This window comes from Bradyrhizobium sp. Cp5.3, from assembly GCF_000426265.1.
In the GTDB taxonomy this organism is placed as follows: Bacteria; Pseudomonadota; Alphaproteobacteria; order Rhizobiales; family Xanthobacteraceae; genus Bradyrhizobium; species Bradyrhizobium neotropicale.
In genome coordinates, this window is sequence record NZ_AUFA01000025.1 from 55,559 (window position 1) to 101,634 (window position 46,076).

The window sequence follows — 46,076 nt, forward strand, 5'->3', positions numbered from 1 at the left end:
CGATCGTGCTGGCGTCTGCGACGCCCTCGGTCGAATCAGAGGTCAATGCGCGCAAGGCCCGCTATCAGCGCATCGCGCTGCCCTCGCGCTTCGGCGGCCAGCACATGCCGCATATCGAGGCGATCGATCTGCGCCGCGAACCGCCCGCGCGCGGCCGCTTCATCTCGCCGCGGCTCGCCGGCGAAATCAAAACCGCGATCGAACGGCGCGAGCAGGCGCTGTTGTTCCTCAATCGCCGCGGCTACGCGCCGCTGACACTGTGCCGCGCCTGCGGCCACCGCTTCGCCTGCACGATCTGCGATGCCTGGCTGGTCGATCACCGCTTCCGCCAGCGGCTGGTCTGCCATCACTGCGGCTTCTCGATGCCGCGCCCGCATCTCTGTCCGAATTGCTCAGCGGAGGAATCGCTGGTCGCTGTCGGCCCCGGCGTCGAGCGGTTGCAGGAGGAGGCGGGGGCGCTGTTCCCGGAGGCACGAACCATGGTGCTGTCGAGCGATCTCATCACCTCGATCGAGACGATGCGGTCCGAGCTTGCAGAGATCGCGGAAGGCCGCGTCGATATCATCATCGGCACGCAGCTCGTCGCCAAGGGCCACAATTTCCCGCGGCTCAATCTGGTCGGCGTGGTCGATGCGGATCTCGGCCTCAGCAATGGCGATCCGCGCGCGGCCGAACGCACCTGGCAGTTGCTCAACCAGGTGATCGGCCGCGCCGGGCGCGAGCAGGGCCGCGGTGTCGGGTACTTGCAGACGCACCAGCCCGATCATCCCGTGATGAAGGCGCTGATCGCCTGCGACCGCGAGGCCTTCTACGACAGCGAGATCGAGCTGCGCGAGCGCACGCTCTATCCGCCGTTCGGGCGGCTCGCGAGCCTGATCATTTCCGCGGGCGACCGCCCGACCGCCGAAGGTTTCGGACGCAGGCTGGTTGCGCTCGCCCCGCGCGACGAGCGCGTGGTGGTGCTGGGACCGGCGGAGGCACCGCTCGCCGTGATCAAGGGCCGCTACCGCTTTCGGATCCTGGTGAAATCGGCGCGTGGCTTCGACCTGTCGGACTATTTGCGCAACTGGCTCGCCGTCAGCCCGAAGCCGAAGGGCAATCTGAAGCTCGAGGTCGACGTCGACCCGCAGAGCTTTTTGTAGAGCTGCTACCCCATCCTCAACCGTCATTCCGGGCTCGTGACGGAGCCTGTCATCGGGCCGCGCTTCGCGCGGACCCGTTGGTCGCGCCCCGGAATGACGGAACACGATAAGAAAAGCCCGCCGTCCCCCAAGACGGCGGGCTTGTTTCACGCGCGCATCAGGTCGCTCACGTCCTGGCGGACATTACCTGGTGCTGCGCTTGTGATGAGGGGCGCTGGATGCGCGCCGTTAGGAGACGACTTCCGCGGTGACGCGGCCGACGCCGGCACCGGTGAGGCCGATGGCGCGGGCTGCGCCGGTAGAGAGGTCGAGGACACGGCCGCGAACGAACGGGCCACGGTCATTGATGGTCACGACCACGCTGCGGCCGCCATGGGTCACGCGCAGTTTGGTGCCGAACGGCAGCGAACGGTGCGCCGCGGTCATTGCGTTCTGGTTGAAGCGCTGGCCCGACGCGGTCCGGCTGCCGGACTCGTTGCCGTAGAACGAAGCCATGCCGGAGAAGCTGTGCCCGGTGCCGGACGTCGGGTTCATCGACGCGTTGGCATTGCGCCAGTCCGAATTGCCTTCGTTCTGGGCGTGGTGGCGGTGATGGTGGTGATGCCTGGATTTGGCGGATGCCTCGGTGGCAGTTCCACCGACGATGAGAGTTGCGGCGACAAAAGCGATCGCCGTGTTCGGCCGAGTTACATACCCCAGCGTCTTGAATGACAGCATTTAGTGGTCCCTACGCTAGTATTGCCACATATGTGGCCAGTGGAGCCCCCATCAGTTTGTGAGCGATTTGGCGTTTCGTTGCGCAATGCGGCGTGAATTGGGCAGTAGTTCCGGTATGCGCCCGACTGAAACATCTTGTTACTCGAACCGGTATTCGAGGAATGTTTCATAATTTTCGGCTTTAACGATTTGTTAACTCAATAAATACTTACGAATACTGTAAAACGAAGTCATTACCTGGCACCTTTAGAATTGGGTAAGTATTCGGCTAGTGAAGCGCGGAGTTCCGAAGTCACGGCTCAGCGAGCCGTGTTCATGGCCGGTATGCGCTGAGGGCAGGAACCAAAGTGACGCTTGGCGCGACATGACCCCTGTCAATTCCGCGATGCGGCAGGTCGGAATCGCGGCATCGTGACGTGCGACGAACTGGCGACAGAACGCGGTGCCTTTAATTTGGCGTCATGTTGCACCTGCGCGCCTGCCATGCTAGCAAAGCCGCGATTTTAACGATCCCGGCACTTCCTGTGTCGGTCGAAAATCGAAGTCCCGCTTGAATTCCAAGGGCTTGGATCGCTAGGCGCCGCTTCCGTGGCGACGGTTTTTCCCTTGCGAGTTTGACAGCTAAAAGAGCGCGTCTGTGGCTGCAGAAGATACGTCCGTTTCAGGTGTGTCCGGCCGTTATGCAACGGCCTTGTTTGAACTGGCCCGCGACCAGAAGGTGGTCGATGAGGTCAAAGCCGACCTCGACAGGTTCGAGGCCTTGCTGAATGAGAGCGCCGATCTGAAGCGCCTCGTCCGCAGCCCGGTCTTCGCCGCCGACGCCCAGTCCAGGGCGCTGTCGGCCGTGCTGGACAAGGCCGGCATCGCCGGCATCTCCGCCAATTTCCTCAAAGTGCTGACCGCCAACCGCCGCCTGTTCGCGGTGGCCGATGTCATCCGCGCCTATCGCGCTCTCGTCGCCAAGTTCAAGGGCGAGACGACGGCGGATGTCACGGTGGCGGAAGCGCTCTCGGACAAGAATCTCGACGCCCTCAAGGTTGCCCTGAAGTCGGTGACCGGCAAGGACGTCGCGCTGAACGTGAAAGTCGATCCCGCGATCATCGGTGGCCTTGTCGTCAAGCTGGGCAGCCGCATGGTTGATGGTTCGCTTCGCACCAAACTCAATTCGATCAAGCACGCGATGAAAGAGGCAGGCTGATGGACATCCGCGCCGCGGAAATTTCCGCGATCCTCAAGGACCAGATCAAAAATTTCGGCCAGGAAGCTGAAGTCTCCGAAGTCGGGCAGGTGCTGTCCGTCGGCGACGGTATCGCCCGCGTCTACGGTCTGGACAACGTCCAGGCCGGTGAAATGGTCGAGTTCGAGAACGGCACCCGCGGCATGGCGCTGAACCTCGAAACCGACAACGTCGGTATCGTTATTTTCGGCGCCGACCGCGAGATCAAGGAAGGCCAGACCGTCAAGCGCACCCGCGCCATCGTGGACGCGCCGGTCGGCAAGGGCCTGCTCGGCCGCGTCGTCGACGCGCTCGGCAACCCGATCGACGGCAAGGGCCCGATCCAGGCCGACAAGCGCATGCGCGTCGACGTCAAGGCGCCCGGCATCATTCCGCGCAAGTCGGTGAACGAGCCGATGGCGACCGGCCTCAAGGCGATCGACGCCCTGATCCCGATCGGCCGCGGCCAGCGCGAGCTGATCATCGGCGACCGCCAGACCGGCAAGACCGCGATCGCGCTCGACACCATCCTGAACCAGAAGCCGCTCAACGCCCAGCCCGACGAGAACATCAAGCTGTATTGCGTCTACGTCGCGATCGGCCAGAAGCGTTCGACCGTCGCCCAGTTCGTGAAGGTGCTGGAAGAGCAGGGCGCGCTCGAATACTCGATCGTCGTCGCCGCGACCGCTTCGGATCCGGCACCGATGCAGTATATCGCCCCGTTCACCGGCTGCACCATGGGCGAGTACTTCCGCGACAACGGCATGCACGCGGTCATCATCTATGACGACTTGTCCAAGCAGGCCGTCGCCTACCGCCAGATGTCGCTGCTGCTGCGCCGCCCGCCGGGCCGCGAAGCCTATCCGGGCGACGTGTTCTATCTCCACTCCCGCCTGCTCGAGCGCGCTGCGAAGCTCAACAAGGATCAGGGTTCGGGCTCGCTGACCGCGCTGCCGGTCATCGAAACCCAGGCCAACGACGTGTCGGCCTACATTCCGACCAACGTCATCTCGATCACCGACGGCCAGATCTTCCTGGAGACCGACCTGTTCTTCCAGGGCATCCGTCCGGCGGTGAACGTCGGTCTGTCGGTGTCCCGCGTCGGCTCCTCGGCGCAGACCAAGGCCACCAAGAAGGTCGCCGGCAAGATCAAGGGCGAGCTCGCGCAGTACCGCGAAATGGCGGCCTTCGCGCAGTTCGGCTCCGACCTCGACGCCTCGACCCAGCGTCTGCTCAACCGCGGCTCGCGCCTGACCGAGCTGCTGAAGCAGCCGCAGTTCGCGCCGCTGAAGATGGAAGAGCAGGTCTGCGTGATCTGGGCCGGTACCAACGGCTATCTCGATCCGCTCCCGCTCAACAAGGTGCGTGCGTTCGAGGACGGTCTTCTGTCGCTCCTGCGGGGCAAGAACGTTGAGATCCTCAACGCCATCCGCGACAGCCGCGATCTCTCCGACGACACCGCTGCCAAGCTGAAGTCGGTGGTCGAGGGCTTCGCGAAGTCCTTCGCCTGATGCTGCATGGCCGGTTCTCCGGCCATGTCCGCTTCGCGAGAGGCAACACAATAACAGGTATGCCCGGCACCCGGCCGGGCATTGCTCTAGGGATAGGCTAGCGGTTCGACATCAGTCGGGCTGCCGGGGTGAACGAAGAATGGCGTCACTTAAAGACATGCGGGTCCGCATCGCCTCCACCAAGGCGACGCAAAAGATCACCAAGGCGATGCAGATGGTTGCGGCCTCGAAGCTGCGCCGCGCGCAGACCGCCGCCGAGGCTGCTCGTCCCTATGCCGACAAGATGAGCGCGGTGATCGGCAATATTGCCAGCGCAGCCGCGGGCTCGCCGGGCGCTCCGGCACTGCTGGCCGGCACCGGCAGGGACCAGGTTCATCTGCTGCTGGTCTGCACCGGCGAGCGCGGCCTGTCCGGCGCCTTCAACTCCTCGATCGTTCGTCTGGCGCGCGAGCGTGCGCTGGCGCTGATGAACGAAGGCAAGGAAGTCAAATTCTTCTGCGTCGGCCGCAAGGGCTATGAGCAGCTCCGCCGCCTGTTCGAGAAGCAGATCGTCGAGCACCTGGACCTTCGCTCTGTCCGCCAGCTCGGTTTCGTCAACGCCGAGGATATCGCAAAGAAGGTGCTGGCGCGGTTCGATGCCGGCGAGTTCGACGTGTGCACGCTGTTCTACTCGCAATTCAAGTCGGTGATCGCGCAGATCCCGACCGCCCAGCAGATCATTCCGCTGGTGGTTGAGGAGGGCGCGGCTACGAGCACCACCTCTTATGAATATGAGCCGGAGGAGGACGAGATCCTCACGCGCCTGTTGCCGCGCAATCTCGCGGTGCAGATCTTCCGCGCCCTGCTCGAGAACAACGCCTCGTTCTACGGCGCGCAGATGTCGGCGATGGACAACGCCACGCGCAACGCAGGCGAAATGATCCGCAAGCAGACGCTGGTCTACAACCGCACGCGTCAGGCCCAGATCACTAAGGAACTCATCGAAATCATCTCCGGCGCAGAAGCAGTCTGACCGGAAGCGAAATTCGGATCGAAGGAGACAGTAAATGGCTACAGCAGCCAACCAGATCGGTCGCGTTACTCAGGTCATGGGCGCCGTCGTCGACGTGCAGTTCGAAGGCCACCTGCCGGCCATTCTCAACTCGCTGGAGACCAAGAACGGCAACAACCGCCTGGTGCTCGAAGTCGCGCAGCACCTCGGCGAGTCGACCGTCCGTACGATCGCGATGGACGCCACCGAAGGTCTGGTGCGCGGCCAGGAAGTGACCGACACCGGTCAACCGATCTCGGTTCCCGTGGGTGACGGCACGCTGGGCCGCATCATGAACGTCATCGGCGAGCCGATCGACGAAGCCGGTCCGATCAAGTCCGAAGGCCTGCGCGCCATCCACCAGGAAGCGCCGACCTACACCGACCAGTCGACCGAAGCCGAAATTCTCGTCACCGGCATCAAGGTCGTGGATCTTCTTGCTCCATACGCGAAGGGTGGCAAGATCGGCCTGTTCGGCGGCGCCGGCGTCGGCAAGACCGTGCTGATTCAGGAGCTGATCAACAACGTCGCCAAGGCGCACGGTGGTTACTCCGTGTTCGCCGGCGTCGGCGAGCGTACCCGTGAGGGCAACGATCTCTATCACGAGTTCATCGAGTCCAAGGTCAACGCTGATCCGCACAATCCGGATCCGAGCGTGAAGTCGAAGTGCGCGCTGGTGTTTGGCCAGATGAACGAGCCGCCGGGCGCCCGCGCCCGCGTCGGCCTCACCGGTCTCACCGTCGCCGAGCACTTCCGCGACCAGGGCCAGGACGTGCTGTTCTTCGTCGACAATATCTTCCGCTTCACCCAGGCCGGCTCGGAAGTGTCGGCGCTGCTCGGCCGTATTCCTTCGGCGGTGGGTTATCAGCCGACGCTCGCCACCGACATGGGCGCGCTGCAGGAGCGCATCACCACCACGCAGAAGGGCTCGATCACGTCGGTGCAGGCCATCTACGTTCCGGCCGACGACTTGACCGACCCGGCGCCCGCGACCTCGTTCGCGCACTTGGACGCCACCACCGTGCTGTCGCGCGCGATCTCGGAAAAGGGCATCTACCCCGCGGTGGACCCGCTCGACTCGACCTCGCGCATGCTCTCGCCGCTCGTCGTCGGTCAGGAGCACTATGACACTGCGCGCCAGGTCCAGCAGGTGCTGCAGCGCTACAAGTCGCTGCAGGATATCATCGCCATTCTCGGCATGGACGAGCTTTCGGAAGAGGACAAGCTGACGGTGGCCCGCGCCCGCAAGATCGAGCGCTTCCTGTCGCAGCCGTTCCACGTCGCCGAAATCTTCACCGGCTCGCCCGGCAAGTTCGTCGACCTCGCGGACACCATCAAGGGCTTCCGCGGCCTCTGCGAAGGCAAGTATGACCACCTGCCGGAAGCCGCCTTCTACATGGTCGGCACCATCGAAGAGGCAGTCGAGAAGGGCAAGAAGCTGGCGGCCGAGGCCGCCTGAGCTGGCGAATAGCGAAGCGGGAGTAGCGAATAGCTGCTCCCTGTTTTCGCCACTCGCCATTCGCTACCCACCATTCGCAGGTTCTCCATGGCCACCTTCCACTTCGATCTCGTCTCCCCCGAAAGGCTCGCATTCTCCGGCGAAGTCGACCAGGTCGACATTCCCGGCTGGGAAGGTGATTTCGGCGTGCTTGCCGGGCATGCTCCTGTGGTCGCAGCGATCCGCCCGGGCATCCTGACCGTCTTCAGCGGCGGCCAGAAGCAGAAGGTGATCGTGCTCGGGGGTCTCGCCGAAGTCTCCGACGATCGCCTGACGGTTCTCGCCGACGTCGCCACCTCGATCGAGGAAATTGATCGGGCGCAGTTTGCCGATACCATCGAGCAGATGCAGGAAAAGCTGTCCGAGAAGGAAGGCGGCGAGCTCGATCTCGCGATCGCGCGGCTCGACCACTACAAGAGCATCCAGCACGAGCTCAATACGACGGCGATGCACTAAGCCCCGGGGCATCGCTCCGGGGCTCGAACTGAAATTCCTGAATAGGCTCAGCGCTCGTCACTACCGTGGCGGGCGCTGAAACTTTGTTGCACCGCGCCGCCGATAACGGCATTCTGCGCTCGCGAATTTTGTTCCGGGGCTGGTGCAGATGAAACGCAAGATCGCAGCGATTTTCGCGGCCGATATTGCCGGGTATTCAAGGCTGGTCGCGGAAGACGAGGAAGAGACGCTGCGGCGTCTGGCGTCCTATCGCGAGGTCGTCGACGATTTCATTGCGAAAGCAGGCGGGCGCATCTTCAACACGGCGGGCGATGCCGTGCTCGCCGAATTTCCGAGCGCAGTAGACGCGGTGCGCTGCGCGATCGACATCCAGGAGTCCTTGCGGACCCGCAACATGGCCTATCCGCCGAGCCGGCAGATGTCGTTCCGGATCGGCATCACCATCGGCGACGTGGTTGAGCGCGACGGCGACCTTCTGGGCGACGGCGTCAACATCGCGGCGCGGCTGGAAGGGCTCGCCGAGGTCGGCGGCATCTGCGTCTCCCGTGCCGTGCACGAGCAGGTCGCCAACAAGCTCTCGGTGCAGTTCGCCGATATCGGCGCGCAGGAGGTCAAGAACATCCCGACGCCCGTGCACGCCTACATGGTGGCGATGCGGCGCGAGGACGGCACCTACGCCACGCCGCAGGTGAAGAAGGTGGCCAAGCCCGCATCCGCACCGAACTGGATGTGGCCGCTGGTGGTCGGCGTCGTCTCCATCGTCGCGATTGGCGTCGGCGGCTTCCTCTATTTCACCAAGCTCGAGACCACCAAGGCGCCGTCGGCCGTTGCTGCGTCCACGCCGAGCCCGGTGCCGAGTGCGGCAGCAGCGGCAGTCCCAAGCCCGACGCCCGCGATAGCCGCAAAGGCACCGATGCCGGCACCAAGCGCCGTGGCCGCGGCCACGCCGGCGCCGGTGTCCGTCCCGTCGCCGCCAGCCGTCTCAGGCGGCAAGCTCCCGGCGGACACGGTGCCCTTCGTCGGCGAGCGCGTGCGTGCCTATCTCTCCAATGAGTATTCCGCCGCCGGCGACCATAAGGCTTTCGCCCTGAACATCGGCGGATTCGTCGGCTACGGCCTCAACCAGCCGAACGAGGAAGCCGCGCGCAACATGGCGCTCGACCAGTGCCAGAAGCGGGCCGACTCCGCGCAATCGCCGCGCCGCTGCGAGCTCTATGCCGTCGGCAATACGGTCGTCTACACGCATGGCAAGCCGCCGATGCCGCCGCAGCCGTGGGTTCGCCATGACGTCATGACCGAGCGCGCGTTCGCCTCGAAGGACTTTCCGATCGTGCGCGATTCGGCAAGAGTCCGGCTCGAGAACATGTATGTGCCGGCCGCGAAATCTCGCTCGATCGCGCTCGGCCCGGGCGGTCAGTACTTCATGGTGCTGGGCACGTCGTCCGTCGACGAGTCGGCGCGGCGTGCGCTGGAATCCTGCGGCGCGATCGCCGGCGTCGCCTGCATGATCGTGGCGGTCGACGACAATTTCGTCGTGCCGCTCCCGACCGTGCTCAGGATCACCGGATTCTTCCATGCCGCCTCGAATCCCTCGATCGTGGCCGATGCGCGCGACGAGGTCGTGCGCAAGCTCGGCGACGGCATGGGCTGGAATGCAGTCGCCGTCGGCACCGCAGGCCGGCCCGGTCTCGGACTGAAGGCCGCGGACGAGCAGACCGCGGTCAATTCAGCGTTGGCCGATTGCGCCAAGCACGACAGCGATTGCCACGTCATCGCGATCGGGCCATTCACGGTCGGACCTACGAACTAGGCTGAGTTGGAAGAAATCGACCCGCGTCAGAGTAGGTGCGCTCCCTCGCCCCGCTTGCGGGGAGAGGGTTGGGGTGAGGGGCGTCTCCACAGGGGCGATGAGAGGCGGACTCGCGGAGAGTCCCCCTCGCCCGGAATTCAAGCTGCGCTTGAATTCCGACCTCTCCCCGCAAGCGGGCGAGGTGAAGTGCACCGCCTTCCAAAGGCGGCTCATCAGCACTCAACGCGCGAACGGTGCGAACTGCTCCGCCACCGCGCGATACACCTCGCGGCGGAACGGCACGACGAGATCGGCGACGCGATCGAGGTTTTCCCACCGCCATGCATCGAATTCGGCGGGCTGGTCGTTACGCGGCGTCAGCGGGTCGATCTCGTCCTCGCGCCCCGTGAAGCGCAGCGCGAACCATTTTTGACGCTGGCCGCGGAATTTCGCGAGGCGATGCGTCTGCGGCCCGTTATAGGGCGGGAATTCGTAGGTGAACCAATCGGTCTCGCCGAGATACTCGGCGCTGGTGACGCTGGTCTCTTCCCAGAGCTCGCGCATCGCCGCATCGCGCAGGTTCTCGCCCTCGTCGACGCCGCCCTGCGGCATCTGCCAGTCAAGGCCGGGCAGGATGATCTCGGGTCCGTCGCCCTTGAAACGATGGCCGATCAGCACGCGGCCGTCGGCGTTGAAGAGGGCGATCCCGACATTGGGGCGGTAGGGCTTTTGATTGGTCACCGATGTGTTTCCATCGTCATTCCGGGTTCGTGCTTCGCACGTCCCGGAATGACGATGCAAATCACTCATCCGCCAGCGCGGAAAATTCCTTCACCACGCGCTCGTAGACCGGGCGCTTGAACGGAATGATCAGCTCCGTGAGATTCTTCATGGGCTCCCAGCGCCAGGTCACGAACTCGGCCTTGTGGCCGCCGCCGCCGGGATGTTCGACGTCGATCTCGCTGTCCTTGCCGGTGAAGCGCACCGCGTACCATTTCTGGCGCTGGCCGCGGTAACGTCCTTTCCAGGCGCGGCCGGCGACCGTGCGCGGAATGTCGTAGATCAGCCAGTCCGGGACCTCGCCGATCCGCTCCACCGAGCGCACGCTGGTCTCCTCATAGAGCTCGCGCTTGGCGGCCTCCCAGGTGTCCTCGCCGGGATCGACGCCGCCCTGCGGCATCTGCCAGACATGGGCCTCGTCGACATGCTCGATGCCGCCGGCTCGGCGGCCGATGAAAACCAGCCCCTTCTTGTTGATCAACATCACGCCGACGCAGGTTCGGTAGGGCAGATCCTCGTAACGCGCCATTCCGCCAAACCTCTCATTTCCTGCCGGCAGGCACGTCGGCCCCTTGAGACCCGTGCCGAACCAATTCGTTGATTTAGCTGGATTTTGATTTCAGCATCGCGGTTGTCAATGGCACCAATAGGATACCCCGGTCCCCCAGCGTCTTGATCCAGGTCCCGATTCGCTCGATCGAGACCGGAAGCGCGGAGGCGGTGCCGACGGCGACGCCGCGTTCGCGCGCGACCGATTCGAGCTTGTTCAGGGCGCGGTCGATCTCGGTTGGCGTCGGCACCGCGTCGAGCGCGATGTCGCCTTTGCCGAACGGCATCGACTGGCCGGCCGCGACCTGGGGTGCGATGCTGCGCGGCGAGGAGCCGTCGTCGAAGAAGCCGAGCCCGCGCCTGGCCGCCTCGCGGATGACCGGCTGCATCGCCGCGTCAGTTGCCACGAAGCGCGCGCCCATGAAATTGGTGATGCCGGCATAGCCCTGCATCCGGCTCAGATGCCAGTACAGACGGTCGAGGTTTTGGTCCTGGCTGAGGGACGTCAGCAGCGTCTGCGGCCCCGGATCATTGTCGGGGAAGTCGTAGGGTTCCATCGGGATCTGCAGGAAGATCTCGTGGCGCTGGGCGCGGGCGCGCTCGGCGAGCTTGCCGGGATCGGCACCATAGGGCGTGAAGGCCAGCGTCACTGCCGGCGGCAGCTTCATGATCGCATCGGTGGTCTTGGCCGCGCCGACGCCGAGGCCCCCGATCACGATCGCGACCACCGGCATCTTGGCGGCCTTGGCGCGGTCGGCGTCCGCCGCATAGACGTTGAACGGCCTCGCCCCGTCCGCGACCACGGGAATCATGCCGTAGCGCGACTTCTCCAGGAGTTTCTGGTCGATCCCGGCCATGACGGGCGGCGGAGCGGACGCGGCGTCTTTGTCGCCGGCGTCGTCGCCACTGCCGATCACCACGTCGCGGCGTGCGCCGGTGGAGCCGTCGATCATGGTGACGGTCTTCTGCTCGCCCGGCGCGGCCTGTTTCGGCGCTTCCTTGGTCTCGTGCCCGTGGCTGGATGCGGCCGGCGCGGCCGGCTTGTCCTCGGTCGCCTTCGGCTCGCGGATCGCGATCCGCACCATCGGCTCGCCGCCGAGCGGATCCTTGTTGAAGATGGCAAAGCCGGCAAAGCTGACCAGGAACAGGCCGAGCATGACGGCCAGCGCCTGCATGGCGGTGAACGGCAGCCGCAGCCGGCGTTTCCGGTGCGGCGTATCCTGTCCGAGCGGGGCGCTCAGATCATCGGCCGTTTCAGTCATGCGCGATCCCGAATCACTCGGGCCGACGATACCACGCCACGGTCAAGCGGCGGCAGGCCGGGATAGGCCGGGGGCGCGGCGTTCAAGCTCCAAACAAAAAGGGCGGCTCCAGGAGCCGCCCTTTCCGACAGATATCGTGGTGCGATCAGTTCGCCGCCTTGGGCTTGTCGGCCGCGGCCTTGTCGCTGCCCGGGGCAGGCGCTGCGGAGGCGCTGTTCTTGATGCCGTGGAGGAGGTCGTCGGCCATCTTGAGCGCTTTGTCGTCCTTGGCGTCCGGCGGGACGTAGGACTGCGAGCCGGTCTTCTCGTCGCCGTCGTTCTTCAGGTGGCCGCGCAGCGAGGCCTCGCCCTTGGTGTCGGTGCGTGACTTCAGCTCGTCCGGCACGTCCTGCAGCACCTCGATGTCGGGCACGATGCCCTTGGCCTGGATCGACTTGCCCGACGGCGTGTAATAGCGCGCCGTAGTCAGCCGCAGCGCGCCATTGCCCGAGCCGAGCGGGATGATGGTCTGCACCGAGCCCTTGCCGAAGGAGCGCGTGCCGACGATGGTCGCGCGCTTGTGGTCCTGCAGCGCGCCGGCGACGATTTCCGACGCCGAGGCCGAGCCGCCGTTGATCAGCACGATGACCGGCTTGCCCTTGGTCAGGTCCCCCGCATGGGCGGTGCGGCGCTGGGTCTCCTCGGCATTGCGGCCGCGGGTCGACACGATCTCGCCCTTCTCCAGGAACGAGTCGGAGACGGTGACGGCTTCTTCCAGCAGGCCACCCGGATTGTTGCGCAGGTCGATGATGAAGCCCTTCAGCTTGTCGCCGATCTGGTTGGAGAGGTTCGCAACCTCCTTCTTCAGGCCTTCGGTGGTCTGCTCGTTGAAGGTGGTGATGCGGATATAGGCGATGTCGTCGGCCTCGATGCGCGCGCGCACCGAGCGGACGCGGATGTTGTCGCGCACCAAGGTGACGTCGATCGGATTGTCCTGCCCCTTGCGGATGATCTTGAGCTTGATCTTGGTGTTGACCGGACCGCGCATCTTCTCGACCGCCTGGTTCAGGGTCAGGCCCTGCACCGCTTCGTCGTCGAGATTGGTGATGATGTCGTTGGCCATGATGCCGGCGCGCGAGGCCGGGGTGTCGTCGATCGGCGAGACCACCTTGATCAGGCCGTCTTCCATGGTGACCTCGATGCCGAGGCCGCCGAACTCACCGCGGGTCTGCACCTGCATGTCGCGGAAGCTCTTGGCGTCCATGTAGCTCGAATGCGGATCAAGGCCGGTGAGCATGCCGCTGATGGCGGATTCGATCAGCTTGGTGTCGTCGGGCTTCTCGACATAGTCGGAGCGCACGCGCTCGAAGACGTCGCCGAACAAATTGAGCTGGCGATAGGTGTCCGCGGTCGCCGCCCGTGCGCTCGAGCCCATGAACACCGCGCGCGGCTGGGTCACGAACAGCGTCAGCGCCGCACCGGTGGCCGCGCTGAGGAGGATAACTGAAGTCTTGCGCATCATCCGCGAACCTTCTCGCCTTCATTTGCGGCCCACCATGGGCCTGGATCGATTGGAGTCCCGTCCTTGCGGAACTCGACATACAGCACAGGTTGACTCGCGTTAGTGGCGAGAATGGAGGCGACTTGGGATGTCGACCCCATGGTCGCGACCGGTTCCCCCGTGAGCACAAACTGTCCAATGTTGACCGAAATGCGCTCCATCCCGGCGATCAGGACATGATACCCGCCACCGGCATTGAGGATCAAGAGTTGTCCATAGCTGCGAAACGGGCCGGCATAGACCACCCAGCCGTCGCACGGCGTCGTGATCTGGGATCCGGGCCGGGTTGCCAAGGAAATGCCTTTTTGCACGCCGCCGACGCCGTCGGAACCGCCAAAGTCCCTGATCTTGTTACCGTTAACCGGAAAAGGCAGCAGGCCCTTGGCTGAGACGAAGGCGATCGCCGGGCTGGTCCGGGACCGGTCCTTGAAAACCGCCGGGCCGGGCTTGGCGTTGGCTGCGGCCTGGCTCGCAGCCGCAGCCTGCTTTGCGGCCTCAGCGGCCTTGGCGGCGCTTTGCAGGTCCTGCTCCATCTTCGCGATCAGGCCCTGGAGATCGCCCACTTGCCTGGACAGCGTGATGGCGCGCGTCTTCTCGGCATCGAGGTCCTTTTCCCGCGAGGCCTGTTGGCGCTGACGTTCGTCGACCAGAGCGGTGAGCCGGGTCTGGTCGTTGCGAACCTTGTCACGGTCGGCGCCGAGCTGATCGCGCTCGGTGGCAATGTTCCTGCGCAAGGCCACGAGTTCGCCGAGCTCGCTCGCGATCCTTTCGGCGCGGCCGCGCAGTTCCGGCACCACCGCGCCGAGCAGCATGGCGGTGCGCAGGGATTGCAGCGCGTCCTCGGGGCGCACCAGGAGCGCCGGCGGCGTGCGCCGGCCGGCGCGCTGGAGCGCAGCCAGGACTTCAACGATGTCGGCGCGGCGCGAATCAAGCGAGGTGCGCATCTCCTGCTCGCGGCCGTTCAGGTTTTGCAGCCGTGCCTCGGCCTCGTCGATCTTGGTCTCGACTGTGCGCACATTGGCGGCGGTGTCGATCAATTGCTGATTGAGCTGGGTGCGATCCTGGCCGAGCGTGGTGATCTCGGCCTTGAGCTTGGCCTGCGCCTCCTCGGCACTCTTCTGCTGCGCGCGGGCGGCTTCCAGCTCCTGCTCGCGTTGCTTGATCGCTTCGGACGAGAGCGCCGCGGCCTGCGGGGCCGGCGTCGCCGTCTGGGCTTGCGCGAGGCTTGCGCCGGCGAAGCCCGCGATCAGCAACACAGTGAGGCTCGGCGCGCGCTGCATCAGTCGAAGAATCGTTTCGTCAGGGCGCGGATCACGCGCGATGGTAGGGATGGCCGGCCAGAATGGTTGCGGCCCGATAAAGCTGTTCCAGAATCATGATGCGGACCATTTGATGCGGCCAGGTCGCCGAGCCGAACGCGATCGCGAGCTTGGCCTTACGGCGCAATTCGGGCGAAAGTCCGTCCGCCCCTCCGATCACGAAGATAGTATGACCGGCGCCCTCGTCGCGCCAGCGCCCGAGATGCCGTGCGAATACGGTGGAGTCGAGATTCTGGCCGCGCTCGTCCAGTGCTACCAGGATCGACTTGTCCGGAATGTGTGCAGCGATCGCGGCGGCCTCTTCGGCCATGCGCGTCGCGGCATCGCGCGCGCGGCTTTCGGAAATTTCATGGACGGTGAGCTCGCGGAAACCGAGCTTGCGGCCGACCTCGTCGAACCGCGCGAAATAGCGGTCGGCAAGCTCCCGTTCGGGGCCCTGCTTCAGCCGGCCCACCGCAATGACAGCAATACGCATGACGTCTTCTGGAAGTCGCGTTTTCAAGACCGCGCGCATCTCGCGCGCGCACGACGCTAGCATGCGCGTCAGCCGATTCGAAATCGGCTCTTAGGTCTCTAGATCGCCTTCGCCGCCCCAGGGCCCTGCGTGTACAATCTCTCGAGATTGTAGAACTCACGGACCTCGGGTCTGAACACGTGCACGATCACATCGCCGGAATCGATCAGCACCCAGTCGCAATTGGGCAAGCCCTCGACATGGATGTTCCTGATGCCGTTTTCCTTGAGGCCCTTCGTGACGTTGTCCGCGATCGCGCCAACGTGCCGGTTGACCCGGCCGGTGGTGACGATCATGTAGTCGGAGTATGCGGATTTGCCGCGAAGGTCGATGGTGACCGTCTCTTCCGCCTTCATATCGTCGAGGCGGGAGAGGATCAGGCTCAGCGTCTTGTCGGCGTCGGGTTGCGCCTTCAAGGCCGCAGCTTTGGTCGATGTTTTACGCGTCGGTTTCGCTACCTTGGGTAAAACAGACTTGGACAATACAGACGTGGCCAGGGACCATTCCTTTCACTGTATCGCGAACACCGAATCCGGTGTTCACCGGTTACACTACATCATGTGGGGTTAAGGGTTTCAATATGCCAGAGAGCCCCCAGCCCCACACTCCGTCTCTCAACTGTGTCTCACTTCGTACCTTTCCAGCTTCCGTCCGAGTTCCGCAGGCCGGTTGAGGAGAGGTTCAGTTTCAACCCTGTCAGGAAGACCCAGGCCGGCGCCCGCCGATCCGCGAGCAATGCGGCCTCCGACTCGGGCACGCGGTAGCGCGCAAGCGCCTTGGCGGCGGGGGAGGCGAGGGCGCGAAAGCTCTGCGGCGGGCGATCGATGACTGCCATCGGCACCTGGGCGGCAATGCGCCGCCAGTCCTGCCAACGATGGAATTGAGCGAGGTTGTCGGCGCCCATAATCCAGACAAAGCGCAAGCCGGTGAGGCGGCGGCGCAACGTGTTGATCGTGTCGATAGTGTAGCGCGTGCGGATGACGGATTCGAGACAGCTCACCTCGATGCGCGGATCGTTCGCGACGTCGCGCGCGGCCTGCATGCGTGCGCCGAGCTCATGCAGCGTGCCGTTCTCCTTCAGCGGATTGCCCGGCGTCACCAGCCACCAGACGCGATCAAGCTGCAGGCGCGTCAGCGCGAACCTGCTGATCGCGCGATGCGCCTGATGCGGCGGATTGAACGAGCCGCCGAGCAGGCCGATGCGCATGCCCTCCGTGTAGGGTGGGATCGCTTGCGCCACGAAACGCGGCACGACGAATTTGTTGCTCAATGCCCGCGCCTCGCGACGTTACGGCCGCGTCTGCCCGGTGCCGTGGACGCGATATTTGAAGCTCGTCAACTGCTCGGCGCCGACCGGACCGCGGGCGTGAAAGCGGCCGGTGGCGATGCCGATCTCGGCACCGAAGCCGAACTCGCCGCCATCGGCGAACTGGGTCGAGGCGTTGTGCAGCACGATCGCGGAATCGACCTCGCTCAGGAATTTCTTCGCGGTGGCCTCATCCTGGCTCACGATCGCATCGGTGTGATGCGAGCCGTGGTTCTGGATGTGCGTGATCGCGCCGTCGACGCCGTCGACCACTTTCGCCGCGATGATCGCGTCGAGATATTCGGTGTCCCAATCGTCCTCGCTCGCAGGCTTTACGCGCGCGTCAGTCTTTTGCACGGCATCGTCGCCGCGCACCTCGCAGCCGGCGTCGATCAGCATCTCGACCAGCGGCTTCAGGCTATTCGCAGCGCCGGCGCGATCGACCAGCAACGTCTCGGCCGCGCCGCAGACGCCGGTGCGGCGCATCTTGGCGTTGAGCACGATCGATTTCGCCATGGCGAGATCGGCGCTGGCATCGACATAGACGTGGTTGACGCCTTCGAGATGCGCGAACACCGGCACGCGCGCTTCTGCCTCGACGCGCGCGACGAGGCTTTTTCCCCCACGCGGCACGATCACGTCGACCGCGCCGTTCAATCCGGACAGCATCATGCCCACCGCGGCGCGGTCGCGCGTCGGCACCAGCGTGATCGCGGCTTCCGGCAGGCCGGCTTCGCGCAGGCCCTGCACCATGCATTCGTGGATCGCGCGGCAGGAGCGGAAGCTGTCGGAGCCGCCGCGCAGGATCACGGCATTGCCGGACTTGAGGCACAGCACGCCGGCATCCGCCGCGACGTTGGGCCGGCTCTCGAAGATCACGCCGACGACGCCGAGCGGCACGCGCACGCGCTCGATGGTCATGCCGTTCGGCCGCTGCCAGCTCTCGGTGACGACGCCGACCGGATCGGTGATGCCGCGCACGATGGCGATGCCCTCGGCCATGCCATCGACGCGCGCCTGCGTCAGCGTCAGGCGGTCGATGAACGAGGAGGTCACGTTGCCGGAGGCGCGGGCCTCCGCGACGTCCTCGGTATTGGCGGCGAGGATGGCGGCCGCGTTGTTGCGGATCGCCCGCTCCATGGCTTCCAGCGCCCGGTTCTTCTGCTCCGGCGGCGCCAGCGCCAGCACGCGCGCAGCCGCGCGGGCCTTGGCGGCGAGATCGGACATCAGCGCCTGGAGATCGGCATTGCCGTCGAGGGCTTTGAGGGGGGCGGCCATGGGTTCAACCTTCTGCTAAGGGCGTGTCCTAGCACGGAAATCCCGCGGCTGCGAAGGGCGGGAAGGGTATGGCTGGGCTTCGGTTGGCGTGTTCGGGGCTCGGCCACTGGCCCAGCCCCGACGTCATGGCCGGGCTTGACCCGGCCATCCACGGCTTGCCCCACGGTACAAAGAACGTGGATGCCCGGGACAAGCCCGGGCATGACGGCGCGGATGCTTTCCGAGCGCTACCCGCCCACCACCAAGTCGTCCCGGTGGATCATCTCGGAACGGCCGCTGATGCCGAGGATGGTCATTACGTCCGGTGACGAGCGGCCCTTGATCCGTTCGGCATCCTCGGCGTCGTAGGCGATCAGGCCGCGGCCGACTTCGCTGGTGTCGGGGCCGCGCACGATCACGGCGTCGCCGCGGGCGAACTGGCCCTCGACCTTGATCACGCCGGCCGGCAGCAGGCTGGCGCCGGCGCGCAGCGCCGCAACCGCGCCGGCGTCGATCGTGATCGTGCCCTTCGGCTCCAGCGAACCCGCGATCCAGCGCTTGCGCGAGGTGATGGGATTGGCGGGGGTCAGGAACCAAGTGCAGCGGCCGCCATCGGCGATCGCCTGCAGGGGGTGCTCGATCTTGCCCGAGGCGATCAGCATATGCGTGCCGCCGGTGGTGGCGATCTTTGCCGCCTCGACCTTGGTGCGCATGCCGCCGCGCGACAGTTCGGACTCGGCGTCGCCCGCCACCGCCTCGATCTCCGAGGAGATGCTCTCGACCACCGGAATCAGCTTTGCGTTCGGATTGTTCTTCGGCGGAGCGTCGTAGAGGCCGTCGATGTCGGAGAGCAGCACCAGCAGGTCGGCGCTCGCCATGGTGGCGACGCGCGCGGCGAGGCGATCATTGTCGCCGTAGCGGATCTCGTTGGTGGCGACCGTGTCGTTCTCGTTGATCACGGGGATGGCTCGCCACTCCAGCAGCTTGCCGATGGTCGAGCGCGCATTGAGATAGCGGCGGCGCTCCTCGGTATCCTGCAGCGTCACCAGAATCTGGCCGGCGCCGATGCCGTGAGCGCCGAGCACCTCCGACCAGATCCGCGCCAGTTCGATCTGGCCGACGGCGGCGGCGGCCTGGCTTTCTTCCAGCTTCAGCGGGCCGCGCGGCAGTTTCAGCCGGCTGCGGCCGAGCGCGATCGAGCCCGAGGAGACGACGAGGACATCGCGTCCCTCGCGATGCAGCTTGGCCATGTCGGCGGCGAGCGCGGCGAGCCAGGACGCGCGCAGCTCGCCCTTGTCGGAATCGACCAGCAGCGCGGAGCCGACCTTGACGACGATGCGGCGGAATTGACTGAGTTGCGGGCTGGCCATGGCGCGTGCGACGAATTGCTCTGCATTGGAGACGGCGGAGCGAAAGCGGCGCCGATGAGGCTGCTTTTGCAGCAGGACGATGGCCGGCGCAAGGCGGCCGGCATGGTAAACGGCACCAACGTCGGCCTTGTCCCGGGCGCCCGGCAGGCTCTAATGCCGCCAACCAGAATCGGCTCAGAAGGGGAAACGAATGGATCGCCGCAAGTTCATGGCCGGATGTCTCGGACTGCCGCTGCTGGCGCAGGCAGGTGGGGCGGAAGCCCAGGCCGGGCTGACCAAGATCATCTTTCCGTTTGCGGCAGGCGCAGGCGGCGACACGCTGTGCCGGCTGGTGGCGCAGGAAATCGCGCCGGTGCTGCAGCGGACGATCGTGGTCGAGAACCGCACCGGCGGCGACGGCCTGATCGGCATCAAGGCGGTGAAGGGCGCCAGCGCCGACGGCAGCATGGTGCTGGTGACGACCGGCCCCACCATGTACTTGCTGCCGATGGTGGAGACGACGCCGAGCTTCGACACGGCGAAGGATTTCATGCCGGTGTCGCTGCTGGCGCGGTTCGAATTCGCGCTCGTGATCGGCCCGGCGATCGCGGTCAAGGATTTCAAGGAATTTGTCGCGTGGCTGAAGGCGCATCCCGACAAGGCGACGTTCGGCGTGCCGAGCAACGGCACGATCCCGCATTTCATGGGCTCGAAGCTCGAGAAGGAGCTCGGCATTTCCCTGAGCCGCGTGCCCTATCGCGGCAGCGCGCCGATCCTCAACGATCTCATCGGCGGCCACATGCCGTTCGGCATCACGACGCTGGCCGATGCGCTGCCGCAGCATCGCGCCAGGGGCGTTACGATCCTCGCCGTGTCGAGCGCCGAGCGGTCGCCGTTCGCGCCTGACGTTCCGACACTGAAGGAGAGCGGCATCGATCTCGTCGCGGATGCCTGGTACGGCATGTGGCTTCCCGCCGGCAGCCCGCCGGAGTTCGCAAGCAAGCTCAGCGCAGCCGCCGGTGCCGCGCTCGCCAAGCCCGAGGTGAAGGAGCGGCTCACCGCGATCGGCCTGATCCCGGTCGGCAGCACTGCGGACGGGCTATCCAAGGAGCTCGCCGCGAACACGGCGTTCTGGCAGCCGATCGTCAAGGCGACGGGGTACAAGATCGAGAATTGAGGCGGCGCGCCCTGCACTCTTCCGTCATCCTGATTGCTTGTGAGATTATTTCTCGTCATTCCGGGGCGCGACGAAGTCGCGAGCCCGGAATCCATCGGGCCGCAGCGGCGGCTGTGCAATGGATTCCGGGCTCGCGCTGACGCGCGCCCCGGAATGACGTGGGGAGAGAGCGGAGCCTGCTATCAGCGCATCACATGAGGAGCCGCTTAAGCACCTCCTCACCATGAGGGGCCTATAGCTTCGCGCGCTGAGCGATTCCGTCCTGGATTGCCGCCAGCTCTTTCTCGTCCCAGATGCCAATCAAAATGCCGCCCTTCACCTGGAGCTGGTTGTCGGCATAGGCCGCGATCTTCTCACGGGGTGTGGTGATGTGATCGTTGGGGTGCAGCGCCCAGTCGAACAGCTCCGCCTGAAGCCGCGCAATGATGCCGGCGCATTCGGGATCATCGCCGCGATCGACGAATTCCTGCGGGTCGGTTTCGAGGTCATAGAGCATCGGGCGGAAGCCGGAGGCGTGGATATATTTCCAGCGGCCGTCGAACACCATGAACAGGCGGCAGCGCTCGATCGGCTGGTTCAATTTCAGCCGCACGTCCTGCATGGCGTAGTCGTACTCGGAGAACGCCACCTTGCGCCAGTCGGACGGCCTCTCGCCGCGCAGCAGCGGCAACAGCGAACGGCCCTCGAGAATGTGCGCCGGCACCTTGCCGCCGAAATAATCGACGAATGTCGGCGCGAGGTCGATTCCCTCGACCAGCGCATCGCTGCGCGTGCCGCGCGTGGCGTCGGCCTCTTTCGACGGATCGATGACGATCAGCGGGATCTTTGCCGACTGCTCATGGAACAGATCCTTCTCGCCCATCCAGTGATCGCCGAGATAATCTCCATGATCGGAGGTGAACACGATCATGGTCGTCTCCAGCAGGCCGCGTTCCTCCAGGAACTGCATCAGCACGCCCATCTGATCGTCGATCTGGGTGATCAGGCCCATATAGGTCGGGATCACCTTCTCGCGGGCGTCGTCGCGCGCCATGTTGCGAGAGTAGCGCATGTCCATGTAGGCGCCGAACACCGGATGCGCGTTCTGCCGCTCGCGCTCGGAGCGGATCACCGGAATCATGTCCGCCGTCTTGTACATGCTGGCGTAGGGTTCGGGCGCGATATAGGGCCAGTGCGGCTTGATGTAGGACAGATGCAGGCACCACGGCCGGCCGTCGGTCTCGGCCTCGCTGATGAAGTCCATCGCGCGCCGCGTCATGTAGGGCGTCTCGGAGTGCTCGTCCGGCACGCGCGCGGCCTTGTCGGCGTGCACCAGCAGCCAGCCGTTCTGCAGACTGCCATCTTCCGCCGCGCCTGAATTCGCCCAATGCTCCCAGGGATTGGTGGCTTCGAATCCCTGCTTGCGGAGATACTCATCGTATTTCGGGCGCGGCCGTCCGGTCGGATGCAGGCCGTCGTCGCGCTCATAAGGCTCAAAACCGCACTCGGCGACGTGCACGCCGATGATCGATTCCGGCGGGATGCCGAGCATCTTCATGCCTTCGAGATCGGGCGCCATGTGGGTCTTGCCGACCAGCACGTTGCGCACGCCGATCTTCTTCAGGTGATCTCCGAGCGTGGGCTCTCCGACACGCAGTGGCCAGCCGTTCCAGTGCGAGCCGTGCGAGCGCATGTAGCGCCCCGTGTAGAACGACATCCGCGACGGGCCGCAGATCGGCGACTGCACATAGGCGTTGGTGAAGAGCACGCCGCGCTTCGCCATGGCGTCGATGTTGGGCGTCTTGAGCGTCGGATGGCCGGTGCAGCCGAGATAGTCGTAGCGAAGCTGGTCGCACATGATCCAGAGAACGTTCTTCGCGCGCGCCATGCCCTGCCCCTGCTTCTTCTTGATTGCCGGATGCTGCGCTATCGCGCCAGCGAAGACAAGCGGGCCGGACTCAACGCTCGACGTCGACCGACCACGGCTCTGCTTCGGCGGCGCTCTTGGCCTTGCTCGACACCGGGCTTTCGCCAATCACGTCGGCAAGTGCGCGCAGCGCTTCCTTGACGCCCTGGCCGGTCGCGCCCGCGAGCAGCAGCGGCGTCTTCTTGGCGGCGCGCTTCAAGCGGTCCTTCTGCTTCTTCAACTCGTCCGGCTCGACCGCGTCGATCTTGTTCAGCGCGACGATCTCGATCTTGTCGGTGAGCTGTCCGCCATAGGCATCGAGCTCCTTGCGTACAGTCTTGTACGCCTTGCCGGCATGCTCGCAGGTTGCATCGACGAGATGCAGCAGCACGCGGCAGCGCTCGACATGGCCGAGGAAGCGATCGCCGAGACCTGCGCCTTCGTGCGCGCCCTCGATGAGACCTGGAATGTCGGCCAGCACGAATTCGCGGCCATCGGCATTCACGACGCCGAGCTGCGGATGCAGCGTGGTGAAGGGATAGTCGGCGATCTTCGGCCGGGCGGCGCTGACCGCGGCCAGGAAGGTCGACTTGCCGGCATTGGGCAGGCCGACGAGGCCGGCATCCGCGATCAGCTTCAGCCGCAGCCAGATCCAGCGCTCCTCGCCGGGCTGGCCGGGATTGGCGTTGCGCGGAGCGCGGTTGGTCGAGGACTTGAAATGCGCGTTGCCGAAGCCGCCATTGCCGCCCTCGGCCAGCACGAATTTTTCGCCGACCTTGGTGAAGTCGTGAATGAGCGTCTCGCGGTCCTCGTCGAAGATCTGCGTGCCCACAGGGACCTTCAGCACGATCGCCTTGCCGTTGGCGCCGTGGCGGTCCGAACCCATGCCGTTCTCGCCCTTCTGGGCCTTGAAGTGCTGCTGGTAGCGGTAGTCGATCAGCGTGTTGAGCCCGTCGGCGACCTCGATGATGACATTGCCGCCGCGGCCGCCATTGCCGCCGGAGGGGCCACCGAACTCGATGAACTTCTCGCGGCGGAACGCCACGCAGCCGTTCCCGCCGTCACCGGAGCGGATATAGACCTTTGCTTCGTCGAGGAATTTCATGGGTCATAGGTAGGCCAGCCGGGCACGCCCGGCAACCCGAACTTGCCCGTGAATCGGCCGAATTTCGACGATTTTCGCCCGTTGCTTAACCTGTCGGCCGGCGGCGGATCAGGAATTTCTGCGTGCCCTCCAGCACCAGCTCCCTGCGCTGGTTGAACACGGTGCTCGTCAGGGTCACGACGCCGGTCGAGCGTCCCGGCGCCAGCTCGGTGACCTCGAGCGCGGGATAGATGGTGTCGTCGGCGAACACGGGCTTGAGGAACCGGCTGGACTGTTCGAGGAAGCCGACCAGGGACTCCTCGACCATGAACGGGAAGAGGCCCGCGCCGGGCGCGGTGTGGATCAGCGTCTGAAACCCGTGCGCAAGCAGATGCGGCATGCCGCGGGCGCGGCAATATTCGACATCGTAATGCACCGGATGGGTGTCGCCGCTCGCGGTCTGGAACGCCGCGAACACCGCCGAGGTCTGGGTCCGGCTCGGCAGCACGAAGCGCTCGCCGACCACGAAATCTTCAAACCAGCGTTGCTGGGAGATCATGCGGTGCTGGGCCGGATCGAACTCGGTCATGTCTTTGGCTCTTTGTCGGTGAACACCTATCGCTACCGCGATGCGAAGGGTGCGACAATCCGTTCAATTCGCTCGCCGTGGGCTTGTCCGGCGCGCCTGCGCCATTAAAACGGCTGCAAGCGACTCTAGTCGCCGGTTCCTGACGCTCTCTCCGCTCGTCATTGCGAGCGCAGCGAAGCAATCCAGTCTGTCTCCGCGGAAACGGACTGGATTGCTTCGTCGCAAGAGCTCCTCGCAATGACGGGTTTTCCACGAACGACAGCAATGTCCCTCTTCAAGAATCTCTCCGCTTATGACGACCGCTCCGCGCGCCTCGCCGGCATCGCGCTGATGGTGCTGTCGATCTTCATGTTCTCGTTCGGCGACGCCATGGGCAAGTTCCTGGTCGGGACTTATTCGGTGGGGCAGCTCCTGTTTCTGCGTGCCTGTGCGGCGCTGGTTCTGCTGACGCCGCTGATCTGGCGGCAGCGCCGTGGTTTCCTGAACCTGGAGCGGCCATGGCTGCAGCTCTTTCGCGTCACGCTGTCGACGCTGGAGGTGGCGGCCTTCTTTCTCGCGACCGTCTATCTGCCGCTCGCCGACGTCATCACCTACTATCTCGCCGGCCCCATCTTCGTCACCGCGATGTCGGCGCTGTTCCTGGGTGAGAAGGTGGGCTGGCGGCGCTGGACGGCGATCCTGATCGGCTTCTGCGGTGTCTTGATCGCGCTGCGCCCCTCGGCGCAGACGATCAGCCTGCCGGCGCTGATCGCGCTCGGCGGCAGCCTGTCGTTCGCGACCTTGATGCTGATCACGCGCAGCCTGCGCAAAACGCCCGACATCGTGATGGCGTCATCGCAGTTTGTCGGAACGTTCCTGCTCGGCGCAGTGCTGTCGGCATTTCACTGGGTGCCGCCGACCAAGGGCAGCCTCGTGATCTTCGCGCTGGCGGGCTGCGTCTCGGTGACGGCGCTGTTCTGCGTCAACCGCTCGCTCAAGCTCGCGCCGGCCAGCGTCGTCGTGCCCTATCAATATTCGATGATCGTCTGGGCCGTGATCTTCGGCTTCGTCGTGTTCGGCGATGTGCCGCAGATCGCCACCATCGTCGGCGCCGCCATCATCATCGGCGCTGGCCTCTACATCTATTTGCGCGAACGCGATCTCGGCCGGCAGGACGAGCAGGTGAATCCGCCGGTTTGATGCTTATCCTCCCCTGGAGGGCAGGGGAATCGCATGTGGGCCTGTGGCGCGAACGCGCTCGGGCCTTCATGGTTCGAGACGCGCCGTAAGGCGGAGCCCGCCTACAGCGGGCGTCTCGAAGGATGGGCCGCAACGCGGCTGCCTACCAAACTCTCTTTCATATGCGACGCCCCTACCCTCCAGGGGAGGGGGGTCAGCAGCCCCTACCTCACCCTTCTCGCACTGCTCCAGCTCTTCAGCGACGACCACACCCCGCGGGTCAGGCGGAAGCAGTCGACGGGGGTGGAGGAGCCGAGCGACAGGAAGCGGTGAAGCTGAACGCCGCTCCACTGGAAGCCGCACTTCTCCAGCACGTTGCGCGAGGTCGGATTGGTGACGCGGGCACCGGCATAGAGGTGGTCGTCGTCGAACTCCTCGAAGAAGAAGTCGATCGCGCCGCGAGCCGCTTCGGTGCCAAAGCCCTTGCCCCAGTGCTCGACGCCGAGCCAGTAGCCGAGTTCGGCATTGTCGGGGATGGAGCAGTCGATGCCGACCATGCCGACCGGTGTGGTGTCGTGCTCGATCAGGAACACGGTCTCACTGCCGAGCTCGGCGGTGGCGCGAACGAATTCGACGGCGTCATCAGCCGAATAGGGGTGCGGCAGGCGGCGGGTGTTCTCCGCGATGCGGCGATCGTTGGCAAGTTGGGCGATGGTCCTGACGTCGGCAAGCGTCGGGCGGCGCAGTGTCAGCCGCTCGGTGGCGACGACGCTCGGTCTCGCCTCTCGCAAGGTCGCACTCGAAAAATCCTGCAACATCTTCGGCTCCGTCAAAGTCACTAAGTCAACGAAAAGGGGAGGCCGGTTTCCCGCCTCCCCTGGAGCCTATTTCTGGACTCCGCCGGTTTGGTCAGGACCCGGCGGACTCCAAATTTGATCCACCGTCTATTCAGCCGCCTCTGCGATCGGGAGTACCGATACGAAGGTGCGGCCGTTGGCTTTAGCCTGGAACGCAACGCGACCTTCCACCTTGGCGAACAGAGTGTGGTCCGTGCCCATGCCGACATTAAGGCCGGGATGCCAGGTGGTGCCGCGCTGACGCGCAATGATGTTACCGGGAATCACGCGCTCCCCGCCGAACACCTTGATGCCAAGGCGCTTGCCCTTCGAATCGCGTCCGTTACGCGATGAACCGCCTGCTTTTTTATGAGCCATAGCTCGTCTCCGAAATCCTGCGTATTTCTAGATCAATTCCTTGACGGAATCATTTCACAATTTCTCACGCATCAATTCGTGAATTGGCGTGATCAATTTATTCGGCGGCTTCCTTCGCCACCTTTTCCTTCTTCGGACGCGGGCCCTTGGTAGGCTTGGCGTTGTCCGTCAGGATCTCGGTGACGCGGAGCACCGTGATCTCGTCGCGGTAGCCACGCTTGCGGCGCGAATTCTTGCGGCGGCGCTTCTTGAAGGCGATCACCTTCGGGCCGCGCTTGTGGTCGAGCACCTCGGCCGCAACGGATGCACCGGCGACCGTCGGGACGCCCAGGACCGGCGTGTCGCCGCCGACCACCAGAACTTCATTCAACTGCACGATCGTGCCGACTTCGCCGGCGATCTTGCCAACTTCCAAGACATCATCCGGAACGACACGGTACTGCTTGCCGCCGGTTTTGATGACTGCGAACATCGTTTTTTTCCTTCGTGTTCAATCCCGGCCTCTGGACGCGGAGGCGTCCGGGTCGGCTTTTTGTCAGTCGCTATGGGTTTACGATTTTTGCGCGGCTGGGGTATCCCATTGAGAAACCACGCAAAAGCAAGCGGCGCGAGAACTCCCGCGCCGGATGGCCGGACTTATAGCCGCTTAAGGCCCCGAGTCAAGGAAAACCCGGGCGAAAACGGCCCGAATCTGAAGGATTTGGCCGGCTTTTCATGGCCCCGACCTGCTTAGGGATAAATGGCCGCGGCTGCAACCAACGAGTTCCCCCACCGTTGTCCCCGGCATTTCCAAGCGGGCAAGGGCTCCCAATGGCAACAGACGAATTGGTCAAGACCACGGGCATCGCCAACCACGGCGCGGGCCGCCTGCCGTCGGTGGATGTCGACAGCTTCAACATCGAGATGAAGGACGACGACGGCTTTCTCGGCGATCGCGCCAGCAAGGGCGCGTTTCGCGAGATACTCGACCGTTGGCGCAAGCCGCTGCGCAAGACCGGCGAGGACCCGTTCGGCAAGGAGCCGTCGGAGAGCATCAGCAAGAAGACGCTGGATGCGATGCTGGTCGGCGACGACACCGAAGCCTCCGCCGTGGTGCATAGCGCGATCGAGGACTTTGCCCAGGAGCTCGCCTATGTCACGCGCCGCTTCCTCAAGTCGAAGGCCTGGGCCAAGACCGAGCGGATCGTGGTCGGCGGCGGCTTTCGCGATTCCCGGCTCGGGGAGCTCGCGATCGCACGCGCCGAGATCATCCTGAAATCCGATGGGTTCAAGATCGACATGCTGCCGATCGGCCACCATCCGGACGAGGCGGGCCTGCTCGGCGCGCTGCATCTGGCGCCATCCTGGATTTTCGAGGGTTACGACGGCATTCTCGCCGTCGATATCGGCGGCACCAATATCCGCTGCGGCGTGGTCGAAACCTCCTGGAAGAAGGCGAAGGATCTCTCGAAAGCCTCGGTCTGGAAGGCCGAGCTGTGGCGTCATGCCGATGATGAGCCGACCCGCGAAGGCGCGGTGAAACGGCTGACCAAGATGCTGAAGGGATTGATCGAAGAAGCCGACAATGAGGGCCTCAAGCTCGCGCCGTTCATCGGCATCGCCTGTCCCGGCGTGATCAAGGAGGACGGCTCCATCGAAAAGGGCGCGCAGAACCTGCCGGGCAATTGGGAGAGCAGCAAATTCAACCTGCCGGCGAGCCTGATCGAAGGCATCCCGCAAGTCGGCGAGCACGACACCGCGATCCTGATGCACAATGACGGCGTGGTTCAGGGGCTCTCCGAGGTGCCGTTCATGCAGGATGTCGAGCGCTGGGGCGTGCTCACCATCGGCACCGGGCTCGGCAATGCGCGCTTCACCAACCGCCGCAAGGAGAGCGGCAACGGAAAAGACAAGGACCGGGATTCTACGGAGAACGGCAAGAAAAAGAGCAAGAACGACAAGGAGTAACCTTGACTGGTTAGGTTAAGGACCGGATTGCGTTGCGGCGCACCGGCCGCACGTTAGGGTCGAATCGTCGCTTCACCTGGCCGGCGAAGCCGCCCTTCCCGGCTAGCATTTCAATGAGCGATACGGGACCGCCAGTGTTTACCGCGTCTGGCGGTCCCACCCCATTTCGGGGTCAGCTCCAGCCTATCCGCTGAAAGAATGTCGCGATCTCGCTCGCCGCACGCTCCGGATTCTCGCGATGCGGGAAATGTCCGACATCCCCGAACATCGCGAGATCGAAATCGCCAAAAGTCTCGCCCAGCCGATCGGTCCAGGCATAGGGAAACAGCGGATCGTGCTCGGCCCAGCGGATGCAGGTCGGCACGGCGATCGGCGGAAGCTGTGGCGTCTCGCCCTGCATCATCTTGATTCGGGCCGCATGCGCGGCGCGATAATACGCAAAGCCGCCGGCGAGATTGCCGTCCTTGACGAAGTTGTCGGCGAAATCGTCGAGCACCTCATCGAAGGCGTCCTTGCGGTGAGCCCAGCCTTTGAGGAAGTGACTGACGTAGAGACGGCAGCTTTCGCGGTTCGCGCCGACGAGCCGCGGTGCCATCTCCATCTGGTGGAAGGACTGATACCAGATGTGGTTGAGCCGGTCGGGCGCCGCCATACGCGGCCCGATGCCGGGATAGACGAAATCGAAGAAGAACAGCCCGGCGAGCCGCTCGGGTGCCTGCCGAGCCAAGGGCTGCATCACCGCGCCGCCGACGTCATGGCCGACCACGCCGAATCGCGCGATGTCAAGCCCGTCCATCAGCGCCAGCATGTCCGCCGCATGGCCATCGGCACCGTACGGCCCGTCCGGCTTGTCGCTGTCGCCAAAGCCGCGCAGATCGGGCGCGATCAGCGTGAATCGGTCCGCAAGCCGCGCCATCACCGGCTCCCAGGTCAGCCAGAATTCCGGCCAGCCATGCAGCAAAAGCAGCGGTTTGCCGGTGCCGGCGCGGACCAGGTGGAAACTGGCGCCATTGGCCTTGATCGTCAGATGCTCCATGGCGGTTCCCTTGGGATGAAGGCAGAGAGCAGTAAAGAGGCGGCGGATTTTCGCCTTTCGCGCCTTGTCTGGCCCGCCATCCTCGCCTATTACACGCCCCGACCACAGGGGTTCCTGCCCCTCATCGGCACCCAAGGAGAGGTGGCAGAGTGGTTGAATGCACCGCACTCGAAATGCGGCATAGGTGCAAGCCTATCGGGGGTTCGAATCCCTCCCTCTCCGCCATCATGTGTCTGATCTTCCCTTCCGCTTAAGACCCTCGCCCGGATCGCTGCGCGAGAGCTGCCCGCGCCGTCGAGACAAACGCCTGTGCAGCCGGCGACAGTGTTCGTCCTTGCCGCTGCAGCAGCGACACCGGGCGGGTGATGGCCGGGCGCACCAGAGGCCTTGCGATCAGCGTCGGAAACTGGTCGGCCGGCAGCATGGTCGCGGGAAGGATGGCAAGGCCCAGTCCCTGCGCCGTCATCGCGAGCGCCGTATTGATCAGCGTCACTTCATAGGTTGGGGTGAGGCGCTTGCCCTGTGGGCCCAGCGCCTGATCGATCTGCATGCGGATTCGCGTCTCGCGTCGCATCGCGATCGTCGGCCGCTCCGCCAGCTCGTCCCATGTCAGCGAACGCCGCGCGGCGAAGTCGGCGGTGCGCCGGCCGATCGCGCTCAGCCGCCCGCGGGTCAGCGTCTCGACCGTCATCTCCGCGATCTCGCCTTCGACGCTGCCGATCGCGAACTCCGCATCGGTTGCGATCATGCGCGGAACGAGATCGTCGGCTGCGACGTCGCGCATGTCGATCTCGATGTCGGGATGGGCCGCGCGGAAGCGCGAGAGCACGGCCGGCAGCAGCGCCGATGCGGCGCCGGCTGAGGCGACAAAGGCGACGCGGCCGGCGCGCGCCTGTGCGAGGTCGCGCATGCGCCGTGACAGGCCCAGCGCGTCGTTCAGCATGCGTTCGGCGGACTGAAAGGCGTCGTGGGCCGCCAGCGTCGGCTGCACCGAACGCGTGGAGCGATCGAACAGCTTTACGCCGAGCTGGCTTTCGAGCTGCTGGAGCAACAGGCTCGCCGCCGATTGCGTGATCCCGAGCTCGCGCGCAGCCCGCGTGATGCTGCGCGTGCGATAGACTCCAGTGAAGGCCCGTAGCTGCCGCAAGGTGACATTCATAGGCAAAGCTCATGAATTGATGAGTTCTTTCCGTCTTATCTCATAAGTGATCTTGCAATAAAATGCATGCTGCGCAAGCGGCGAAGTCCGCGGCCATGCAAGGGGATGGAGACGATGAGGACGCAGGTATTGGTCGTGGGCGCCGGGCCCGTGGGATTGACCGCGGCCATGGATCTGGCTTCGCGCGGGATCGACGTCGTCGTCGCGGAGATCCGCCACGCCGGCGATCCGCCCAACGTCAAATGCAATCACGTGTCGGCGCGCTCGATGGAAATCTTCCGCCGGCTCGGCGTGGCCGCAAAGCTGCGCGCGGCAGGGTTGCCCGCGGACTTCCCGAACGATTGCTCCTACCGGACCACTGCGACCGGCATCGAGCTCTGCCGCATCGACATCCCCTCCCGCGCACGCCGCTACGGCGCAACCGGCGGCCCCGACACCTGGTGGCCGACGCCCGAGCCGCCGCACCGGATCAACCAGATCTATCTCGAGCCGATCCTGTTCAGCCATGCGGCGGCCCAGCCGCGCATCACCATTCTGGCGCGCACCGAAATCGTGGCGATCGAACAGGGCGACGACGACGTGGTCGCGCTGGCCCGCGATCTCGACAGCGGCAGCACGCTCCGCATCGAAGCCAGCTTTGTCATCGGCTGTGACGGCAGCCGTTCGCAGGTTCGCAAATCGATCGGGGCCAGCCTGTCCGGGACGCCGGTGATCCAGCGCGTGCAATCGACCTATATCGAAGCCCCAGCGCTCAAGGAGCTGATGGGGGCGCACAAGCCGGCCTGGATGGTGCTCTCGCTCAACCCGCGCCGCTCGGGCACGACGGTTGCAATCGACGGTCACGACCGCTGGCTGATCCACAATCATCTGAAGCCCGACGAGCCGGAGTTCGACTCGGTCGATCGCGACTGGTCCATCCGCGCCATCCTCGGTGTCGATGAGCGCTTCGAATACCGCGTTCTCAGCAAGGAGGATTGGGTCGGGCGTCGGCTGGTGGCCGATCGCTTCCGTGACCGCAGGGTCTTCATCTGCGGCGACGCCGCGCATTTGTGGATGCCCTATGCCGGCTACGGCATGAATGCGGGCATCGCCGATGCCGTTGATCTCTGCTGGCAATTGGCGGCGCATTTGAACGGGTGGGCGCCGGCTTCGATCCTCGATGCTTACCAGGCGGAGCGCCAGCCCATCACCGAGCAGGTGTCGCGCTTTGCGATGGACCATGCGATGAAGATGATGGCGCAGCGCGGCGGCGTCTCGGCGGAGATCGAGGACGACACGCCGCGCGGCCACGCGGCGCGCGCAGCGCTTGCGAAAGCGGCCTACGATCTCAACGTGCAGCAATATTGCTGCGCCGGCCTCAACTTCGGCTACTACTACGACGCCTCGCCGATCATCGCCTATGACGGCGAAACTCCGCCGGCTTACGCGATGGGCAGCTTCACGCCCTCCACCGTGCCGGGCGCGCGTGCGCCGCATCTGTTCCTGCGCGACGGACGATCGCTCTACGATGCATTCGGAGTGGGTTACACGTTGCTGCGGTTCGACCCGGCGATCGACGTGACGCGGCTGCTGTCTGCCGCGAAAGAGCGCGGCGTGCCGCTCGCGCTGGTCGACGTCGCGCCGGACGAGGCGAACGGCGCCTATGCCGAGAAGCTCGTGCTCGCGCGGCCCGACCAGCACATCGCCTGGCGCGGGCAGGCCGCGCCCGAGAATCCGCAAGTCCTGCTGACGCGCATCACTGGTGCTGCGGCATAAAGGGCGTCAAGCTGCCGGCCTGACGGCCGTTGGTGACAAATATAAGAACGCATCGAGGAGGGGAACGTGTTTCACGTTGCAAGGCGCTGCATTCTGGCGCTGCTGTCGGGCGCGGTTTTCGCCGTGCTGCCGCTGGAGACCGGTGAAGCGGCCTATCCGGAGCAATTGATCAAGATCGTCGTGACCTTCCCGCCCGGCGGCAGTGCCGATACCGTCATCCGTGCGCTCGAACCGGTCGTCACCGCCGAGCTCAAGCAGAGCCTCGTGATCGAGAACCGCGCCGGGGCAGGGGGCAACATCGGCATGGCCGCGGTCGCGCAGGCAAGGCCCGACGGCTACACACTCGGCGTCGCGCCGGCAGGCGCGCTGACGGTCAATCCGCATCTCAATCCGGCAATGCCGTTCGATCCCAAGGATCTCGCGCCGATCACGTTGCTTGCGGAGATTCCCTTCGTGCTCGTCGCGTCCGCGGACATCCCTGCGCACACCGCGGCCGAGACGATCGCGCTCGCCAAGGCCAAGCCGGGCGCGCTGTCGATCGGCCATGGCGGCAATTCGACGGTGATGCATCTGACGGCCGCGCTGTTCACGCAGAAGGCGGGGATCAGCATGGAGCTGGTGCCGTATCGCGGCACCGCACCGGCAACGGTCGACGTCCTTGCGGGGCATGTCCCCTTCGCGGTGCTGGACATCCCTGCATCGAGGCAACTCATCCTCGAGGGCAGGCTCAACGCGATCGGCGTTTCCTCGGCGCGCCGCCTTGCATCCTTGCCCGACGTGCCGACTCTCGCCGAGAGCGGCATCACGGGCTTCGAATCCGTAGGCTGGTTCGGGCTCGTTGCTCCGGCCGGCACGCCGGCCGACATCGTCACAAGGCTCAACGAAGCCTTCGTGAAGGCCCTGAAAGACCCGTCGGTGGTCGAGAAGATCCGGACCCTCGGCGCAGAGCCCGCCCCGACTTCGCCCGAGCAGTTCGGCCGCTTCATTCGGAGCGAAAGCACAAAATGGGAAAAGCTCATCAACGAAGCGGGCATCAAGGCGAACTAGACGCGTGGCCTCATAAACCGCGCCGCAGTCGGAACGTATATGAGTCCGCCGTGATCCTGATAGCGGCGCTATAACGGACCTCGCCGCAGGCCGAGGTGGCGCCAAGACCGGACACGCAAACCACCCCCGCGCTGATCTGGAAGCACATTGGCGTAGGCATGGGGGCTACATTCCGCGGACCGAGTCCGCGGAAGCACGCATCGCTCTACCGCGCTGGCGCGCGCATGGATGCCGGCTGGCCTGGCAACTTCAGCCTGGGCCCTGCCTCGGTCAGCTTGCCGCCAGCGAGGTCAAACACCTGCAGGTCCTGGTCGATATAGTTGGCCACATACAGGTAGTCGCTGTTCGGGCTGTAGACGACGCCCTCCGGCAGGCCACCGAGCGGCGCACGCGCAGTTACCGTCAGCTTGCCGCCGGCGCCGATCGACATCAGAACGAGTTCGCCACCTTTGGTCTTGAACCAGTCGCTGTCCTTGGCCGAGGTGCCGAGCAGCAGCGGGGTGGCCGCGGTCTTCCCATCGGGCGCGATGGCGAAGCCTTCCGGTCCGATACCAGGGGTCATCACGTCGACCACGTGGGGATGGGGGCCCGTCGCTTCGATAATCACCGCGGCATCGGCGTTGTTCTTCTGTGCGCCGGTGTTGGATGCGATGACGTACTTGCCGTCTGGCGTGATGTCGATGTTGTAGGGATTGAATGCCGATGGAATGTCCATCGACTTGTCGTAGGTCACGTTTTGTCCATCGATCGCCAACACGCCGATCTTGTTCACGAGGTTGAGGCAGACGAAGGCGCGTTTGCCGTCGGGTGCGATGACAACGGCAGCAGCCTGCTGTTCCACCGGTACCTCGCCGATCGCCTTGACCGTCGAACCCTGGATCGAGACAACAGAGACACTCTTGCCGTCTCGGTTGGCAATCAATGCGAGGTCGCCCTTCCTTGAGATCGATAGACCGGACGGCTGGCGCCCGACGGTCACCGTGTCGATCAACTTCGGCGGATCCGCCGTGAGGTCAATCACGTACAGTTTGTCATCCGGGACCGTTTTCCAGGAGCTCCCCTCCTGGATGTGAACCACGGAATTGGCGACCAGGCCCAGCCTGCCGTCTGGTGTGATCTGGAGGTTCGTGGGCGGGCCCAGCAGAGAGTTCGCCAGTGGCAAGCTGGCGCGAATCCTGGGTTTGGCCGGGCTGGAGACGTCTACAACCAGCACGGCATCGTTACCCGGAGCCCCATTCATCTGGCCCTCGGGACCATAGGTGATCTTGCTGTCGAGGCCGATCAGGATGTCGTTGGTTCCAGCGATCGCCGCGCCGCTGCCGACGAGGCCGACCAGGCACGTGGCGCAAAAAGCACTGCGTAATTTCATGATGTGTTTTCTCCCCACCTGGCCCAATTCTGGATGAGCCTGCTTCTCAACCGTATCTCAGCCTTTACGGCTTGCAACTATTACTGCGCCGACGCGGCGGGGACTTTCGTTAGAGCCCCGCGCCGTTCGCCTTCAACGCCCGCCGCATCACATCCCACATCCGCGGATCGCTCATTTGCGCCACGTTGAACCGCAGGAAGCTCGTCGCCGTCTGCGCCACGCTGAAGACGTTGCCCGGCGCCAGCACCACATCCTCCTCGAGGGCCGCGCGCGCGACTTGCGTCGCGTCCCGTCCGTCAGCGAGGCGGCACCAGAGGAAGATGCCGCCGCGCGGCATCAGCCACGGCTCGATGCCCAAAGCCTGAAGTTTCCGCGCCACGTCACGCCTTGCGCGCGCGAGCTTTTGCCTGAGCTCGTCCATGTGCTTGCGGTAGCCGCCGCCGGCCAGCACTCTTGCGATCATCTCGGTGGCGACCGGGCTCGGGCCGCCGAAGCTGGTCGCGACCTGGAGGTCGACGAGATGCTCGATCCAGTCGGCGCGCGCAGCGATGTAGCCGCAGCGCACCGAGGCCGAGAGCGTCTTGGAGAAACTGCCGATACGGATCACGCGGGCGAGCCCGTCGAGCGCGGCGAGGCGCGGCGATCGCTCCGGCTCGAAGTCGCCAAAGATGTCGTCCTCGATGATGGTGAGGTCATGCGCTGCGGCCGCGCTCAAAAGCCGGTGCGCGGTCGGCAGCGAGAGCGTCGCGCCGGTCGGGTTGTGCAGCGCTGAATTGGTGATGTAGAGGCGCGGCCGCTCGGCGGCGAGGTTTTGTTCGAAGCTCGCGACGTCCGGGCCCGATTGCGTATAGGGCACACTGATGATCTTCACCTGGTGTGCCCGGAGCAGCGCGCGAAAATTGAAGTAGCAGGGATCGTCGACCAGCACCGTATCGCCGGGACGGAGCAGGAAGCGGCAGACGAGATCGGTCGCCTGCGTGCCCGAGCCCGTGAGCATGAGCTGGTCGATCGATGCCGCGATCGCATCGTCGGCAAGACGCGTGAGCAAGAGCCGGCGCAGCGCCAGCGCGCCGCGCGTGCCGCCATAGTCGGTCAGAAGGCTCGCTTCAGTGCGCGCGAGGGCGCGCACGGCGCGGCGCAACGCCGCATCCGGCATCCAGTCCGGCGGCAGCCAGCCGCAGCCGGGCTTCAGCACGGCGGCATCCGTATCGAGCGATTGCCGCGAGACCCAGAACGGATCGACCGCCCGGTCGCGGCGCGGTTCGTCCTCCGCCAGCGCAAGCGGTGGCATGACGGTCGGTGAGACATAGAAGCCCGAGCCGCGGCGGGCGCGGATCTGGCCCTCGGCCGCGAGGCGGTCATAGGCGTCAACCACGGTGGACGGCGAAACGCCCATGCTGGTTGCAAGGCTGCGGATCGAGGGCAGGCGGTCGCCGGCGGCGAGCGCGCGGCCTGCGATCTTGGCGCGGATCGCGCCCATCACCTCGGTCGTTCGCGTCCCGCTCCGGCCGCTCTTTCGTGTTTCGGCGTCCAAAGTGTATGGCCTTCCATACCGATACAGTTTTGCTGGATTGTACTGGATTGTCGCTGGCCCCGCCACGGGTGAACGCCGAGAATGGCCTGACGGAAATGCGAGGCGACATGCAATCTGCGGGCGGCTGGGGCAACGGACTTTTGGGCGTCATCATCTTCAGCGGCTCGCTGCCGGCGACGCGCGTCGCAGTCGGCGGCTTCTCCGCGCTGTTTTTGACCTCGGCGCGCGCGGTGATCGCCGCGCTGTTGGGTGCGGCCCTGCTCGGCCTGCTCAATCAGTCGCGGCCGGAGCGCAAGGATCTCATCTCACTGGCGATCGTGTCGATTGGCGTGGTGGTCGGCTTTCCGCTGCTGACGGCGCTCGCGCTCCAGCACATTACCTCGGCGCATTCGATCGTGTTCATTGGCTTGCTCCCACTGTCGACCGCGATCTTCGGCGTGCTCCGCGGCGGCGAACGCCCGCAGCCGCTGTTCTGGCTGTTCGCGATCCTCGGCAGCACCACGGTGGCCGGCTTTGCCCTGTCGACCGACGGCTCGGCCTCGCTCACCGGCGATCTCCTGATGGTCGCGGCGATCGTGCTGTGCGGGCTCGGCTATGCCGAGGGCGCCGCGCTGTCGCGCAGGCTCGGCGGCTGGCAGGTGATCTCCTGGGCGCTGCTGCTGGCTCTGCCGCTGATGGTGCCGGTCATGGTCCTGACCTTGCCGCCGACATGGACGGGCATCGGCACGCCGGCCTGGATCGGGCTCGCCTACGTCTCCGTCTTCAGCATGTTCGTCGGATTCGTGTTCTGGTATCGCGGGCTCGCGATCGGCGGCATCGCGCGTGTCGGTCAGCTTCAACAGGTCCAGCCGTTCCTCGGTCTCGCGCTGGCCGGCCTGCTCCTGCACGAGCCCGTCGCATGGAGCATGATCGCAGCGACCGCGCTCGTCGTCGTCTGTGTCGCCGGCGCGCGGCGGTATGCGTGAGCGAGCCGCGCCTCACTCCCGCCCCATCACCGTCCGCGTCAACGCGCTCCGTGCGAACTTCTTCAGTGGCATCGGCTTGCCGAACAGAAAGCCCTGCTCGTGGTCGAAGCCGAGCTCTGTCGCGGTCATGAGATCGGCGCGGCTCTCGACGCCCTCGGCCACGCTGCGCGCGCCGTAGCCTTTGGCGAGCTCGACGATGTGACGGCACACCGTCCGCTTCAGGCGATCATTGCCGCTGCCGGTGACGAACTGCCGGTCGGTCTTCAGCTCGACAAAGGGAATTCTGTCCAGGCCCATCAGCGCCGGCCAGTTGGCGCCGAGATTGTCGATCGACAGGCCGATGTTATGGAGGCCCACCTCGCGCGCGACCTCGACGAGGACATCGAGGTCGCGGATCGCCTCCACGCTGTCGATCTCGATGGTCAGCCCGCCGAAGGCGGGGTGGTTCGGCACGCGCCGGCACAGATCACGGACGGCCTGCGGTTCCGTCAGATATGAGGCGGGAAGGTTGATCGACAGATCGACCGTGCTCTGCCGCTCCATCAGATAGTGCCAGTCGTGCATGGCGCGCTCGATCACGAACTCCGACAGCGCGCGGAAATGCGGGTCGTCGGCATCAGGGATGAAATAGGCCGGCGGCACCACGCCCCAGGTCGGATGCCGCATCCGCACCAGCGCCTCGGCGCCGCAGCGGACCAGCGTGCGCGCATTGATCTTGGGCTGGTACCAGAGCTCGAGCCAGCCCGCGTGCAAGGCCTCGCCGACATGCACGGCCGGGCTCGGCGCCGGCTCCTCCGGCAACAGCATCGCGACACGCTCGCGCAGCGTCTCGGCGGCGAACGGCGTCGTCAGCGACGGCAGCATCGTAAGGCCATACTCGTCGCCGACCTGCTGCACCGCTTTCAGGATGATCGACTCGCGGGCGCCGACGGCCAGTACCTTGCCGCCGAAGGCCTCGCGCACCAGCGTCTCCAGGACCTTTGCCGGCTCGATGCCGTCGGCGGCAATGCCGAGCAGGATCAGGTCCGGCAGCTCGCTGGCGAGCACTGCCTGCAGCTCGTCCGCGCTGGCGCATTCGCTGGTGACGAAGCCGAGATCCTCGAGCACCTCGCAGAGGAAGGCGCGCAGATGGCGCTTGCCCTCGGCCACGCAGGCGCGCGGCGTCACTTTCCGCCGTCCGAAGGTTACAGGCCTCCGTTCGGCGACTTCCACTAGCCCGTCGTCCATCTCACGCCACTCCCGTTCCGTGACGGAGTGTTAGCGGCGCGGGCGGTTTCAAATATGGAGAGCTTCATCTTGATCACTGAATTATCCGGGTAACGTTAAAGCCGCCATCACGTGTAAAATTGTACGCATTTTCGTGGAGAAGTTTTTACGGTTGGAGGAGTGCGGCGGCGCGATGCGCGGCAATCCAACGACAATTTGGTCGGGATGCCGCGCGAGCGTGCGTGCAGCCGGTGTCCTGTAATCGGACGGCGCCGTCTGCGGTTCGCCCAATTCAATAACGCCGGTATCACTTGCCGGTGGCCTTGTCGTGCTGGGCCATGCCGGCCGCATTGTAGTCATATGCCGGATAGAACTCGGTGCGATAAGGCCCGGCTGCAGCGGCGGCGCCGTCGATCCTTCGATGGCTCGACTTGCGGTGCATCCGCGCCACAAGTCTCGCACCGCCAGCGACATTGGCTTCGCCAATGCGCGGGGATGATGGGACTAATGCGCTCGCACGCGTAAGGACCCGCAGCGTCAGCTCGTTCTGTACTCGCCCGAGATGTTCTTGCCGGTGTAGTCGGTCATCGCCGCCGTCGCGACCACCGAGATCACCGCGCAGAGTGCGATATAGACCGCGATCGCGGTGGCCGACTCGAAGGTGCCGAACAGCCATGCCGCAATCAGCGGCGCCGGGCCGCCGGCGATCACCGAGGCAAGCTGATAACCGAGCGAGGCGCCGCTGTAGCGCAGCCGGCCGGTGAAGCTCTCCGCGATCAGCGCGGCCTGCGGGCCATACATCATGTCATGCGGGATCAGCGACAGGATGATGGCGAGGAAGATCACCGGATGCGAGCCGGTGTCGAGCATGCGGAAGTAGATGAAGCCGAACACGCCGCACACGACCGCGCCGGTGATGTACATGTTCTTGCGCCCGATGCGGTCGGACAGATGGCCGAACACCGGGATCGAGACGAAGGACAGCACGGAGGCCGCGAGCACCGCGGTGAGCAGGAAGTCGCGCGACACGTTCAGCGTCTTGATGCCGTAGGCGAAGACGAACGCGGTGAAGATGTAGAACGGCGCCTGCTCGGCCATGCGGGCAAAGGCCGAGAGCAGGATCTCTTTCGGATGCTCCTTGATCACCTGGAGCATCGGCGTGCGCTCGACTTTTTGCTCGGCGACCAGCTTGGAGAAGACCGGTGTCTCGAGGATGCCGAGCCGGATGTAGAGGCCGACGCCCACCAGGATGAGGCTCAGCGCAAACGGAATGCGCCAGCCCCAGGACAGGAACTGCTCGCCGGACATCTGGCTGAAGGCGAGCACGGCGAGATTGGCCAGGAAGAGTCCGCAGGGCACACCGAATTGCGGCCATGAGGCAATCAGCCCGCGCGAATGATCGTTGCGCGCCCATTCCATCGACATCAGCACCGAGCCGCCCCATTCGCCGCCGACGCCGACACCTTGAATGAAGCGCAGCACGGTCAGGAGCACCGCACCCCAGATGCCGATGCTCGCATAGGTCGGGACCAGCGCCACCGCAAAGGTCGCGATGCCCATCAGGAGCAGCGTGGCGATCAGCGTCGATTTGCGGCCGATGCGGTCGCCATAGTGACCGAAGATGGCGGCGCCCACCGGACGCGCGACGAAGCCGACGGCGTAGATCGCGAAAGCTTCCAGCGTGCCGACCCAGGGGTCGGAATTCGGAAAGAACAGCTTTGCGAAGACGAGGCCGGTGACGGTCGAGTAGAGGAAGAAATCGTACCACTCGATCGCCGTGCCGATGGTGGAGGCGATTACGGCGCGGCGCAATTGAATCTGGTGCTCGCTGTCTGGCAGCGAGACCGGGTTGACGTGTGACAGGGACATGACGGGAGCCCTTTCCTGGAGCGCCGCCCCCCTACTGTGCATGGGGTTGTTTTGACGAAAAAACTTCCGAACCGGCAAGACGGTTCCACGAGGGGTCGCCGCGGCCCCCCGGGCAGGCTCTGTCCCGGCAAATGTGAAGCACCTCACATGCGAATTGCTGCACCTGCGCTATTAATCCAAGCAGCCGGTGGTGGGCTGTGGAGGATCGCAGCAATGACAACGCGGCGAATGATGTACTGGTGGTTCTGGTTCGTGCTGTCAGGGCGATTTACCGATCGCTTCCTGAGCCTGCCGCGCGCCCAGCAGTAGCGCTTCGAGCCACTATAATTTGCTCTAGGTCTGTCCGATCAATTTGCGGAACACCGCCGCACCATCCTGCACCACATCACGTCCCTTCCACGCCAGATAGCTCAGTTTGCCCCCGAGTGAATCGTGGCTGCGCAGGCGGCGCGAGCCGAGAATGTGGCCGACATTGGCCGGGAAGCGGCTCACCTCTGCCGCCACCAGTTCGGCGATCGCATTCATCAACTGCTGCAGGCGGATGCCCCATTCCGACTGCTCGATCCCGTCGATGCGGACCTTGAGCGCGTATTCCAGGTCGTAGATTTCCGCGAGCAGGTCGCGCGCGATCAGCACGCGGTTATGCCTGAGCGCGATCCGCAGCGCGAGGCGCTTGTCGTCGAGCCGGTCGAGCACCATGTGGACCGCGCAGGCATAGGGGGTGGCGGCGACATCAGTGGCGCTCTTGCTCGCGGCGCCCTTGGTGGCGAGGCGCACCAGCTCCCACGACGTCTTCAGGCGCCTTGCCACCAGCGCCAGCGCAAAGGGCAGCGCGTTGGCGTGAGATTTCCTGAAGGCGTCGAGCTGCGCGGTGATCTTTGCGACCTGGCCGTCGTCGAATTTCGCGATCTTTTCGGGCAGCTTCTCGTTGAATTTCGGCAGCGCGTCGCCGGCACGCAACACGTGCAGCATCTTGCGCACGTCGTCGAAGGCGGTGCGCGAGGCCGTGTATTGCGCGAGCTTGCTCCGTGCGAGCTCGGTCCCGTCCGCGGAGGCGAGGGTGTTCTCGAGGACCTTGACCACCTTGGTCTGGAAGGTCGCCGCGATCTTCAGCGTCTCCTTCGGATTGTTGGCGGCCACCTGGTCGTTGATCGCCTTGGTGTAGTCGCGCGCCATGGTCGGCAGCAGGTCGCGGCAGATCCACTCCCAGATCGGGGTGAGCGTGTTGCGCGAGATCCGTCCCGCATTGGCGTGCTCGGGCGCGCCGTCCATCAGCAAGAGTTCGAGCGGCGCGAAGAAGTAGCGTGACGGATTGGTGGCGCGCGCCTGGTTCGATCCGTCCTTGCGGAACTCGGCACGTAAGCGCGCCAGGATGTCGGCCGAGCCCGGCATGTCGATGCCGCAGAGCTCTAACCGCTCGAGCTCGCTGAGCAGACAGCTGCGCGACAGCGGCGTCAGCCTCTGCAAGAACTCCCACAGCCGATCGATCTCGTTCATGGCACGCAATCTTCCGCAGCGTTTCCCGCGGGCCGTACCGGCCCCATGCGTGGAGGCATTTGCGCGCTCTCAACCGTGCCTAAGAGAGCAAGTCGCCGTTAATTTATCCGTAAAGTCGGGGGCCGGCGACGGTGTGATGGAACCGATCGTTAAAGCAGCATGATCCACATTGCTCAGAAAGTAGGCAGATTCGTCAACCCCAGCATGGTCCGAATTGCTCGATCGCAAGCACAAATTGTGCCTGTGCCGACGTTTCAGCACAAAACTGACAAAATTACCGTAGTCTTACGGAGCAAAAAGTTAACCACAGACCCCCCTGGGTTCCGTTAAACGATTCGCATGGGGCATCAGCATGATACGGCCGCTGATTCGCGGCCGTCGGAATGGTACGAAACCAGCGCTTCTCCGCATGAAGAGCTCGATCCCGTCCGGCTGAACGCCGCCCGCGCCAAGGCGGCCGACGAGATGGCCGCCGCGATTGCCCGCGAACTCAACGGCCCCCTGACCGCACTCCTGCTCTACATGGGCGAGATCAAGCATCACAGCGATCAGCTCTCGCCGGCCTCCGGCGACCGTGCCTATTTGCAGCGGGTGGTGGAGAATGCGCTGGCGCAGACCGAGCGGGTCTGCAGCCTGGTCAAGCAGCTTGCCGGTCCGCAGAAGAGCGGCCTGCCGGTGCAAGCCGCGCCCGAAGACGTCGAGTTGAAGGCGGGCCGCCCGTCGCAGGCGTCACGCGCTGCGGGACCCGCGTTCTCCGGCGTGTCGAGCCAGAAGCGGCTGACCAAGCGCGAGCGCGAGGTGCTGCGGCTGATCAGCGAAGGCTATTCGAACAAGCAGGGGGCGCTGCGGATGCAGATCAGCCCGCGCACGTTCGAGAGCCACCGGGCCGAGGCGATGCGCAAGCTCGGTGCGCGCAACACCGCGGATCTCGTCCGCGCCGCACTGCTGCATTCGATCGATTGAGGCTGTTGTCGGCGCCGCCGGGTGGCGGCGCGGCGGAGGGGGCGGCTGGTCGCGCTCAGAGATAATCTTCGGCGAAAGGACGCAGGCGCAGGCCGGGCCGCAGCGGCTTCGGCTCTTCCTTCGGCGCGCTCGGGATGATGGTGATGGTCCACCGCGGAGGCACGCTCGATTCCTGCTCCAGCACCGAACGCACGAAACCGGTCACCGTGGACTCGCCCGATTTCACCGTCGCCATCCGGCCGTTGAACTGAGCGATGCGGAAGCGACGGACCTCCTTCTGGTCCGCGGTCTCATAGGTGAACATGGAAACCCTCCTGGTTTCCGGCGACTATCGCGACCTATGATTAGCCATGTGTGAAAATCCAAAACCGTAGAAGTACGGCGGATTTGCACGCCGGCGTGGCTAGCCCTGCGGCTCCTGCATCAGCGCGGTTGTGTAGGCCAGATCCATCTGCGCGAGGAGATCGGCGAATTCGTCGTCGTCGAGCGTTGCCGCGCTGCGCTCCAGTCGCAGCGCCAGCGCCGCGAGGCGGAGATAGCCGAACGACCTCGCAGTGCTCTTCAGCGAATGCGCCTCGCGCTCGATCTTGGCGCGGTGCTCTCCGAGCGCGAGCGTGCCGAACAGCTTCAGCCGCGCGGAGGTCTCGCTCCAGAACACGGCGCGCACTTCGCAGGCACCGTCTTCGCCGATCTCGCGCACGAGCACATCGAAGGCGCTCGGCTCGCGCGCCGGCTCGGCATCGCACCCGTCCGGCGCCGGCGCGATGTGGTTCGTGTGCGGCGCGCGAGTCGTGGCCGCCGAAGACGGTCCGCGTGCGGTGGTCTCAAACATTGCTCTGTCTCGGTTTCCGTTGGGTGCATCGCGGCCCGAAAGCGCGAGGAATGCCCCCGTCTACCGCATTTCGATTTCGGTTCCGGTAGCGAGACCGTCGGTGTTTGCCCTCCGCCGTAAGCGGTCGGTTTACCACGTGCCGTCGCGGCCCGGCGGGACCCGCGCAGCGTCACGGCCCGAGCAGCCTGTCGTACTGGGCTTTCACCGTGGCGTAGCACTCGCATGCGGTCTGGCGCAGGCCGTCCAGATTGTTGATCTGGATGTGACCGCGGCTGTAGTGGATGAAATTGGCCTGCTGCAAGGTGTTGGCGACCAGAGACACGCTGTTGCGCCGCGCGCCGATCATCTGCGCCATCGCCTCCTGCGTCAGCAGCAGCCTGTAGTCGCCGGACAGATCATGAGTCTGCAACAGGCATCGCGACAGCCGCGACTCCACGGGATGGGCGGCGTTGCAGCCCGCGGTCTGCTGGACCTGGGCGTAGACGGCCAGCCCGTGGCGCGCGAGCCGGGTCCGCAGGCCGGCGCTCTGGTCGGCGGCGGCGCGCAGCCGGTCGATATCCAGCATCGACGCGGTGCCGGGCACCAGTACCACCGCGGTACCCAGCGCGTTGGAGTCGCCGAGCGCCGAGAACGCGCCAAGCACGCTGTCGCGCCCGATCATGGCGACCTGCACGTGCTCGCCCTTGGCCAGCTTCACGACCAGCGAGATGACGCCGCGATGCGGAAAGTAGGCACGCCTGAGCATTTCGCCGGTCTCGACCAGCACCGCCTCGTGCGGCAGATCGACCGTGCGCAAGTGTGCTCGGATCAGTTCGTAATCATCTGCCGACAACGCGGACAGGAAACCGTTGGATGGGCGCACCATCGTTTCCAAGCTGCTTCTCGTCTCGTCAGCGGATAAATCCGCGATAGCGAATTCGTCCCCATGCACGCGTAAGTTCCATCATGTGCCCGTCGGGATATATTGGCAATTGGTACATTTGGTACATGGTACCCGGTCGGCGAGGCATGGATGCAGGTCGAAGCGCGACAGCCACATTGCCGGACCTTCAACAGATGCGGCCTCCGCCATGCGGGGAAGTGGACATGCTTCAGCGCCACGCCCACCTCGCCCAAGACAGTCTCTCTGACCATTTTGGATGGGGCCGCAACAGGTCTAGGTCTGCCGCGTCGAGCGCTTACGCGCTCGAGAACGATGGCTTCGATCTGATGATCATCGACAGCTTCATGCCGCGCATGCGCGGGTTCGATTCGATCCGCTATTCCAGAGCGTGCACCTGCCATTTCGTTGATCGCCATGTCCGGCGACGCGTTTGCAAATCTCAATTCACCCGCGTCCGACGACTTCCTGGGGATGGCGCTGGAGCTCGTCGCGCTGCCTGCGCGATCCGTTCGCGCCGGCGGCGCTCGTTACCGCCATCGACGAATGCCTGTCGGAGTATCGCGACGCGATCTCGGCGTGCCTCGGTTAGCGTCGCGTCGCTCGCAGCGAGCCTGCGGTAAGACCCCGTTTACCCTGCGTGCCGATCGTTCACGTCTCGCCGACGCTGCCCGGCGCATCGTGCGCGGAGGGCGACGAATGCCGGTGCCGTGCATTGGCTCGCGCGCGCCACGCACATTGCCCTCGATGTTTGGGGCTTTTTCAGCCGGCTCGCGCTGCCATTAGCGGTGCGTTTACCCAAGGCTTCATCGCGACGAGAGCACGCAGCCGGCTTTGCAGAGACACGGTAGCGCAGGCGAGCAAACGCCAAACTTGTCTTCAATATCCGTATTAGCACGGAGGATGAAATTAACGGGACCGTGAAATGGGATGTCTAACGATTTAGACGAGGGCGTCCGTCGATTTTCAGGGTTGATTCAACCTCGCCAACGACACTCTCCGCTTGGCAAAGATGCCGGTCTCGAACGCCTCCTGGCCGACGGGATCAAGGGCCGAAAGCCGGCCGCGCAGTCCAGGTTAGTAAGGCGTACCTCATGGATGATCTGTTGCGGGAGTTTTTGACGGAGACCAGCGAGAGCCTGGACACCGTCGACAATCAATTGGTGAAGTTCGAGCAGGAGCCGAACAACGCCAAGATCCTGGATAACATCTTCCGCCTGGTCCACACCATCAAGGGCACGTGCGGCTTTTTGGGATTGCCGCGTCTGGAAGCGCTGGCGCATGCCGGCGAGACCTTGATGGGCAAATTCCGCGACGGCATGCCGGTGACGGGGCAGGCGGTGACGGTGATCCTGTCCTCGATCGACCGCATCAAGGAGATTCTGGCCGGGCTCGAGGCCACCGAGGCCGAGCCCGAGGGCAACGACCGCGACCTGATCGACAAGCTGGAAGCGATGGTCGAGCAGGGCATGGCGGCGATGGCCGCAGGTGCCGCGCCCGTCACTGAAGCGCCGCCGCTGGCGCCGGACGCCCCCGCCGCCGCGCCGGCCAAGGAGATGGCCACGGGCTCGCTGGTCGACCAGACGCTGGAGCGCCCCTTGCGCCCGGGCGAGGTGTCGCTCGACGAGCTCGAGCGCGCCTTCCGCGAGACCGCGATCGAAGTGCCGGCGCCGGT

The 46,076-nt window shown here is 64.9% G+C and carries 43 protein-coding genes, 1 tRNA gene and 1 pseudogene (1 of these 45 cut by a window edge); 17 read left to right on the forward strand and 28 right to left on the reverse strand.

Annotation, left to right across the window (positions count from 1 at the left end):
* Positions 1-1,142, forward strand: partial view of a primosomal protein N' gene (locus K289_RS0127750; protein WP_027554499.1) — the 3' portion only. Its footprint begins 1,069 nt before the window's first position; the window shows 1,142 of its 2,211 coding nt (coding positions 1,070-2,211); its start codon lies off the left edge, out of view; its stop codon occupies positions 1,140-1,142.
* Positions 1,143-1,370: 228 nt separating this feature from the next.
* On the opposite strand, the gene K289_RS0127755 is transcribed toward K289_RS0127750, so the two are convergent.
* Positions 1,371-1,859, reverse strand: coding sequence for a septal ring lytic transglycosylase RlpA family protein (locus K289_RS0127755; RefSeq protein WP_027554500.1), 489 nt, complete (start codon positions 1,857-1,859; stop codon positions 1,371-1,373).
* A 637-nt stretch (positions 1,860-2,496) separates the two neighbouring features.
* On the opposite strand from K289_RS0127755, the gene K289_RS0127760 reads away from it, so the two are divergent.
* The 6 genes from K289_RS0127760 (at position 2,497) to K289_RS0127785 (ending at position 9,380) form a co-directional block, all read left to right on the forward strand.
* Positions 2,497-3,057, forward strand: a complete 561-nt coding sequence (locus tag K289_RS0127760; RefSeq protein ID WP_027554501.1) for a F0F1 ATP synthase subunit delta — start codon at positions 2,497-2,499, stop codon at positions 3,055-3,057.
* Entirely contained in the window at positions 3,057-4,586 is a 1,530-nt protein-coding gene (atpA, locus tag K289_RS0127765; protein ID WP_027554502.1) for a F0F1 ATP synthase subunit alpha, read from the forward strand. The genes K289_RS0127760 and atpA overlap by 1 nt, the downstream gene beginning before the upstream one ends.
* A 139-nt stretch (positions 4,587-4,725) precedes the next feature.
* Positions 4,726-5,598, forward strand: coding sequence for a F0F1 ATP synthase subunit gamma (locus tag K289_RS0127770; protein WP_027554503.1), 873 nt, complete (start codon positions 4,726-4,728; stop codon positions 5,596-5,598).
* A gap of 34 nt (positions 5,599-5,632) precedes the next feature.
* Positions 5,633-7,075, forward strand: a complete 1,443-nt coding sequence (atpD, locus tag K289_RS0127775) for a F0F1 ATP synthase subunit beta (protein WP_027554504.1) — start codon at positions 5,633-5,635, stop codon at positions 7,073-7,075.
* Positions 7,076-7,162: 87 nt separating this feature from the next.
* The gene (locus tag K289_RS0127780; protein ID WP_027554505.1) at positions 7,163-7,570 is read left to right on the forward strand and encodes a F0F1 ATP synthase subunit epsilon; all 408 of its coding nucleotides are present in this window, start codon (positions 7,163-7,165) and stop codon (positions 7,568-7,570) included.
* A gap of 148 nt (positions 7,571-7,718) precedes the next feature.
* Positions 7,719-9,380 carry an adenylate/guanylate cyclase domain-containing protein gene (locus tag K289_RS0127785; RefSeq protein WP_027554506.1) on the forward strand — a complete coding sequence of 554 codons (1,662 nt, stop codon included), beginning with the start codon at positions 7,719-7,721 and terminating at the stop codon, positions 9,378-9,380.
* A gap of 219 nt (positions 9,381-9,599) precedes the next feature.
* On the opposite strand, the gene K289_RS0127790 is transcribed toward K289_RS0127785, so the two are convergent.
* The 10 genes from K289_RS0127790 to proB form a co-directional block, all read right to left on the reverse strand.
* Positions 9,600-10,100 (reverse strand): RNA pyrophosphohydrolase, encoded by a 501-nt coding sequence (locus tag K289_RS0127790; RefSeq protein ID WP_027554507.1) that lies wholly within the window; start codon positions 10,098-10,100, stop codon positions 9,600-9,602.
* Between the two features lie 61 nt (positions 10,101-10,161).
* On the reverse strand, positions 10,162-10,668 hold the full coding sequence (locus K289_RS0127795) for an RNA pyrophosphohydrolase (protein ID WP_027554508.1): 507 nt from the start codon (positions 10,666-10,668) through the stop codon (positions 10,162-10,164).
* Positions 10,669-10,741: 73 nt separating this feature from the next.
* A complete protein-coding gene (locus K289_RS0127800) occupies positions 10,742-11,950 on the reverse strand; it encodes a divergent polysaccharide deacetylase family protein (RefSeq protein WP_027554509.1) in 1,209 nt (402 codons plus the stop codon).
* Positions 11,951-12,095: 145 nt separating this feature from the next.
* On the reverse strand, positions 12,096-13,451 hold the full coding sequence (locus K289_RS0127805; RefSeq protein ID WP_027554510.1) for a S41 family peptidase: 1,356 nt from the start codon (positions 13,449-13,451) through the stop codon (positions 12,096-12,098).
* The gene (locus K289_RS0127810; protein ID WP_035686011.1) at positions 13,448-14,770 is read right to left on the reverse strand and encodes a murein hydrolase activator EnvC; all 1,323 of its coding nucleotides are present in this window, start codon (positions 14,768-14,770) and stop codon (positions 13,448-13,450) included. Before K289_RS0127810 ends, K289_RS0127805 begins: the two co-directional genes overlap by 4 nt.
* A gap of 31 nt (positions 14,771-14,801) precedes the next feature.
* Positions 14,802-15,284: a 23S rRNA (pseudouridine(1915)-N(3))-methyltransferase RlmH gene (gene rlmH / locus K289_RS0127815; RefSeq protein WP_027554512.1), complete on the reverse strand. Its 483-nt coding sequence runs from the start codon at positions 15,282-15,284 to the stop codon at positions 14,802-14,804.
* Positions 15,285-15,382: 98 nt separating this feature from the next.
* Positions 15,383-15,739 (reverse strand): ribosome silencing factor, encoded by a 357-nt coding sequence (gene rsfS / locus K289_RS0127820; protein ID WP_027554513.1) that lies wholly within the window; start codon positions 15,737-15,739, stop codon positions 15,383-15,385.
* A gap of 209 nt (positions 15,740-15,948) precedes the next feature.
* Entirely contained in the window at positions 15,949-16,593 is a 645-nt protein-coding gene (locus tag K289_RS0127825; protein WP_027554514.1) for a nicotinate-nucleotide adenylyltransferase, read from the reverse strand.
* An 18-nt stretch (positions 16,594-16,611) separates the two neighbouring features.
* Positions 16,612-17,907, reverse strand: a complete 1,296-nt coding sequence (locus K289_RS0127830; protein WP_027554515.1) for a glutamate-5-semialdehyde dehydrogenase — start codon at positions 17,905-17,907, stop codon at positions 16,612-16,614.
* A 227-nt stretch (positions 17,908-18,134) separates the two neighbouring features.
* The gene (proB, locus tag K289_RS0127835; RefSeq protein ID WP_027554516.1) at positions 18,135-19,256 is read right to left on the reverse strand and encodes a glutamate 5-kinase; all 1,122 of its coding nucleotides are present in this window, start codon (positions 19,254-19,256) and stop codon (positions 18,135-18,137) included.
* Positions 19,257-19,446: 190 nt separating this feature from the next.
* Here proB and K289_RS0127840 point away from each other — a divergent pair, with 190 nt between their 5' ends.
* Positions 19,447-20,412, forward strand: coding sequence for a Bug family tripartite tricarboxylate transporter substrate binding protein (locus tag K289_RS0127840; RefSeq protein WP_027554517.1), 966 nt, complete (start codon positions 19,447-19,449; stop codon positions 20,410-20,412).
* A gap of 232 nt (positions 20,413-20,644) precedes the next feature.
* Here the strand turns inward: K289_RS0127840 and K289_RS0127845 are convergent, their stop codons facing one another.
* The 3 genes from K289_RS0127845 to K289_RS0127855 all read right to left on the reverse strand — a co-directional run bounded on the left by K289_RS0127845 (position 20,645) and on the right by K289_RS0127855 (position 23,970).
* Complete coding sequence (locus K289_RS0127845; RefSeq protein ID WP_027554518.1) at positions 20,645-22,279, reverse strand: alkaline phosphatase family protein; 1,635 nt, start codon at positions 22,277-22,279, stop codon at positions 20,645-20,647.
* Positions 22,280-22,349: 70 nt separating this feature from the next.
* A complete protein-coding gene (obgE, locus tag K289_RS0127850; protein WP_027554519.1) occupies positions 22,350-23,402 on the reverse strand; it encodes a GTPase ObgE in 1,053 nt (350 codons plus the stop codon).
* An 85-nt stretch (positions 23,403-23,487) separates the two neighbouring features.
* Positions 23,488-23,970, reverse strand: a complete 483-nt coding sequence (locus K289_RS0127855; protein ID WP_027554520.1) for a MaoC family dehydratase — start codon at positions 23,968-23,970, stop codon at positions 23,488-23,490.
* A 264-nt stretch (positions 23,971-24,234) separates the two neighbouring features.
* Between K289_RS0127855 and K289_RS0127860 the strand changes: the two genes are divergently transcribed.
* Positions 24,235-25,149, forward strand: coding sequence for a DMT family transporter (locus tag K289_RS0127860; protein ID WP_027554521.1), 915 nt, complete (start codon positions 24,235-24,237; stop codon positions 25,147-25,149).
* Between the two features lie 203 nt (positions 25,150-25,352).
* Here the strand turns inward: K289_RS0127860 and K289_RS0127865 are convergent, their stop codons facing one another.
* The 3 genes from K289_RS0127865 to rplU all read right to left on the reverse strand — a co-directional run bounded on the left by K289_RS0127865 (position 25,353) and on the right by rplU (position 26,814).
* Positions 25,353-25,946: a GNAT family N-acetyltransferase gene (locus K289_RS0127865; RefSeq protein ID WP_027554522.1), complete on the reverse strand. Its 594-nt coding sequence runs from the start codon at positions 25,944-25,946 to the stop codon at positions 25,353-25,355.
* A 126-nt stretch (positions 25,947-26,072) separates the two neighbouring features.
* Positions 26,073-26,342: a 50S ribosomal protein L27 gene (gene rpmA, locus K289_RS0127870; protein ID WP_027554523.1), complete on the reverse strand. Its 270-nt coding sequence runs from the start codon at positions 26,340-26,342 to the stop codon at positions 26,073-26,075.
* 97 nt (positions 26,343-26,439) lie between these two features.
* Positions 26,440-26,814: a 50S ribosomal protein L21 gene (gene rplU / locus K289_RS0127875; RefSeq protein WP_027554524.1), complete on the reverse strand. Its 375-nt coding sequence runs from the start codon at positions 26,812-26,814 to the stop codon at positions 26,440-26,442.
* Positions 26,815-27,152: 338 nt separating this feature from the next.
* Here rplU and K289_RS0127880 point away from each other — a divergent pair, with 338 nt between their 5' ends.
* Positions 27,153-28,289: an ROK family protein gene (locus tag K289_RS0127880; protein WP_027554525.1), complete on the forward strand. Its 1,137-nt coding sequence runs from the start codon at positions 27,153-27,155 to the stop codon at positions 28,287-28,289.
* A gap of 172 nt (positions 28,290-28,461) precedes the next feature.
* Here the strand turns inward: K289_RS0127880 and K289_RS0127885 are convergent, their stop codons facing one another.
* Positions 28,462-29,325, reverse strand: a complete 864-nt coding sequence (locus tag K289_RS0127885) for an alpha/beta fold hydrolase (protein ID WP_027554526.1) — start codon at positions 29,323-29,325, stop codon at positions 28,462-28,464.
* A gap of 135 nt (positions 29,326-29,460) precedes the next feature.
* Between K289_RS0127885 and K289_RS0127890 the strand changes: the two genes are divergently transcribed.
* Positions 29,461-29,550: transfer RNA gene (locus K289_RS0127890), tRNA-Ser, on the forward strand.
* A gap of 25 nt (positions 29,551-29,575) precedes the next feature.
* Here K289_RS0127890 and K289_RS0127895 read toward each other — a convergent pair.
* The gene (locus K289_RS0127895; protein ID WP_027554527.1) at positions 29,576-30,484 is read right to left on the reverse strand and encodes a LysR family transcriptional regulator; all 909 of its coding nucleotides are present in this window, start codon (positions 30,482-30,484) and stop codon (positions 29,576-29,578) included.
* Positions 30,485-30,589: 105 nt separating this feature from the next.
* On the opposite strand from K289_RS0127895, the gene K289_RS0127900 reads away from it, so the two are divergent.
* Together K289_RS0127900 and K289_RS0127905 are read left to right on the forward strand one after the other, a co-directional pair.
* Entirely contained in the window at positions 30,590-32,239 is a 1,650-nt protein-coding gene (locus K289_RS0127900; protein ID WP_027554528.1) for an FAD-dependent oxidoreductase, read from the forward strand.
* Between the two features lie 66 nt (positions 32,240-32,305).
* On the forward strand, positions 32,306-33,286 hold the full coding sequence (locus tag K289_RS0127905) for a tripartite tricarboxylate transporter substrate binding protein (protein ID WP_027554529.1): 981 nt from the start codon (positions 32,306-32,308) through the stop codon (positions 33,284-33,286).
* A gap of 205 nt (positions 33,287-33,491) precedes the next feature.
* Here the strand turns inward: K289_RS0127905 and K289_RS0127910 are convergent, their stop codons facing one another.
* Entirely contained in the window at positions 33,492-34,673 is a 1,182-nt protein-coding gene (locus K289_RS0127910) for a YncE family protein (RefSeq protein WP_156918215.1), read from the reverse strand.
* 91 nt (positions 34,674-34,764) lie between these two features.
* The gene (locus K289_RS0127915) at positions 34,765-36,135 is read right to left on the reverse strand and encodes a PLP-dependent aminotransferase family protein (RefSeq protein ID WP_051310880.1); all 1,371 of its coding nucleotides are present in this window, start codon (positions 36,133-36,135) and stop codon (positions 34,765-34,767) included.
* A 161-nt stretch (positions 36,136-36,296) separates the two neighbouring features.
* On the opposite strand from K289_RS0127915, the gene K289_RS0127920 reads away from it, so the two are divergent.
* The gene (locus tag K289_RS0127920) at positions 36,297-37,154 is read left to right on the forward strand and encodes a DMT family transporter (protein WP_027554532.1); all 858 of its coding nucleotides are present in this window, start codon (positions 36,297-36,299) and stop codon (positions 37,152-37,154) included.
* A 12-nt stretch (positions 37,155-37,166) separates the two neighbouring features.
* On the opposite strand, the gene K289_RS0127925 is transcribed toward K289_RS0127920, so the two are convergent.
* From K289_RS0127925 to K289_RS0127940, 4 genes are all read right to left on the reverse strand, one after another.
* Positions 37,167-38,381 (reverse strand): EAL domain-containing protein, encoded by a 1,215-nt coding sequence (locus K289_RS0127925; protein ID WP_027554533.1) that lies wholly within the window; start codon positions 38,379-38,381, stop codon positions 37,167-37,169.
* Between the two features lie 286 nt (positions 38,382-38,667).
* A complete protein-coding gene (locus K289_RS52855) occupies positions 38,668-38,802 on the reverse strand; it encodes a hypothetical protein (protein ID WP_256380018.1) in 135 nt (44 codons plus the stop codon).
* Between the two features lie 95 nt (positions 38,803-38,897).
* The gene (locus tag K289_RS0127935; protein ID WP_027554534.1) at positions 38,898-40,229 is read right to left on the reverse strand and encodes an MFS transporter; all 1,332 of its coding nucleotides are present in this window, start codon (positions 40,227-40,229) and stop codon (positions 38,898-38,900) included.
* A 333-nt stretch (positions 40,230-40,562) separates the two neighbouring features.
* Positions 40,563-41,726, reverse strand: coding sequence for a hypothetical protein (locus K289_RS0127940; RefSeq protein WP_027554535.1), 1,164 nt, complete (start codon positions 41,724-41,726; stop codon positions 40,563-40,565).
* A 339-nt stretch (positions 41,727-42,065) separates the two neighbouring features.
* Between K289_RS0127940 and K289_RS0127945 the strand changes: the two genes are divergently transcribed.
* The gene (locus K289_RS0127945) at positions 42,066-42,689 is read left to right on the forward strand and encodes a helix-turn-helix transcriptional regulator (protein ID WP_027554536.1); all 624 of its coding nucleotides are present in this window, start codon (positions 42,066-42,068) and stop codon (positions 42,687-42,689) included.
* A 55-nt stretch (positions 42,690-42,744) separates the two neighbouring features.
* Here the strand turns inward: K289_RS0127945 and K289_RS0127950 are convergent, their stop codons facing one another.
* From K289_RS0127950 to K289_RS0127960, 3 genes are all read right to left on the reverse strand, one after another.
* Positions 42,745-42,993, reverse strand: a complete 249-nt coding sequence (locus K289_RS0127950) for a hypothetical protein (protein WP_027554537.1) — start codon at positions 42,991-42,993, stop codon at positions 42,745-42,747.
* A gap of 99 nt (positions 42,994-43,092) precedes the next feature.
* Complete coding sequence (locus tag K289_RS0127955) at positions 43,093-43,521, reverse strand: Hpt domain-containing protein (RefSeq protein WP_084788740.1); 429 nt, start codon at positions 43,519-43,521, stop codon at positions 43,093-43,095.
* A 169-nt stretch (positions 43,522-43,690) separates the two neighbouring features.
* Positions 43,691-44,386 (reverse strand): Crp/Fnr family transcriptional regulator, encoded by a 696-nt coding sequence (locus K289_RS0127960; RefSeq protein WP_198024785.1) that lies wholly within the window; start codon positions 44,384-44,386, stop codon positions 43,691-43,693.
* A gap of 317 nt (positions 44,387-44,703) precedes the next feature.
* Between K289_RS0127960 and K289_RS52450 the strand changes: the two are divergent.
* Together K289_RS52450 and K289_RS45335 are read left to right on the forward strand one after the other, a co-directional pair.
* A pseudogene (locus K289_RS52450) lies at positions 44,704-44,993 on the forward strand (response regulator); the annotation flags it as partial.
* Positions 44,994-45,495: 502 nt separating this feature from the next.
* Positions 45,496-46,076 (forward strand): Hpt domain-containing protein (locus K289_RS45335; protein WP_035686022.1); only part of this gene is annotated, 581 nt, incomplete at its 3' end.

Excerpts from the sequence above, each read along its gene's own strand:
- K289_RS0127755 (WP_027554500.1), bottom strand. The coding sequence starts at position 1,859 with ATGCTGTCATTCAAGACGCTGGGGTATGTAACTCGGCCGAACACGGCG.
- atpA (WP_027554502.1), top strand. The coding sequence starts at position 3,057 with ATGGACATCCGCGCCGCGGAAATTTCCGCGATCCTCAAGGACCAGATC.
- K289_RS0127770 (WP_027554503.1), top strand. The coding sequence starts at position 4,726 with ATGGCGTCACTTAAAGACATGCGGGTCCGCATCGCCTCCACCAAGGCG.
- atpD (WP_027554504.1), top strand. The coding sequence starts at position 5,633 with ATGGCTACAGCAGCCAACCAGATCGGTCGCGTTACTCAGGTCATGGGC.
- K289_RS0127780 (WP_027554505.1), top strand. The coding sequence starts at position 7,163 with ATGGCCACCTTCCACTTCGATCTCGTCTCCCCCGAAAGGCTCGCATTC.
- K289_RS0127785 (WP_027554506.1), top strand. The coding sequence starts at position 7,719 with ATGAAACGCAAGATCGCAGCGATTTTCGCGGCCGATATTGCCGGGTAT.
- K289_RS0127795 (WP_027554508.1), bottom strand. The coding sequence starts at position 10,668 with ATGGCGCGTTACGAGGATCTGCCCTACCGAACCTGCGTCGGCGTGATG.
- K289_RS0127800 (WP_027554509.1), bottom strand. The coding sequence starts at position 11,950 with ATGACTGAAACGGCCGATGATCTGAGCGCCCCGCTCGGACAGGATACG.
- K289_RS0127805 (WP_027554510.1), bottom strand. The coding sequence starts at position 13,451 with ATGATGCGCAAGACTTCAGTTATCCTCCTCAGCGCGGCCACCGGTGCG.
- K289_RS0127810 (WP_035686011.1), bottom strand. The coding sequence starts at position 14,770 with ATGCAGCGCGCGCCGAGCCTCACTGTGTTGCTGATCGCGGGCTTCGCC.
- rlmH (WP_027554512.1), bottom strand. The coding sequence starts at position 15,284 with ATGCGTATTGCTGTCATTGCGGTGGGCCGGCTGAAGCAGGGCCCCGAA.
- K289_RS0127830 (WP_027554515.1), bottom strand. The coding sequence starts at position 17,907 with ATGGCCGCCCCCCTCAAAGCCCTCGACGGCAATGCCGATCTCCAGGCG.
- proB (WP_027554516.1), bottom strand. The coding sequence starts at position 19,256 with ATGGCCAGCCCGCAACTCAGTCAATTCCGCCGCATCGTCGTCAAGGTC.
- K289_RS0127840 (WP_027554517.1), top strand. The coding sequence starts at position 19,447 with ATGGATCGCCGCAAGTTCATGGCCGGATGTCTCGGACTGCCGCTGCTG.
- K289_RS0127845 (WP_027554518.1), bottom strand. The coding sequence starts at position 22,279 with ATGGCGCGCGCGAAGAACGTTCTCTGGATCATGTGCGACCAGCTTCGC.
- obgE (WP_027554519.1), bottom strand. The coding sequence starts at position 23,402 with ATGAAATTCCTCGACGAAGCAAAGGTCTATATCCGCTCCGGTGACGGC.
- K289_RS0127855 (WP_027554520.1), bottom strand. The coding sequence starts at position 23,970 with ATGACCGAGTTCGATCCGGCCCAGCACCGCATGATCTCCCAGCAACGC.
- K289_RS0127860 (WP_027554521.1), top strand. The coding sequence starts at position 24,235 with ATGTCCCTCTTCAAGAATCTCTCCGCTTATGACGACCGCTCCGCGCGC.
- K289_RS0127865 (WP_027554522.1), bottom strand. The coding sequence starts at position 25,946 with ATGTTGCAGGATTTTTCGAGTGCGACCTTGCGAGAGGCGAGACCGAGC.
- rpmA (WP_027554523.1), bottom strand. The coding sequence starts at position 26,342 with ATGGCTCATAAAAAAGCAGGCGGTTCATCGCGTAACGGACGCGATTCG.
- rplU (WP_027554524.1), bottom strand. The coding sequence starts at position 26,814 with ATGTTCGCAGTCATCAAAACCGGCGGCAAGCAGTACCGTGTCGTTCCG.
- K289_RS0127880 (WP_027554525.1), top strand. The coding sequence starts at position 27,153 with ATGGCAACAGACGAATTGGTCAAGACCACGGGCATCGCCAACCACGGC.
- K289_RS0127885 (WP_027554526.1), bottom strand. The coding sequence starts at position 29,325 with ATGGAGCATCTGACGATCAAGGCCAATGGCGCCAGTTTCCACCTGGTC.
- K289_RS0127895 (WP_027554527.1), bottom strand. The coding sequence starts at position 30,484 with ATGAATGTCACCTTGCGGCAGCTACGGGCCTTCACTGGAGTCTATCGC.
- K289_RS0127900 (WP_027554528.1), top strand. The coding sequence starts at position 30,590 with ATGGAGACGATGAGGACGCAGGTATTGGTCGTGGGCGCCGGGCCCGTG.
- K289_RS0127915 (WP_051310880.1), bottom strand. The coding sequence starts at position 36,135 with ATGGGCGCGATCCGCGCCAAGATCGCAGGCCGCGCGCTCGCCGCCGGC.
- K289_RS0127920 (WP_027554532.1), top strand. The coding sequence starts at position 36,297 with ATGCAATCTGCGGGCGGCTGGGGCAACGGACTTTTGGGCGTCATCATC.
- K289_RS0127925 (WP_027554533.1), bottom strand. The coding sequence starts at position 38,381 with ATGGACGACGGGCTAGTGGAAGTCGCCGAACGGAGGCCTGTAACCTTC.
- K289_RS52855 (WP_256380018.1), bottom strand. The coding sequence starts at position 38,802 with ATGCACCGCAAGTCGAGCCATCGAAGGATCGACGGCGCCGCCGCTGCA.
- K289_RS0127935 (WP_027554534.1), bottom strand. The coding sequence starts at position 40,229 with ATGTCCCTGTCACACGTCAACCCGGTCTCGCTGCCAGACAGCGAGCAC.
- K289_RS0127940 (WP_027554535.1), bottom strand. The coding sequence starts at position 41,726 with ATGAACGAGATCGATCGGCTGTGGGAGTTCTTGCAGAGGCTGACGCCG.
- K289_RS0127945 (WP_027554536.1), top strand. The coding sequence starts at position 42,066 with ATGGGGCATCAGCATGATACGGCCGCTGATTCGCGGCCGTCGGAATGG.
- K289_RS0127950 (WP_027554537.1), bottom strand. The coding sequence starts at position 42,993 with ATGTTCACCTATGAGACCGCGGACCAGAAGGAGGTCCGTCGCTTCCGC.
- K289_RS0127955 (WP_084788740.1), bottom strand. The coding sequence starts at position 43,521 with ATGTTTGAGACCACCGCACGCGGACCGTCTTCGGCGGCCACGACTCGC.
- K289_RS0127960 (WP_198024785.1), bottom strand. The coding sequence starts at position 44,386 with ATGGTGCGCCCATCCAACGGTTTCCTGTCCGCGTTGTCGGCAGATGAT.